This window comes from Streptomyces sp. NBRC 110035 (assembly GCF_000829695.1).
Lineage (GTDB): Bacteria > Actinomycetota > Actinomycetes > Streptomycetales > Streptomycetaceae > Streptomyces.
In genome coordinates this window covers 57672-114292 of record NZ_BBNN01000016.1, presented here as the reverse complement: position 1 = coordinate 114292, position 56621 = coordinate 57672, and the positions used below count along the sequence as shown (strand labels likewise).

The window sequence follows — 56621 nt, the reverse complement described above, 5'->3', positions numbered from 1 at the left end:
GGCTGCTGCGGGACGCGCGCGAGGTGCGGCAGGTGCTGGAGGAGGCCCGGCCCGGGGCCATGGAGGGTGCCGGCGTCGCCGGCGGTCCGCTGCTGCGGGCGGCCACCTGGGGGCTGGATCTGGTCCCGGGGCTGGCCGCGGACCTGGTCCGCGCCCCGCCGCCCGACGGCACCAGGGCGTACGTGGCCAGCGTGGACGCGTTCACGCGCCGGGTGCCGCTGCGGGCGGCGGCGATGCTGCTGCGGGAGGTGCGGGAGACCGACGCGCAGGCGGCGGCGCGGCTCGAGCGCCTGGTCGCCCTGTGGAGCGACGCGTTCGCCGTGCACTTCCGGGCCCGCTGGGTGCCCGTGGCGCACCAGGTGGAGCATCAGGTCCGCACGGTCGTGGCGGCGGCGCTGCACGCCCGCGCGGGTGCGGGGGCAGGGCCGGGAGCGGGCTGACCCCGCCCGCTCCCGGCCCTGCCCCCGTGGGTCTTCTAGAACCCGTCCAGAGCGAACACGGAGCCGGTCCGGGCCTCCATCGCGCACCGGTTCGGGAAGGTCTCCGTGTACTCGACCGGCTGCCCCCGCCACTGGCCGCGCGCGTGGGCGGTCACCGGGGCGTGGACCATCGGACAGTAGGTGTCCCGGGCCGGGATGCCGGTGATGCGCCCGTCCGCCGCGGCGAGTTCCGCGCAGGCTTCGGCCGCGCGCGGGTGGCCCTGGGGCGGGTCACAGAGGAGCAGGCGGCCGGGTGTCGTGCCGGTCCGGGTCTCGCCCCGGTCCACACCGAGGAGGAGCCAGCTGTCGGAGGCGGCTGCGCCTCGGGGGGCCGGTTCGGCCTGCGCGGGGGTGGGGACGAGGAAGGCGAGGAGGGCGGTCGCCGCCAGCAGCGCGCCCCGTACCGCTGTGGGTGAGGTGTACGTCATTCCAGATGCATCGGCACGGCGCCGCCGGCACCCCAGCCCTGCTCACCCGAACGGGAGAGTGTGCGGGGGTGCCGTGGGTCCGGTTCGAACGCGGCGACCACCGGCCGCGCCTGCTGCTCGGCCTGACGCGCGACCGGGATCCGGCGTGTCGCGCAGGTGCCGCGGTAGTCGGTGCACCGCGCGTCGATGAGCCGGTCCAACTCCGGCGGCGCCCCGGCCGGGTCGTGGCCGGTGGTGGTGGCCGGCCGGTGCAGCAGCCCCACGGTGCGCAGCGCCGGCCTGCGGCCCGCGAGGGTGAGCGCGGTCAGCCGGGCGGTGTTCGTGGGCGGGAGCGGGCGCAGGCCGCCGCTGCCGTCACCCGTGTCCGTTCCTGTGCCCGTGCCGAGGTTTTGGGCGTCGGCCGGTCCGGGGCAGACCAGTGAGGGGTGCGTCCGCACCGTGGAAGGCGAAGGGGGTCGACGACCGCCTCCGGACGGCCGGTCAGTTCGCCGCAAGCCGGTACGTCATCCGTCCGAAACCGATCTGGTCGCCCTCGCGGACGACGGCCGCACCGACCACCCGACGCCCGTTGACCGTCGTGCCGTTGGTGGAACCGAGGTCCCGCAGCACCCACAGGCCGCCCTGCCGGCGGAGTTCGGCATGCATGCGGGAGACCGTCTCGTGGTGGAGCCGCAGCCCGTTGACGGGATCACGCCCTATGCGCAAGGGGTGGGCGGTCATCGGATGGGGCAGCAGCAGCTTCGGCAGCCGCTCGGCCCGCCATGCCCCGCGCAGCCGTACCGTGAACCCGGAGACCGCCTCCACGGAGCCGAACACCAGGCGCGAGAAGCGGCCCTCGGTGGGCAGGTCGGCGGTGAGCGGGACGAGTTCGTCGGGGCACCGGGCCGCGAGCGCGAGCTCCATGCGCCGGATGAACGTGTCGTGGGACAGCCGCCCCACGGCGGCGCCGTCCCGCAGCACCTTCAGCGCCTTGTCGCGCTCCACGTCGGAGAGCCGCGCGGGGTACGTGTTGAACTCGAATGACGACGTCACACCGCTGATTGTCGGTCAGCACCGGCCGGACAGTCCAGGAGACGGCACAGGCGCCGCGCGGGCCCCCTCCGCTCCCGCGGCAGCGACACCCGCCGCAAAGGGAACATTCACCGGCGGATCGATCCCCGATGTACGACCATGGTCTGGCTACATCACGGTGAGCAGACGAAGGGGAACCGTCCGTGCAGTTCGAGGTGTGGGCACCGCAGGCCGGCGACGTGACGCTCCAGTGCGACGGCGTCACGAGCGTGTTGACGCGCGATCCGCGACGGGAGGGATGGTGGCGGGGCGAGGCGGACGCGCGGGACGGCTCCCGGTACGGCTTCGCACTGGACGGCGGACCGGTCCTGCCCGATCCGCGCTCGCGCCGGCAGCCGGACGGGCCCGACGGGGAAAGCGCCGTCGTCGACCACGACGCGTTCGTCTGGCGCGCGGTGTGGCACGGGCGTCCGCTGCCCGGTGCCGTCCTGTACGAGCTGCACGTGGGCACGTACACGCGCGAGGGCACGTTCGACGCCGCCGCGAAGCGGCTGGAGCATCTCGCCGGGCTGGGCGTCACCCACGTGGAGCTGATGCCGGTGTGTCCCTTCCCCGGCCGGCACGGCTGGGGGTACGAGGGGGTCTCGCTGTGGGCGGTGCACGAACCGTACGGGGGGCCCGAGGCGCTGAAACGGTTCGTGGACCGGGCGCACGCCCTGGGTCTGGGCGTCGTCCTCGACGTGGTGCACAACCACCTGGGGCCGTCCGGGAACCATCTTCCGCGATTCGGCCCGTACTTCACCGACACCCACCACACCCCGTGGGGTGCCGCCGTCAACCTGGACGCCCCCGGCTCGGACGAGGTGCGGACGTATCTCGTCGAGAGCGCGCTGGCGTGGCTGCGCGACTACCGGATCGACGGGCTGCGCCTGGACGCGGTGCACGCGCTGGCGGACACGCGCGCCCGCCACTTCCTGGAGGAGCTGTCGGCGGCCGTGGACGCCCTGTCGGCCGACACCGGCCGGCCGCTGTTCCTGATCGCCGAGTCGGACCGGAACGACCCCCGGGAGGTCACACCCCGCGCGGACGGCGGCCACGGGCTGCACGCACAGTGGAACGACGACTTCCACCACGCCCTGCACGCCGCGCTGACCGGGGAGTCGCAGGGCTACTACGCCGACTTCGCGCGTGCCCCGCTCACGGCACTCGCCAAGACGCTCTGCGGCGGCTTCTTCCACGACGGCACGTACTCCTCCTTCCGCGGCCGGCGGCACGGGCGGCCCCTGGACCGTACGCGGATCGCCGGGCACCGGCTCCTGTGCTACAGCCAGACCCACGACCAGATCGGCAACCGGGCCCGGGGCGACCGGCTGGCCGCGCTGGTCTCCCCCGGCCTGCTGGCCTGCGCGGCGACCCTCACGCTGACCGCGCCGTTCACGCCGATGCTGTTCATGGGCGAGGAGTGGGCGGCGGGCACGCCCTGGCAGTTCTTCACGGACCACACCGACGCCGAACTCGCCGAGGCGGTACGCGACGGCAGGCGGCGGGAGTTCACGGCGCACGGCTGGGCCGAGGCGGACGTGCCCGACCCGCAGGACCCCGCCACCCGCGACCGCTCCTGCCTGGACTGGTCGGAGCCGGAGCGCGAACCCCATGCACACGTGCTGGCCTGGTACCGGCGGCTCGTCGCGCTGCGTCACGCGCAGCCGGACCTCACCGACCCCGACCTCGCCGACACCAAGGTGGTCTTCGACGAGGAGCGGCGCTGGCTCGCCTTCCGGCGCGGGGACGTACTGGTGGCCGTGAACCTGGCCGGTGAACCGGCCGCGATCCCCCTGGGCGTCCCGCATGCACGCGTACTCGCCGCCTGGGAGCCCGCCGGCGTGCCGGGCGCGGACGGGGTCCTGCACCTGCCCGGCGAGTCAGCGGTGGTGCTGCTGCAGGAGTGACCCGACGGGGGTGACCCGGCGGGGGTGACCCGACGGGGGGTGACCCGGCGGGGCGCGCCTACGGCATGTCCTCGGCGCTGCGGAGGTCCGTCACGCGCTCCAGCAGGATCGCCTCCCAGGCCCGGCGCAGCCGGACGCGCAGCAGCGGCAGCGGCATGGGCTCCGCCAGTGGGCCGGCGCCTCCTCCGCCGCCGAGGGCGTCGGCGAGGGCGTCGGCGAGGTGGAGGACGGCGTCGCAGCGGGCCAGCCACAGGCCGCGCAGACAGGGGCGGGCGCCGTAGCCGGCGAGGGTGGCGGCACGTACGGCGGCCGGGGAGCCCACGGCGAGCGCCAGGCCCGCGATGTCCTCGGCGGGATCGCCGACCACCGCCCCGGCCCAGCCGAGGACCCCGCGCACCCGGCCGTCGGTGCTGACCACGAGATGCGCGCCGGTGAGGCCGTGGTGGACGAGGACCGGCGAACCGGCCTGGGCGGCGAGCCGGTCGGCGGCGGACGGCGTGAGCTGCCGCAGGCGGGCGGGCGCGAACTCGTCGGCGGCGGCCAGCCGTTCGGCGGCCTGTCCGGCGGCCCGGCGCAGTGCCTCCAGGGAGCGCGGGGAGACACGCGGCACACCGAGCGTCTCCGCCTGCGGCAGCGGTACCTCGCGCAGCCCGGTGAACAGCCCGGCCAGATCGGTCTCACCGACGGCGGACACCCGGTGCTCCTCCGCCGACCCGCCGGACAGCCTGGTGTCCAGGGTGTAGGCCAGGCCCGGCGCCCATTCGCCGTGCGCCGTGCTCGACGGCACCGCGACCGGGATGTGGGGGCGGACGAGTTCCCGCAGCCGCAGCTCACGGCGCCGGCGCGTGCTCGTCTCCCGGTCGAGTGCGAGGCGCAGCACGTGCCGGGTGCCGACCCACCAGGTGGCGGGAGCGGCGTTCTCGTCGACGGGCAGCACGTCCGGTCCGTCGGCGGTCTCACCGTCCCCTTCGTCCCGGAGGAGGGTACGGACCAGTCGGCGGACGGTGTCCGCGGTGGGTGTCGGTGCCTGGGTCATGGTCGCGCCGCTGTCGTTCGGTGGGCGGGGAGAGGACGTCGGGGCCGTTCAGTCCACTACGACTATGACGGCCTGCCCCGCGGCACGCTCCGTACGGGTACGGAACACGTCGTCGGCGACGGTGCGGGACGAGGGCGTACTGCCGGTCATCGGGGCCTCCGGGGCAGGTGCGGACGCGGGGCTACGAGCAGCATCCTGCCCGGCGGGCGGGGGCGGCGCGAGCCGGTTCGCCGCGTCGGTCCGGCATGTCGCCCCGCCGGGTCCGCCGGGGAGCGGCCCCGCGCGCACCGGCCACCCGCGTCGCACTGATGTGCCCGCACGGGCGCGGCGTTCCGGGTCGCGGCGGCCCGGACCTCGTCACCGCTTCCCGATGCCCGGGGGCGAGGCCGGGGACGGCCGTGGGCTGCTGGAAGCCGCCGCCGCGGTGGCGCACCGTGAGCGCCGCCCCGGCGCCCGGCCCCGCCCGGGCGACCGCGCGGGCCAGGTCGGCTCCCGTTCCGGTCCGCGGCCTCGCCCTCGCCCGTGCCTCCGGCACCGGCCGTCTCTCGGCCGGGCATCGGTTCGGGTCGCAACGCGGTCTGTTCCATGGATCGCCTCCGGTTGGAGTGCTACCCGGATCCGCGGAGGCCGACGAGCCACGAAGGAGTGAGACCGCCTCCCCCTCAGATGCGGGTGGCCATGGGCGCCGCGGGTGTGCGGTCCGGCAGGAAGCCGTGGGCCCGGCCGGAGAGCCACGCGTCCTTGTAGCGGTCCACGCTGCGGTGCCAGTGCAGGATGCCGGCCATCCAGTTCCGCAGGTCCAGCACGTAGTCCCGCATGATCGCGCGCGCCTCCCGGGACAGCGCGAAGTCCTCGTACAGCAGCGGTAGTTCATGTGCCACGACGTGCTCGAACTGGTCCAGGCGGCGGCTCATCAGGTCGTGGACGATGCCCAGCGCCGTCGGGTAGTCGCAGCCGAAGAAGGTCTGCACGACGAGGATCGCGTTGTGGATCTCGCCCTCGAACTCGATCTCCTTCTGGTACGAGAAGACGTCGTTGAGGAGGCAGGCGTAGTCGACGGCCGCGTTCTCCAGCGAGCGGACCGGGCCGCTGCGGTACACCTCGGGCGGGACGGCCGGGCCGTGGCCCGTCCGGCACAGGCCGAGGGTGAGGTCGGAGCCGAAGGTCTGCCGGCGCATCTCCAGGTAGTCGACCGGGTCGGGCACGCGGTGCACGATCTGGTTGCCCAGCTCCCACAGCCAGCTCTCGGTCATGACGTTCACGGCGCTCTTCAGAGGCCTCCTCTCCTCGGGGGTCATGCCCGCCGTGGTGCGGGCCCACAGGTCGGTCAGGCCCCGCTCCATGGCGTTGGCCGCCGGGGAAACGGGTTCGCCGGCGAGGGGCATGCAGTCGGACAGGCGGGCGGTGGTCAGCCGGGCGGTGGCCAGGTCACGGCGGTGCCCGTAGACGAGCGGGTAGTAGTCGTCGCCGTAGGTGCCCCAGGCGAGCCACTGCGCGCTGAGGTCGAGGGCCTCGGGGGTGGCGTCCGGGTCGATTCCGGCAGAGCACAGCGCGAGGTCGTAGGCGTCGAGCTTGTCCTCGTCCCAGACGCCTTCGCTCAGGATGCCGGTCCGCCGGCACCAGTCGACGAGGGTGCCGCGGGAGGCGTCGAGGTGCGGGCTGAGCTCCAGGGGGAACGGCATGCGGATCTCGGGGATCAGGGACGGGCCGACCTTCTGGTACGGCACGTGGGTGTGCGCCCGCAGCCTGGCCGCGCCCGCGGCGGCGAGCAGTCCGCGCACGTCGGCCGCCGAGGCGCCCGCCCCGGTGGGCACCGCCCACGGGGAGGTCTCCCGCACGCCCCCGTTCATGTACCGGCTGGAGCGCATGTGCCATTCGTGGCCGCCGGACTGCCAGTCCTGCAGGCCCTTCGCGTACGCCGCGACGGCCGCGACCTCGTGCGGGGCGAGGCCCTTTTCCAGTGCGAGGGCGGGCACTTCGGTGAACGCGGTGTGCTCGAACTGGTGCAGCCGCGAGGTGAGGATGTCGTTGACGGTGTCGGCGGCCTGCTGGGTGGTGCAGCCGAAGAAGGTCTCCAGGACGAGGACGCCGTTGCTGTTCTCGCCCTCGTCCTCGACCTCGCGCTGGTAGGAGAACAGGTCGTTGCGCAGGTGCACGGCGTCGGAGAACGTCTCCATCAGCACCCGGAGCGGCCTGGTTCCGGCGACGGCGGCGGGCACTTCGGCGGTCGCGTACTCGACGAGCCCCGCCGACCACGGGGCGCCGCCGACCTTGCGGCGCATCTCGATGTACTCGACGGGGTTGGCGATCCGCCCCTCGTTGATGTTGGACAGTTCCCACAACGACTCGTTGAGAAGGTGTTCCGTGGCGACGGCGAACCGGGCGCGCCAGTCCTCGGACATCGCGGGCACGGTGCGCGCCCACAGGTCGGCGAGGCCCGCCTCGACCGGGTTGCGCGGCTCGGGCACGGGGGCCGACGGGTCCAGCGGCATGAAGAGCGGCAGCCGGTCCAGGTGGGCCTTTCCGCCCTCGCGGTCCTGGCCGCGCTTGAACAGTTCCAGGAAGTGGTCGTCGAAGAAGAAGACCCACACGTACCAGTCGGTGATCAGGGAGAGGGCGGGCCCGTCGCAGTCGGGATGGGTGTAGGCGCAGAGCAGGCCGTAGTCGTGCGCGTCGAGATCGGCCTGTTCCCAGACTCCGGATCCCTCCAGCATGCCCATCTCGCGCGCCCACGCCGACGAGTGGGCCCGGGCCTGGTCGAGATGCGGGTTCAGCCGCGCGGGGTGCGGCAGGTAGAAGTGCGGAAGTTCGAACGGCTGGGTCATGGCCCGGCACTACCCGTGGCTCCGTGGCGGCATCCACCGGCCCGGACATGATCACACCATCGCGTGAACCCTCGCCGAAATGCCGACATGCCGAAATTCCGGTGCCGGGTGCCGGAGGCGCGCCTCCGGCACCCGGCACGGGGTGCGGACCGCTACGCCCGTACCTGGATCAGCGCGTGGGTGCCGCCGGTGCGCCAGCGCTGCCCCTCGGCCGCGACCAGTGCCTCCTCCGTCGCGGGAGCCAGTCCGGTGACGACATCGGACTTCAGGGTGCGCAGGGCGGCGACCGGTCCGGGGAAGTGGCCGGTGACGTCGGTGAAGGGTGTGGTGGGCGGCCAGGCCCGGTCGCCCACCAGGCGGCGGTAGTTGAGGTCGCCCTTGACGAGGGTGAGCGCGGCCGGGGCGAAGTCGGCGCGGAGGTCGTCGGGCATCTCCTCGTACGGCAGCGGGGAGCAGGAGAACGGGTGGGCGCGCAGGGTGAGTCGGCCGTCGGAGAGGGCTCCCCACAGCAGGCGGCCGTGACCGGCCGCCGTCCCCCGGGCGTCGACCAGCCGGCGCAACGCGTCCACGACGTCGGCGGTCGTGGCGTCGGAGACGTAGTACGGGTACGGCTTGACGTGCAGCACCGCCCGGCCGATGGTTCCGTGGGCCAGCAGGTGCGCGACGAGCAGGAGATCGGGGACGAGTTCGCGTCCGGCGTTGTCCGCGACCAGGACGAGGGTGCCCGGGCGGGAGGCGTCCAGCAGCGACCACAGCCTCTCGGCGTCGTCGGCGACCAGCGCGGGGACGGCCGCCGCGAGGTCGGCTCCCTCGGCGGAGAGCCGGAAGCCGAGGTCGGCGCGGTTTCCCCACAGCGAGCCGTGCAGCAGGGCCTGCCCCTGTTCGTCCGCGGACCGGCCGGCCAGGTCCTCGAGCGCGGCGAGTTCCTCGTCCGTCGCGGGCGAGTCGAGTTCGGCGCGTTTGGAGGGGCGGAAGGGGTCGATGCCCTGCCAGGGGCCAGGGTCGAAGTAGCCCACCGCTTGCAGTAGTTGGCGGTAGAACCAGCTCTCGGACCACAGCCAGGGTACGTCGTACCAGGTCTGCCCGGCGTACGCGTCCATCCCCCAGGCCGCCCAGCGCTCCCGGTCGTGGGCGTCGGCGGGGAGGGGCTCGACGGTGCCCCCGGTGCAGTTGGCCAGCAGGGCGTCGAGTGCGTGCTGCTGCCAGGGTTCGTACGGGAAGGCCTCGCGCACCTGCCGGATGATCGCGGGGTGCCGCTCGGCGAGCACGCCGTGCGGGAACGAGCCGGGCCGGTTGCCGAGGATCACGGGAGCGGTGGGGGTGTCGGGCATGCGGCTCACCGTAACGTGCGGCGCCGGGCGGCGGGGCCGGCCGCCACAGCGGTGCGGGACGGGCCGCCGGGGCCGGCCTGCGCGGGTCCCACGGCCTCGTGTCAGACGGGGGCGATCTCCCGCTCCAGCCGTGCGGCCAGGCTGAGATAGCGGGCCCTGCGGGTGACCGGGACCAGGCCCCGGATGAGCAGCTGCCACATCTCCGCGGTGCGGCGGGGCTGCCGGGCGACGGGTTCCCGGGTGCGGCCCACGACGCGGGTGCCGATGAAGAAGCAGACGAGGGAGTGGGCCACGACGTCGATGTCGACCTCGGGGTGGACGTCGGACTCCTTGACCGCGCCGACGAGTCGGGCGGTGACGATGTCCATCCACTCGGTGAACGGGTGGGAGAGCGGCGGACGGGGCCGGGCGCCCCCGGTGGCGAGGCGGAGTCCGGCCCGCAGGACGGGATCCTCGGCCGACTGGCGGGCTATGCCGAAGGTGAGGCGCATCAGCGCCTCCAGGGAGGTGTGGCCCCGGATCTCGGTGTCCCTGGCCAGCCTGCGGCAGGTGGCGGACTGGAGCTCCAGGATCGCGTGCGCCAGGTCCTCCTTCGCCGCGAAGTGGAAGTACAGGGCTCCCTTGGTGACGTGGGCGTGCTCGACGATGTCGCTGAGACTGGTCGATTCATAGCCCTGTCGGTCGAACAGATCGGCGGCGGCCGTGATGATCGTCGCGCGGGTCTGCTCGGCGCGTACCTGCCTCGCCATCGACTGAACTCCTGAGCCGGAAAGGAACGGGTCATGCCGTTTGTTTTAACCCCGCGTACACGATAACTCACCCTGAGGCCGCACTCGCCACCCCGGATCCCTCCAGGACGCGGTACACATCCGGCAATTCGGGTGCGGGCGCCGAAAGAAAACAGCGCGTCCGGTATCCGAGTGTGGCAGTCGCGCAGAGGAAAGGGAACGGTGGGCGGCCACGAGGGGAACGCGTCCCCACCGGAGAGGGCGCCGGGGGCGTCCGGCCGGGCGGGCGGCGAGTGGCGAGCGGCAGGTACGGAACCGCCCGGAATCCCGGGGCGCCGGGCCCCGGCCGCCCGCGCCCCGGTCACGGAATCCCGGGGCACGGGCCCGTATTCCGCCCGCGCGCGCCGGTGAACGGCCGAGACCACGAAGGACGTTGGCCGGCGCCGGTTCGTCCGTGCGTCGTGGAGCCGTTTCCGTACCGTCCGCGCGGTTCGGTGCGCGGGGGTGCCGTCCGCCCCCGCCGCCACGGAACCCACCGTTCATCACAATGCGGCAGCGGCGTCTCACTTCCCGTGGCTGATCACTTGACTACCGGCAGGAGGACGCGATTGGCTCCGGTCCCAGCGGGAGTCATCACCCGGTCGGCGTACACATCACGGTTCCGCCCCTGTTCTCGTCCCCTGCTTCCTCCTTCCTCCCCAGCTCGGCGTACAGCGAGGTCCGCTCCCTCATGAACACTCGTCCCCAGGTCCACCGTTTCCCGAGGCGGCCCGTCCCTCTCTCGGCCCTGACGGCGGCCGTCGTCCTGGTGGTGACCGGCTGTTCCGCCTTCGGCACGGCCGACGACTCCTCGGACGCGGAGGACCCGGGCGCGGCCGGCGACGGGACGAGCGTCGTGATGGTCACCCACAGCGGTGAGGGGGACGCCTTCTGGGACCGGGTGAAGAAGGGCGCCGAGGCCGCCGCCGCGAAGGACGGCATCAGCCTCACGTACGTGAGCGACCCGGACCCGGACGGCCAGGCCGAACTCGTGCGCAACGCCGTCCGCGACAAGGTGGACGGCATCGCCCTGACGCTGGCCAAGCCGCAGGCGATGAAGGGGCCGGTGGACGAGGCGCGCAAGGCGGGGATCCCCGTGGTCGGGCTCAACTCCGGCATCGACGCCTGGAAGTCGGCGGGGCTGCTGGAGTACTTCGGTCAGGACGAGGGCGTCGCGGGGCAGGCCGTCGGCAACAAGCTCAACGAGCTGAAGGCCGAGAACGCCCTCTGCGTGGTCCACGAGCGGGGCAACGTCGCACTGGAGGCGCGGTGCGCCGGCGTGCGGAAGACGTTCGACGGAAAGATCGAGAACCTCTACGTGGACGGCTCCGACCAGCGCGCCGTCTCCGGCATCGTCACCGCCACGCTGCGGCAGGACCCGACCATCGACGAGGTCGTCGCCAACGGCGCCCAGTACGCCCTCGCCATGGCCGACGCCGCCGAGGAGGCCGACACCGGGGCGCACGTCGCCACCTTCGACCTCAACGAGGAGCTGGTGGGGGCCGTCCGCAGCGGTGACATCCAGTTCGCCGTGGACCAGCAGCCCTACCTCCAGGGCTATCTCTCCGTGGACGCGCTGTGGTTGTACCGGACCAACGGCAACACCAGCGGCGGCGGGGTGTCGCCGGTTCTCACCGGGCCCGCCTTCGTCACGAAGACCAACGCCGCCTCGGTCGCCGAGTTCGCCGCCAACGGCACCCGGTGACCGGGACATCCCGTGAGGACGTACCCAAGGATTCGGTTACGAACGGGCTGTACGGTCACGTGTGCGGATAACATCCTGCACATCACCTGTGCCGTACCGGACTCACACCCTGCTGACGCGTCCACAGCCCGTTCCCCCCGCCTCCTTCCGCCCGCTTTTCCGATGATCCGACCGCTCTAGGACGACGATGTCTCCACGGACAGGTGCCCGGCGCCGTCTCGGCTCCATACGTCTCTCGCTGGTCCTCCTGGCACTGGTGCCCACCGTCACCCTCACCGCCATGTGGGGTGTGACCACGATCCAGATGTTCTCGGAGGGGCTGCGGCTCCGTTCCCAGACGGAACTGAGCCGGTCGACCGGCGCGATGGGCACCGACGCGACCCTCGCCCTGCAGCAGGAGCGGCGGCTGACCGCCGCCTGGCTGGCCTCGCCGAAAAACTCCCGGGCCGCCCTCGACGCACAGCGCGAGAAGACCGACAGGACGGTGGCCCGGCTGGTCGGACAGGCCGACGCGATCGCCGAGGCACCGGACCGCGTGTCGGACCCGCTGTACTCGGTGCTCGGTTCGGTGGGCAGCCTGGAGTACTACCGGAACCAGGTGGACGCGCCGAGCGACATCACCGCCGAGCAGGCACTCGACCAGTACTCCTCGATCATCCAGGACCAGATCCACGCCTTCCAGGAGCTGTCGCAGGTCGACGACGGCGACCTGACCTCGCAGGCCGGGCCGCTGGTCTCGCTCGAGCAGGCCGCGGAGATGCTCTCCCGGGAGGACGCGCATCTCACCCTGGCCTGGCCGTCCGGGGAGCTCGACGACGAGTCCTGGGCGGGCTTCGCCGAGCTGGTCACCACCCAGCGCTGGCTGGTGGAGGACCAGATCGTGCCGTCCCTGCGCGGCAGCACCAAGACGCAGGCCGAGAAGATCCTGCAGAGCCCCGAGTGGCGGACCCTGCAGAAGGTCGAGGACGCGGTACGCGACTCCCGTCCCACCGCCGAGGGCGGGAGGATCAGCCTGCCGGACGCCCGGAAGCAGTGGGACGCCGCGCTGGACAAGGTCACCCCGCAGTACGCCGCCCTGATCGAGGAGCAGACCGACGCACTGCTCGGCCGCAGTGCCGACGAGGCCCGCGGTCTGCTGCTGACCGCGGCCTCCCTCAGCGCCGGCGGTCTGGTCGCCCTGCTGCTGTGCGTCGGCATGTCGTGGCGGATCACCCGCTCGCTGTCCCGCAGGCTGCGCGGCCTGCGGGAGGCCACCCTCAGCCTGGCCGAGAAGCGGCTGCCCGAGGTCGTGGCCCGGCTGGAGCGGGGCGAGAAGGTCGACGCCGAGTCGGCGACCCCGCCCCTGGACTACGGCCACGACGAACTCGGCCAGGTCGCCCAGGCGTTCAACACGGCGCAGCGCACCGCGGTGCACACGGCGGTCGAACTCGCCGACACCCGGCTCGGTTTCCAGAAGGTCATCCTGGGCATCGCCCGGCAGAGCCAGAACCTGGTCAACCTCCAGCTCAGCAAGCTCGACCTGCTGGAACGCACGCACACCGACCCCGAGGTCCTCAAGGGCCTGTACGAACTGGACTCCACGGCCAGCCAGCTGCGCCGCTACGAGGAGAACCTCGTCATCATCAGCGGCGAGCGGCCCGGCCGTTCGTGGAGCGAGCCGGTCGCGCTGATCGACATCCTGCGCAGCGCCGTCGGTGAAGTCGCCGAGTACCAGAGGGTGGACGTGCACACCGACGAGGAGGTCGCGCTGGCTCCGCCCGCGGTGGCCGACGTCATCCACCTGCTGGCCGAGCTGATCGACAACGCCACGGTCTACTCGCCGTCGCCGAGCCCCGTCGGGGTGCGCGCCGCTCTGGTGGCCAAGGGCCTCGCCGTCGAGATCGAGGACCGGGGCCTCGGCATGTCCGAGGAGGACTACGCCTCGATCAACACCCAGTTGGCCAGTCCTCCGCAGTTCGACGTGGTGGCGCTCGCCGACGACCTCCGGCTCGGCATGTTCGTGGTCTCCCAGCTGGCCCACCGGCACGGCATCACCGTCACCCTGCGCCCGTCGCCGTACGGCGGGACGACGGCGATCGTGCTGGTCCCGCACGCGATCGTGGTGCGGGAGGGCGCACGTGCCCCCCAGGAGGCCGCGTTCGCCGTCGGCGGCGCGGTGAACGGACGCCGCCCGGCGGACGCCGCGGACGGCACGGCCGCTCCGGCGGCCCTCGACGGCCGGGCCACGGGCCCGGCAGGCCCGGCGGACACGGAGCACGCCACGACCGGGGCCGGCACCACCGGCAGGACGTCCGCCACGGACGGCCCGGACGCCCCGGAGACCGGGAGCACCCCGAACACACAGGCGCCCTGGAGCGGGCCGCCGTTGCCGTCCCGCTCCGCGGCCCCCGCACGGACCGCCGCCCGCCCGGCCGGCACCGCTCCCGCACCCCGGCCGAACGGGCTCACCCCGCTCCCCCGCCGGGTGCCGCAGACCAGCCTGGCCGCCGAACTCCGTGAGGAGGCCTCGGCACAGGCCGTCGAGGACGACGCGGCGGACTTCACGGCGGAACACGCCGCCTCCTCCCTCGCCGGCTTCCAGCGCGGCACGTTCGAGGCACGCGACGACGACGCCGGTTCCGACGACGGTTGTGTGCGGCCGGCCGCCGATGACGCCATGACAGCATCCCCAGGGGTGCCCACGGAGGTGCCCGCCGCTTCCCGAGACCTCTCGACACCGCCCGACGACCGCTGAACGCCGACTGCCGAACGCCGAAGAAGGAACACCGTCATGACACGCCCCATACCCGCCACTCACACCCAGCTCGATCAGCTGCTGACCGGACTCGTGGAGCGGGTCGCCGACGTGAACCAGGCCGTGGTCCTGTCCGAGGACGGGCTGGTGGTCAGCAAGTCCACCGGGTTCCTGCGCGACGACGCGGAACGTCTGGCGGCCACCGCGTCCGGACTGATGAGCCTCAGCAAGGGCGTCAGCATGGACTTCCGCGGCGGCCCGGTGCGCCAGGCCCTCATCGAGATGGCCAACAGCTATCTGATCCTGACCTCGGCCGGGCCCGGCGCCCACCTCGTGGTGCTCACCGGCCCGGGCGCGGACGTGGGTGTGGTCGCGTACCAGATGAACATGCTGGTGAAGAAGATCGGCGAGCACCTCAGCGCGGCGCCCCGGGGCACGGCAGGTCCCTCCGACTCCGGCGTGTGAGGTGGGCGGAGGCGATTTCCCGGGCCGGCTCGTCCGACCGTTCACGCTGACCGGTGGCCGGACGCGGCCCAGCCGCGCCGACTTCACGCTCATCACGACGGTGACGACGGTCGAGCCCCAGCCCGAGGCGGCCACCCGGCTGCAGCCCGAGCACACGCGCATTCTGCGGCTGTGCGCGGAGTCCCTCGCGGTGGCGGAACTCGCGGCGCGCCTCGACCTCCCGATGAGCGTGGTCGTGATCATGCTCTGCGACCTGCTGGAGGCGGGCCGGATCACCGTCCGCCCCCCGCACCACGTCACCCGCACCTCCCCGGACCTGGATCTGCTGCAGAAAGTGAGGGACGGCCTTGGCCGGCTCTGACATCACCGCTACGGCGCCCACCGAGCGTCCGGCACCCGACACGGTCAAGATTCTGATCGCCGGGGGCTTCGGCGTGGGCAAGACCACCATGGTCGGCTCGGTCAGCGAGATCGCCCCGCTGCGCACCGAGGAACCGCTGACCATGGCGGGCCTGGGCGTCGACGACCTCGACGGCATCGAGGAGAAACGTGCCACCACCGTGGCGCTGGACTTCGGCCGGATCACCGTCTCCGACGACCTCGTGCTGTACCTGTTCGGCACACCGGGCCAGCAGCGCTTCTGGTTCATGTGGAACGACCTGTCCCTCGGCGCGCTGGGCGCGGTGGTCCTGGTCGATGTGCGCCGGCCCGAGTCCAGCTTCGCGGCGATCGACTTCTTCGAGCGCCGGGGCATCCCGTTCGTCATCGCCGTGAACGGCTTCCACGGGGAGCACCCCTACCCGGTCGAGGACATCCGGGAGTCGCTGGCCCTCCCGGAGGGCGTGCCGGTACTGCTGTGCGACGCGCGGGACCGGACGTCGTCCAGGGACGTGCTGATCGCCCTGCTGGACCGGCTGATCGCCGTCGCCACGCCGTCGGGGTGAGGTGCGGGTCAGGTGCGGGCCAGGTGCGGTGGGGCGCGCCGGGAACGCAGGGGGCGCGGCCCTTTGCGGACCGCGCCCCCCCCGGAGGGAAGAATCGTTGCTCCGGGGACCTCGGCCGGCGAAGCGCCCGGGACGGCCGCCCGTCCCCCGTCAGACCAGTCCGGCCGACTCCAGCCAGGCCTTCGCCACGTCCAGCGGGTCCTTCTTGTCCAGCTGGACCTGGGCGTCGAGGTCGAGCAGGGTCTCGGTGTCCAGCTTGGCGGAGACCTCGTTGAGCGCGTCGACACCCTCCTGGGGGAGGGCGTCCTTGTGGACCAGCGGGGTCACGTTGGCGAATCCGAAGAGGTTCTCCGGGTCTTTCAGGACGACGAACTCCTCCTTCACGATCGTCGGGTCCGTGGTGAAGATGTCCGCCGCCTGCACCTCGTTCCGGGTGAGCGCCGCCTGGGTCAGCGGGCCACCCGCGTCCAGCGCCTTGAACGACTTGAACTCCAGCCCGTAGACGGACTTCAGGCCCTCCAGGCCCTGGCGCCGGGTCTGGAACTCGGGCGAACCGCCGATCACCAGCTCCGGCGCGATGTCCTCGAGGTCGGCGAGCGTCGACGACTCGGTGAGGCCGTACTTCTTGGCGGTCCGGGCGTTGACACCGACCGAGTCCTTGTCCTCGGCCGGCGACGGGTCCAGCAGCGTCAGCTTCTTGTCGAGCTTGGCCTTGACGGCGGTGTTGACGGCCTCCGTGGACTCCTGCTCGGCCTCGGGGTCGAGGTAGGCGAGCAGGGAACCGTTGTACTCGGGCAGAACGGTGATGGAGCCGTTCTTCATCAGACCGTAGGTCGTCTCCCGGCTGCCGATGTTGTGTTTGTAGGTGACCTTGAGGCCCTTGGCCCTGAGTGCCTCGCCGTAGATGTCGGCGAGCAGGGTGCTCTCGGCGAAGTTGTTGGAGCCGACGACGACGGTGCCGGCCTCCGCCTTCTCCTCCTCGAGGGGGTTGTCGGAGGTGTCGCCGGACGAACAGCCCGCGAGCAGCGCCGTCGCGGCGGTGAGCGCGACGGCCGCCGCACCGGTGTGCCTCGTCCTGGACCAGCTGCTCTTGGCGGTATGAGTCATCCACCGATCCAATCCAGCCGCTTCACTCTCCGTCAAGCGCGGCCGGATCACGGTTGGCACTCGTACGCGTCGGACCGTGTGACGAGGCGCCCCGGTGCCCGCTCCTACCGCCTGCGCACCCCGGGTGACACCACGAAGCGTCCCGCCGCCCAGAACAGCGTGAGCGTGACGAGCGCCAGGGCCGCCACCAGGGCGGCACCGCCGACCACCTTCTCGTAGTCGCGCTGGTAGAGCCCGTCGATGATGTACCGGCCGAGGCCGCCGAGGCTGACGTACGCGGCGATGGTGGCCGTGGAGACGATCTGGATGGCCGCCGAGCGCAGTCCGCTGAGGATGAGCGGCAGCGCCACCGGCACCTCGACCTGGAAGAGGATCCGCGACTCGGGCATGCCCATGCCGCGGGCGGCGTCCACCGGGGAGGGGTCCACGGTGCGGACGGCCTCGTAGGTGGTCACCAGGATCGGCGGGACGGCCAGGACGACCAGGGGGATCATCACGGGCAGCAGGCCGAAGCCGATCAGCAGGACCACCAGCACCAGCAGGCCGAAACTGGGCAGGGCGCGGGCGGCGTTGGCGACGAAGGCGAGCGCGTTCCCGCCGCGGCCGGTGTGCCCGGTCAGCAGGCCGACGGGCAGGCCGATCGCGGCGGCGACGGCGAGCGCCAGCAGCGAGTACTGGACGTGCTCGAGGAAGCGCTGCGGAATGCCGTCGTAGCCCTGCCAGTTGGCGCTGTCGGCGAAGAACGCGTGGGCGAAGTCGATGATGTTCACGGGGTCTCGACCTCGGCTTCTTCGCACCATCCCGGACCCACGGCGGACCCGGCCCCGGAGGCGGACCGCGCGCCACGGGGCATCCAGGGCGTGAGCAGGACCCTGAGCAGGACCAGGAGGGCGTCGCACAGGATCGCCAGGACGGCCATGGTGAGCACGGCGTTCACCGCGAGCTCGGGCCGGTCGTACTTCTGCGCGGCCGCGAGCAGGTTGCCGAGGGCTCCCTGGTTGCCGATCAGGGCGCCGACGCTGACCAGGGAGATGCTGGACGCGGTGGCGACCCGCAGGCCGGCGATGATGGCGGGCGCGGCGATCGGCAGCTGCACCTGGGTGTAGCGCCGTACGGGGCCGAAGCCCATGGCGGTGGCGGCGGCCAGGGTCTCGTCCGGTACCGAGCGCACGCCGTCGACGATCGCCGGGATCAGCACCACCAGGCTGTACAGGGCCAGCGGGATCATCACGGTGAGTTCGGTCTGGCCGGTGTAGTCGATCAGGACGACGAAGAACGCCAGGGACGGGACGGCGTACAGCACGGTCGTCAGGCCGAGCACCGGCGGGTACAGCCAGCGGAAGCGGCCGCACAGCTGGGCGACGGGCAGCGCGAGCAGCAGTCCGGCGGCGACCGGGATCAGCGCCTCCCGCAGGTGCACTCCGATCAGGCCGGTCCAGGTGTGCTGGAGGTCGCTGGGGATGTCGAAGAAGCCGTTCATCCGGCGACCTTCTCGTCGCCGGCGCGGCCGTCCTGGTGCGCGGTGCGGATGGCGTCGCCGATGGTCTGCTGGGAGACGACACCCCGCACCCGGCCGGCGTCGTCCACGGCGACGGCCCAGCCGGTCGGGGAGAGCACGGCGCAGTCGAGCGCGACCCGCAGCGAGTCCACGCCGGGCACGAACGGCCGCCCGTAGGGCAGGAGCTGGTCGGTGCGGATGTCCCCGGCGGTCAGCCGGCGCGGCTCGGACCAGCCGAGCGGGCGCCCCTCGTCGTCGGTCACCAGGAGGTGGGCGGCGTCGGCGGCGCCGATCCGCTCGGCGGTGGCGTCCGGCCGGATCACGGTGTCGGTGGCCAGTTCCAGCGCGGCGGTGGTGAGGAAGGAGAGCCGGCGGATGCCCCGGTCGGCGCCGAGGAAGTCCTCGACGAACGCGTCGGCGGGGTCGGACAGCAGTTCGGCGGGCGGCGCGTACTGGGCGAGCCGGCCGCCTTCCCGCAGGACGGCGACCATCGTGCCGAGTGTGACCGCCTCGTCGATGTCGTGGGTGACGAAGACGATGGTCTTGCCCAGCTCCTCCTGGATCCGCAGGAGTTCGTCCTGGAGGCCCTTGCGGACCACCGGGTCGACGGCCGAGAACGGCTCGTCCATCAGCAGCACCGGCGGGTCCGCGGCGAGCGCCCGCGCCACCCCGACGCGCTGCTGCTGGCCACCGGAGAGCTGGTACGGGTACCGCTTGGCCATGGCGGTGTCGAGGCCCACCCGCTCCATCAGCTCCGCCGCCCGCTCCCGGGCCCGCTGCTTGCCCCAGCCGAGCATGCGGGGCACGGTGGCGATGTTGTCGACGATCGTGCGGTGCTGGAACAGTCCGGCGTTCTGGATGACGTACCCCATGGACCGGCGCAGGGTGGTGACCGGCCGGCGCTGGATGTCCTCGCCGTCGAGCAGGATCGTTCCCTCGGTGGGTTCGACCATGCGGTTGATCATGCGCAGGGTGGTCGTCTTGCCGCACCCCGACGGTCCGACGAGGACGGTGACGGAGCGGTCGGGAATCTCCAGGGAGAGCCGGTCGACCGCCACCGTGCCGTCCGGATAGCGCTTCGTGACTGATTCGATCCGTATCAAGACGCCGGATGCCCTTCGGGTGGCTGGAAATTCTGGCCGAGACGGCCGCGCGGTCTGCCGCCGGTCGAGTGTAGACGGCACCTGTGGCACCGCCCGGGGAACGTGCTGTCCGTGTCCCCGGGCCCGTGCGCCCCGCGTCCGTGGCACGACCCGCCCGCCGGACGGGCTGCCCCACGCAGCCACCTGCCCCGCGCCCACCGAGGGAAACGCCCCTGAACCCCGCTGTCCGGAACACCTCCGGGACCGGGTGCCGCAGGAGGAGCGGGGGAGGGCGTACGACTGCCCGTCGCGGACGGCGATCCGCGCGCGCCACCCGGACCGCGCCCTGACGGTGACGCTGCCGGGCGGCGCGGAGTACGGCCACGAGGAGACGACGGCGGGAGGCGGGCGGCGGGCGGCGGGCGGCGGGCGGCGGCAGCCGAGGCCGCGGGTGGACCCACGACGCGTCCGGCCGCTGCTGGACAACCCGTCGGCCAACGCCGCCGTGCACACCCCGCCCGGCGCCCGGGTCGACGTGTCCGTGGCCGTGTCCGGCCCTGACACGGGTCGCCGACGACGGGCCGGGCATCCCGGCCGAGGGCCGGGAGCGGGTGCTCGACCGGTTCCACCGGGTCCGCAGGGCCCGCAGCCGCGGCCGGGCGTCAGCGGACCGGGCCTCGCGGTCGCCAGGTCCCGGCCCGGGCGCACGGCGGCGGGATCGGGCTGGGCACCGGCGGGCGGTGGCAGGCGGCCCCCACCGTACGGCTCCCCCCTCGACGGGCCGGGCCCCGCCGACGGCTGACGCCCTGCCGGACTCCGGGTCTTACGGACCGGTGACGTGCGGGGCGTGGAGCGGCCTTCGGGCGGGGGCGCGGGCCTAGCGTGGCCGTATGCGTGTACTGGTCACCGGCGGTGCCGGGTTCATCGGGTCCCATGTCGTGGAGGTGCTGCGGGCGCGCGGGCACGAGCCCGTGGTGTACGACGTCCGCACCGATCCGGCGGCGGACGTGCGCGACGCCGGCGCCGTGCGCGACGCCCTGTCCGGTGTCGACGCCGTCTGCCACCAGGCGGCGAGGGTCGGCCTCGGCACCGGCTTCGCCGACGCCCCCGCGTACGTCTCCCACAACGACCTGGGCACGGCGGTGCTGCTGGCCGCGATGGAGGCGGCCGGGGTGGGGCGCCTCGTCCTGGCGGGGTCGATGGTGGTGTACGGCGAGGGCCGCTACTCCTGTACCCGGCACGGGGTGGTGCGTCCCGGCCCACGCGCCGTCACCGACCTCGAGGCCGGGCGCTTCGAACCCGCCTGCCCCGCCTGCGGGTCGGCCCTCTCCCCCGGCCCGGTCGGCGAGGACGCTCCCGTCGACCCGCGCAACGTGTACGCGACGACCAAGCTGGCGCAGGAGCACCTGGCCGCCGCCTGGGCCCGGTCGACGGGCGGGACGGCGGTGTCGCTGCGCTACCACAACGTCTACGGCCCCGGGATGCCCCGCGACACCCCGTACGCGGGCGTGGCCTCCTTCTTCCGCTCGGCGCTGGCCCGCGGCGAGGCGCCCCGCGTCTTCGAGGACGGCCGTCAGCGCCGGGACTTCGTGCACGTACGGGACGTGGCGGCGGCCAATGCCGCGGCGCTGGAGGCCGATACGGCGCGGGGCGCGCTCACCGCGTACAACACGGGCAGCGGCACACCCCACACGGTCGGCGAGATGGCCCACGCCCTGGCCTCGGCGTACGGCGGCCCGGAACCGGTGGTCACGGGCGAGTACCGGCTGGGCGACGTCCGCCACATCACGGCCGACTCCACCCGCCTGCGCACCGGTCTGTCCTGGAAACCGGAGACCACCTTCGAGGACGGGATGCGCGAGTTCGCGGCGGCGGGGCTGCGGGGGGACTGAAGTTCCCCCCGGACGGGGGCGGGCAGGCCGGCGGGGGTCAGTTCCCCGGTGTGGGGAGGGTGACCTCGAAGCGGCAGCCGCCGGTGACGTTGCGGACCGCGGCGGTGCCCCGGTGGGCCTCCACGAGGCCGCGGACGATGGCGAGGCCGAGGCCCGCGCCGGCGGGCGGGGTGCGGGCGTGGGTGCCCCGCCAGCCGGTGTCGAAGACGCGGGGCAGGTCCTCGTCGGGGATGCCGCCGCAGCCGTCCGTCACGGAGAGGACCACACCGTCGGCGAAGCGTTCGGCCGCGACGGCGACGGTGCCGTCGGCCGGTGTCCGGCGGATCGCGTTGACCAGCAGGTTGCCCAGGACGCGGCTCATCTCCCGGCCGTCCACCTCCACGGGCACCGGTTCGACCCGGCCGCCGACGAGCCGTACGCCGTGCTGGCGGGCGAGCGGGTCCGCGCCGGCGAGGGCGTCGCCGACCAGGTCGTACAGGGACATCCGGGAGAGGGACAGGGTGAGGGCGCCCGCGTGGATGCGGGAGAGCTCGAAGAGGTCGCCGACCATGCCGTTGAGGCGTTCCACCTCGGTGCGGATCTGGCGGAGATAGCGGTCGGGTTCGGCGGCGACGCCGTCCTCCAGGGCCTCGGCCATCGCGCGGAGCCCGGCGAGCGGGGTGCGCAGGTCGTGGGAGATCCAGGCGACGAGTTCCCTGCGGGAGGACTCCAGGGCGCGCTCGCGGTTCCGGGACTCGGCGAGCTTGTCGCTGGTGGCCTGCAGTTCCCTGCTGACCGCGGCGAGTTCGGCGGTGACCGGACCGTCGGGGGCGGCGAAGTCCCCGCCGTCGCCGAAGGAACGGGCGGCGAGCGCCAGGTCCCGGCTGCGGGCGACGACCCAGCGGCCGAGCAGCAGCGCGGTCGCCATGGAGACCACGGCGGCCATCGCGACGACGGTCGTCACCACGGTCAGGTCGTGCGCCGAGAGGAACATCGCCTGTGCGACGGCCAGCGTGCCCGCGAGCATCGCGGTGACCGCGACGGCCACGACGACCGCGAGATGCGCGGTGAGCGTCCGCCGCCGGATCAGCAGCAGGACGCACGCGCCGAGCGCCCCGGCCGCGGCGGCGCCGAGGAAGGCGAACAGGGCGATGAGCAGCATGTCGCGCACGCTCAGTCCTCCCCGCTCGCAGGGTCGAAGCGGTAGCCGACGCCCCACACCGTCCGGATGAGGCGGGGCCGTGCCGGATCGTCCTCGACCTTGCCGCGCAGCCGCCGTACGTGCACGGTGACGGTGGACAGGTCTCCGAAGTCCCAGCCCCACACCTCGCGCATCAGCTCCTCCCGCGCGTAGGCCCGCCCGGGGTGGCGCAGGAGGAACGCGAGGAGGTCGAACTCGCGGATGGTCAGAGCCAGTCCGGTGCCGTGCTTGGTGGCGCGGCGGGCGGCGGGGTCGACCCGGAGCCCGGCGGCGCGCAGGACGCCGGGCGCGGGGGAGGCGGCGGGGCGGGTGCGGCGCAGTACGGACTCGACGCGCAGTACCAGCTCGCGGGGGCTGAAGGGCTTGGTCACGTAGTCGTCGGCACCGACCTCGAGGCCGAGGATGCGGTCGTCCTCGTCGCCTCGCGCGGTGAGCATGATGACCGGCACGGGCCCTTGACCGCGCATCCGGCGGCACACCTCCAGGCCGTCCATGCCGGGCAGCATCAGGTCGAGCACGACGAGGTCCGGCCAGTGGTCCGCCGCCCTGGCGAGCGCGTCGGGGCCGTCGCCGGCCCGGTCGACGACGTATCCGGCGCGGTCCAGGTAGCCCGTGACGATCTCGGCGACGGTGGGGTCGTCGTCGACGACGAGGACCCGGGCGCCGGCCTCCGCGGGTGACTGCTGCTGCTCCATGCGGCCAGCCTCGCACCCCGCGCGCGTGTCCGGGGCGGCCGGCCGCCGACGTCCGCGTTTCGTAAGGAACCGATGTCCGGTATGCCGGGTTCGCGTTCGTAGGGTGAAAGCTGTGACCACCTCCTCCTTCTCTTCCTCCTCCGCTCCGCCGTCGGCGGGTGTGGACGTCGTCCTCCCCTGTCTGGACGAGGCCGAGGCCCTGCCGTGGGTGCTGGAGCGCGTCCCGCCCGGCTGGCGCGCGCTCGTCGTGGACAACGGTTCGACGGACGGCTCGGACCGGATCGCCCGCGAGCTCGGCGCGACCGTCGTCCGCGAGGAGCGGCGGGGCTTCGGGGCCGCCTGCCACGCGGGGCTGACCGCGGCCACCGCCGACATCGTGTGCTTCTGCGACTGCGACGCCTCCCTGCATCCGGCCGACCTGGTGCCGTTCGTGCAGGAGATCCGGGCGGGGAAGGCCGGCCTGGTGCTCGGCAGGCGCCGACCACAGGCCCGCGGCGCCTGGCCGGCCCACGCCCGGGCGGGCAATCTCGCCCTCGCCCGGCTGCTGCGCCGCCGCACCGGACTGCGGCTGCGCGACCTCGGTCCGCTGCGCGCGGCCCGGCGCACGGACCTGCTCGCCCTCGGTCTGACCGACCGGCGCAGCGGCTATCCGCTCGAGATGGTGGTGCGGGCCGCCGACGCGGGCTGGAGGGTCACCGAGCACGACGTTCCGTACCTGCCCCGCTCCGGCACGTCCAAGGTGACCGGCACCTGGCGCGGCACGTTCCAGGCGGTACGGGACATGAACCGGGTCCTGCGCGGGGCACCGGACCGTACGGGGGCGGCCTCATGAACGCGGCTCCTCCGGCGCACGGCCCCGTGACCCTGCTCGTCATCGCGAAGGAACCCCGTCCCGGCCGGGTCAAGACCCGGCTGACGCCGCCGTTCACGCCCGAGGAGGCGGCGGGGCTCGCCGAGGCCGCGCTGGCGGACACCCTGGACGTGGTGGCGCGCACCCCCGCGCGGCGGCGGGTCCTGGTGCTGGACGGCGCCCCGGGCCCGTGGCTGCCGGCCGGCGTCGAGGTCGTGCCGCAGTGCGCGGGCGGCCTCGACGAACGGCTGGCCGCCGCCTTCGCGCAGTGCGACGGACCCGCCCTCCTCATCGGCATGGACACGCCCCAGGTGACGCCGGAGCTGCTGACGGTGGACTTCGCCGACTGCGACGCGTACTTCGGTCCCGCCGAGGACGGCGGCTTCTGGGCGCTGGGTCTGGCCGTGCCCGACCCCGGGCTGCTGCGCGGGGTCCCCATGTCGGCCCCGGACACGGGTGCCGCGCAGCGGCGGCGGCTCGCGCGTCTGCGGGTGCGGGAGTTGCCGCGGCTGCGGGACGTGGACACGGCGTACGACGCCGGGGTGGTGGCCCGCGCGGCACCGGGCGGACGGTTCGCCGCCCGGCTGGCACGGCTGACAGCGACGCACCGGTGAGCCCGGTACGGGTGACGGCCGCCGCACGCACGGCGCCTCGGCGGACGCCCGACCGGCGGATGTCCTCCCCGGAACACTCCTGGTCCGCCGATCCCTACTCCGACGCCCTGCGCACCGGCCGGGGGCCGCTGTTCCTGCGCCGTACGGACGGGTGGCTGCTGCCGCTGGACGTCGAGCGGTGGTGCGCGGCGGCCGACGCCGCCGACCTGGACGTGCTCGCGCGCTGCGAGGGCACGGTGCTGGACGTGGGCTGCGGCCCCGGACGCCTGGTCGCGGCACTGTGCGCCCGGGGCAGGCGGGGCCTGGGCATCGATGTCAGCGGGGCCGCGGTGGAGCGGACCGTCCGCTGCGGCGGGCAGGCGCTGCGCCGTTCCGTCTTCGACCCGCTGCCCGGCACCGGCCGCTGGGGCACCGCCCTGCTCATGGACGGCAACATAGGCATCGGCGGCGATCCGCCCGCCCTGCTCGCCCGGATGGCTCAACTACTGCTTCCAGGCGGCCTGTTGCTCGTCGAGACGGCATCACACCCGGACGTCGACGAACGCGCCCTGGTGCAGGTCACCGACGCGCACGGCAGCCCCGGCCCGGCCTTCCCCTGGGCCCGCCTCGGCACTCCGGCCCTCCTGCGGCACGCGGACCACGGGGGCTGGCGCACCGACGCCCGGTGGTCGACGGGCGAGCGCTGCTTCGTCGCGCTGCGCACCGGCCGACCGGACCGGCCCGTACGCTGATCCCCGTAAGGAGAAGCGCGTACGGACAAGCCCGTACGGACGAGGGCGGGCGGCCGGGGTCCGGCACCTCGCCACCCGCCCTCGTCCGGCCCGGCCCCGCCCGTCAGCCGTCGGCGGACGGCGGTGGGGTCCCGTCCGCCACCGGCCCACGCCGCCGGCGCCGTACCGGCCCGTGTCCCCGCCTCCGCGCCCGTACCGCGAACAGGACCGCCGAGCCGCCGAACAGGACGGCCGTGAGAATCAGCCAGCGGGTCGCGTAGCCGTCGGCGGACAGCCCCGTGGCACCGGCGTAGCGCTCCGAGACCCTGCCGGTGATCAGCGGGAACCACACGAGCAGCAGCAGGCCCGACAGGGCGGCCGGCACCCGTACGTGGTTCACCCCCTCCCGGTGCCGGCCGGCGCTCCTCACCAGCAGGCGGTCGGCCGTCGCGTACAGCGGCAGCAGCACCAGGTCGTGGAGCACGGCCGCGCCCACGAACCACAGGGCGATCAGGAACCAGTCGCCGTCGAGCAGCCGCACCCCCGCGTACCCGCACAGGGCGAACGAGCAGAGCAGCAGGAGGAGGCGGAGAGGACTGCCGAGCACCGGCCGGAGCCGTGCCGTTGCTCGCGTGGACCGCGTGGACCGCGTGGACGGTGTCATCGGGCAGCGCTCCTCACAGGTCGCCGAAGGTCAGCCGGGCGACCCACTTGGTGGTGAGCACGCCGGGCGCGCCGGGGACGATGACGCGCGCCGGGTGGCCGTGGTCGGGGGACAGTTCCCCGCCGTTGACGGACAGAGCCAGCAGGGAGCGCGGGTCGGCAACCTGGTTGGCGCGCAGCGCGGCGCGGCGGAAGGCGCCACGGCGCTGCAGCGACTCCACGAACACGTCGACCGGGTCGTCGTGGCCGACGAGCGCGGCGAGGTCCCGCAGCCGTACGCCCCGCCACCACTGGTCCGAGGTGGACCAGCCCTCCACGCAGGCGATGGGCAGCGCCGCGCTGTGCTGCGGCAGGGCGAGCAGACCGGCGCGGTCCAGCCGGACGACGGTGCCGGTGGGTCCGGCGACCTCCAGCCGCCAGGCCTCCTCGCTCGTCTCGGCCGGGCGGATACCGGCGTACGCGGCCGTCTTGTTGATCTGGAAGGCGTTCGGTCCGGTGCCGGGCTCGGGACCGCCGTGCGGGGTGAGGACGGCGGTCCGGCGCAGCGGCCCGTCGAAGCTGCGTCCGGCGGAGGTGGCGAACAGCAGCAGCGAACCGCCGCCGACCAGCCCCAGCGCCCCGCGCCGCGAGACGGTCGGTGGATCCGGCTCGGGAGCCGCCAGGTCGTCGGTACGGTCGGTGCGGTCCTCCTCGCCCTTCCGTTCCTCCCGCATCTGCCTCAGATTGCGCAGTGCCGGCGGTGTCTTCAGCACCGCGTGGACGACGAACGCGCCGAAGAACACCCAGGCACCGTAGAAGTGCAGCGCGTAGAAGGAACCGGGGAAGAGGTAGTCGAGCTGGACGTTGAGGATGCCCGTGACGAACTCGAACAGCGCGCCGCCGACGAGGAGGAGCAGCGAGGTCCGCTCCAGGGCGTGGGTGACCGAGCGGGCCGGCGGGAGGGTGAACAGTCCGGGCACCACCGACCACAGCTTGGCCAGCAGCACCGGGACGAGGGCGAGCCCGAGCGTGACGTGGAGGCCCTGGGTGAGCCGGTAGAGCCAGGGCGGGTCGGTCGGCCAGGAGAAGAGGTAGAAGCCGAGGATCCCCTTGCCGGGGGTCTTGTCGTTCACCGGTGACAGGTTCGGGTTGTACGCGGCGTACGACAGGAGTCCCGTCAGGAACAGGACCGTGAGGCCCACGAGGAGTACCAGCCCGAGCACCGAGGTGAACCGGGCGCCGCGCACCGGACTGCGCCAGAAGCCCGGCGAGAACGGACCACGCGGGATGCCGCCGCGCCGCGGAGCGGCGGGGCGGCCGGCGGGGAGGGAGGACCGTGATGACCGTGCCATGCCCCGACCGTAGGTCCGGAGCGCCCCCGGAAAGGGTCCGCGAACGATGACGAAACCCTGACGTCCGCGCTCGTCAGCCGCCCGGCGGAGGGCGTCCGGCCTAGCGTGACGGCGTGACCCGCGACCTTCCCCCCGTCCGCCCCGCCCCTCCCGCCGGCCGGCACGGCCCCGCCCGTGATCTCGCCGCGGTCGCGGCGGCCGCGCTGCTCGTCCTGGCCGCCGTACTGGTCGGCGACGTTCTCCAGCGCCGCGACGGCACGCTGCGCGTCGGTCTGCCGCCGCTGCTGGCGCAGTGGGCGCCGCACGTCGGTCCGGGCACGCCGGCCGCGCTGCTCGTGGCGGCGGCCGTGGTGGCGTACGGCCCGTCCCTGGCGGCCCGCCTGTCCTGGCGGCCGCTGCTGCTCACGGTGTGGGGGGCGTCGCTGGCCTGGACGTGGTCGCTCGCCCTCGTCGACGGCTGGTTCCGGGGCGTCGCCGAGCAGTTGACGACACAGCACGAGTACCTGCGGGCCGTCGACCGCTTCCAGGACGTCCCCGCCGCCCTGCGCGGCTTCAGCGGGCACATCCTGCTCGACGCCCCGGACAACTGGCCCGCCCATGTCGCCGGGCATCCCCCGGGCGCGACTCTCACCTTCGTCCTGCTCGACCGGATCGGCCTGGGCGGCGGAGGCTGGGCCGGTGCCTTCTGCATCACCGTCGGCACCACGGCGGCGGTGGCGGTCCTGGTCGCCGTGCGCGCGCTCACCGAGGAGTCACTGGCCCGGCGTGCCGCACCGTTCCTGGTGCTCGCCCCGGCCGCGGTGTGGGTGGGCACGTCCGCCGACGGCTACTTCACCGCCGTCGCCGCCTGGGCCGTCGCCCTGCTCGCCCTCTCCGTGACGGGGCACCGGCCGGTCCGCACGGGTCTGGGATCGGGGCTGCTGTTCGGAGTGACCGTGTACCTGTCGTACGGGCTGACGCTGTTCGCGGTGATCGGCTCGGCGGTCCTGCTGCTGGGCGGGTGGGAGTGGCGTCGGCTGCCCCGGCTGCTGCTCCCGCTGGCCGCCGGGTTCCTGGTCGTACCGGTGGTGTTCACCGTGCTGGGCTTCGACTGGTGGGAGGCGTACCGGCTGCTGGTGACCCGCTACCACCAGGGGTCGGGCGGGGTACGGCCCTATGCGTACTGGGTCTGGGCGAACCTCGCCTGCACGGTGCTGGTCGCCGGCCCCGCCACGGTGGCCGGACTGCGCCGGTGCGGGAGTGGACTGCCGGTCCGGCGGCGGCCCGCCCCGCTCACCGGGTCCCTGGCCCTGCTGGTGCTGTCGGCGCTGCTCGCGCTGTTGATCGCCGACCTGTCCGGGATGAGCAAGGCGGAGACGGAGCGCATCTGGCTGCCGTTCGTGTTCTGGCTGCTCCCCGCCGGTGCCCTGCTGCCCGCCCCGCGCGCCTGGCTCGCCGGTCAGGCGGTCCTCGCCCTGCTCCTCAACCATCTGCTGCGCACCGGATGGTAGGGCGGGACGCCGGGAACCGCGGAGGGGCCGCCGGGGCTTCCCGGCGGCCCCTCCGCGTCGGCGCGATGCGCCGTGTGGGGATCAGCTCTCGGTGGGCTGCAGCTTCAGCGAGACGCTGTTGATGCAGTACCGCTGGTCCGTGGGTGTCGCATACCCCTCACCCTCGAACACGTGCCCGAGGTGGGAGCCGCAGCGGGAGCAGCGCACCTCGGTGCGCACCATGCCGTGCGACCGGTCCTCGACCAGTTCGACCGCGTCGGAGTCCCGCGGGTCGTAGAACGAGGGCCAGCCGCAGTGCGACTCGAACTTGGTCCCCGAGGTGAACAGTTCGGCACCGCAGGCACGGCACGAGTAGACACCCTCGGTCTTGGTGTCGGTGTACTCGCCGGTGAAGGCCGGCTCCGTGGCCGCCTGGCGCAGAACGGCGTACTCGGACGGCGACAGCTCCGCGCGCCACTGTTCGTCCGGCTTCTCCACGTCGTACGACATGAGCCTCCAGCCCTTCCATTCCCACGTCGGCGTCCTGCTCCGACGCTGCTTACTTCGACAGACGGTCCAGGATCAACGGGCCGAGGTCGGTGACGTCGCCCGCTCCCATGGTGAGAACCAGATCACCGGGCTCCGCCATTCCCGCGAGGACCTCCGGGATCTTCGCCCTGTCGTGCACCGGCGTCACGTCCGCGCCCGCCGCCCGCGCCGCGTCGATGATCAGCTCGCTCGTGACGCCGGGGATCGGGTCCTCGCGGGCCGGGTAGATGTCCAGGACGACCGAGGAGTCGGCCAGTGCCAGGGCCCGGCCCATCTCCTTGCCCAGCTCCCGGGTGCGGGAGAAGAGGTGCGGCTGGAAGACGACCAGGATGCGGGCGTCGCCCGCGGCGGCGCGCATCGCCTCCAGGTCGGCGGTCATCTCGGTCGGGTGGTGCGCGTAGGAGTCGACGACCTGGACGCCCGCCGCCTCGCCCTTGAGCTGCAGGCGCCGGTTCACCCCGGTGTACGCGGCCAGTGCCGGGGCCAGTTCGTCGGCCGGGATGCCGAGCGCGACGCCCGCGGCGAGCGCGGCCACCGCGTTGTGCGCGTAGTGGCGGCCCGGGACGGACACCGTGAAGGTGAGCGGGGCGCCCCCGAACTCGACGGTCACCTCGCTCTTGAGCCCCTGCGGCACGACCGACGTCACCCGCACGTCGGCGTCCGCCGCCTCGCCGTACGTCACGGTCCGGACCGAGCCGTCCAGCCGCCGGGTCAGTTCCCGCGCGCCCTCGTGGTCCGACGAGATCACCAGCGTGCCGCCGGGTACGATCCGGCCGACGAACGTCTCGAAGGACTCGTGGATCTCCTCCATGGACGCGTAGTTGGCGTGGTGGTCCAGCTCCACGTTGAGGATGATCGCGACCTCGGGCGCGTACGTGTGGAAGCTGCGGTCGGACTCGTCCGCCTCGGCGACGAAGATCTCGCCGTCGCCGTGCAGCGCGTTGGAGCCGGGCACGTCCAGGTCGCCGCCGATGGCGTACGACGGCCGGCGGCCCAGCTCGGTCAGGGAGACGGCCAGCATCGAGGTGGTCGTGGTCTTGCCGTGGGTGCCGGCCACCGCGATCGGACGCAGGCCGTCCATGAGGGCGGCCAGCGCGTCGGAGCGGTGGACCACGGGTACGCCCAGTTCGGCCGCGCGGACCAGCTCCGGGTTGTCCTCGCGGATCGCCGACGAGACGACCACGCAGCTCGCGTCGTCGGCCAGGTGCCCGGCCGCGTGCCCGATGTGCACGGTGGCGCCCAGCGCGCGCAGCGCCTCGGCGGTGGCGGACTCCTTGGCGTCGCTGCCGGCCACCTCGGCGCCGCGCTGCGCGAGGATCTTCGCGATGCCCGACATCCCGGCGCCGCCGATGCCGATGAAGTGCGGTCGGTCCATGGCGGTAGGAAGGCCGGGTGCCATGCGTGTCTCTCCCCAGTGGTGACGAGTTGTCTTCGCGCCCTCGCGGGAAGGCGCCGCCCCACCCTATGCCTTGCTGTGCGAGAACAGTTTCAGGACCGGCACCCCCACCTTGTGCCGGGCCCGGGAGGCCCAGTCGCGGTGGAAGAACTCCTCCACGTAGTGCGGGTCGGTGAGCACGATCACCTCGTCCGCCTCCGCCTCCTGGACCATCGTTCTCAGCGCGTCCAGGGGGTGGTCCTCGATCAGCCGGCCCTCGGCCCGGTGACCGGCGGCGCGCAGGGCCTGCAGGGACACCTCCAGGGCCCGCTCCCCCATGGTCATGGCCTCCTCGCCCTCGGGGGTCTCCCCCTCGCGGACGGCGTCGTCGAGCTCGCCGAGGGCCACGTCGTCGATGGCCCGGAGCAGCCGGTCCGCCTGCTCTCCGCGCGGCTGGAGCAGCACCTGGAAGGTGACCGCGTCGTCGCCGTGCAAGGTGGTGACGAACTCCACGTCGGCGGACGTCAGGGCCTTCTCGATCATCAGTACGCTTGTGAACACCAGGCGCCCCTTCTCGTCGGAGGGCCGTGGGCCCTCTCTCCCCGTGGGCCGAGCCGGGCCCTGCGGAAACCATCCTGCCCCGTGTTCGCACGGGCACTGCCGGAGTCAGTCTGCCCACCGCGACACCAAGCGGAACAGAACATTCCGCCGATGACCGGACCAGCGGTCATCCTCGAACGCACTTCCGGACTCCCCTGGGCGCTCCCGGACACCGCCGGAGAGTCCGGGTCCGCCCGGTCCCCTCAGGACCGCGTGTACCGCGTGAACAGGAAACCGTCCTCCTCCAACATCGCCTTCAGCGTGAAACGCCGCGGAAGTGTCACAGAGGGGCCACCGGCAATGCGCTGAGCGTCACCCGCGGTGAGCATCGGGGCGACGGTCAGACAGAGCTCGTCCAGCACACCGGCCGCCACCAGCTGCCCCAGCAGCCGCGGGCCGCCCTCGGTCAGCAGCCGGGTGTGCCCCAGCCGCGCGAGTTCCCGGACCGCCCGCGCCGGATCCACGCCGGCGCCCTCCCCGGCGGTCACGACCCGGGCCCCGGCCGCCTCGGCGGCGGCGGCCCGGGCCGGGGGCGCGGCGGCGCCGGCGAGGATCAGGGTGGGCACCAGCGGGGAGGTGAACAGCGGCAGGGAGAAGTCCAGGTCCAGGCTCGCGGAGACGACCGCGATCGCCGCCGCCGGCCCCTGCCCGGCGGCTTCCCGCGCCGCCGCGAACCCGGCACGCGCGCGTGCCGGACGGTAGCCCTCCTGGCGAACCGTTTCCGCACCGACGAGCACGACGTCCGCGAGGGCCCGCAGCGTGCCGAAGACCCGCATGTCGGCCGGGCTGGAGATGGGTTGCGAGCGGCCCTCGTGCTGGGCGGCGCCGTCGAGCGTCGACACCATGTTGGCCCGCAGCCACGGCCGCCGGCCCCCACCGGGCTCCGGCTCCGGGTAGGCGTACGCGGCCGCCAGTTCGGCCAGGCTCCACTCCCGGCCACCGTCCTGCGCGGCTCCCGCGCCGTCGCCGGCCGCACCGGCACTCGCCGAGGGAACTGCTGTTTCGTCGATCACGGGGAACAGGCGTCGCATGAACTGCAGTGTTCCACGCCCCGTAGTATGAGGAAGCGTGTCCTCCTCCCCCGCATCCCGGCCCGCCGTCACAGCCGAAGCGGCCCCGCTGTCCCTGTGCGCCCGTGAGCCGCACGTCCCCGCGGACCGGCTGGTCGCCGAGATGGTGCCGCCGCCGCGGTTCGACGCGGTCCGCTTCGACACGTACATACCGGACCCGGGCCGGCCCGGCCAGACCGAGGCCGTGCGCGTCCTCGAGGGCTTCGCGGCGGGTCTCGGCACAGCCCCCGCCGGCGGTTCCGGCAGGCGCGGGCTGTTCGGCTTCAGGAAGACGGCGAAGCCCGTCCCGGCCGGCCCCCGCGGCGTCTACCTCGACGGCGGGTACGGCGTCGGCAAGACCCACCTGCTGGCCTCCCTCTGGCACGCCACCCCGGCCGAGCCCGCGCTGAAGGCGTTCGGCACCTTCGTGGAGCTGACCAACCTGGTCGGCGCCCTCGGCTTCCAGCAGACGGTGAAGACCCTCTCCGGTCACCGGCTCCTGTGCATCGACGAGTTCGAGCTGGACGACCCCGGCGACACCGTCCTCGTCTCCACCCTGCTCGGCAGGCTGGTCGAGGCGGGCGTCGCGCTCGCCGCCACCTCCAACACGCTGCCGGGCAGGCTCGGCGAGGGCCGGTTCGCCTCGGCCGACTTCCTGCGGGAGATCCAGGGCCTGTCGGCCCACTTCCGCGCCCTGCGCATCGACGGCGAGGACTACCGCCACCGCGGTCTGCCGAAGGCGCCGCCGCCGTACACCGACGAGCTGGTGACCAGGACGGCGTACGCCACCGAGGGCGCCTCGCTGGACGGCTTCGCGGACCTGCTGGACCACCTCGCGAAGGTGCACCCCAGCCGGTACGGTGCCCTGACCGACTCGCTCGGCGCCGTGTGCCTCACCGGTGTGGGGCCGGTACCGGACCAGTCGACGGCGCTGCGCCTGGTCGTCCTCGCCGACCGGCTCTACGACCGCGAGGTGCCCGTACTCGCCTCGGGACTGCCGTTCGACGAGTTGTTCAGCGAGGAGATGCTGAAGGGCGGCTACCGCAAGAAGTACTTCCGGGCCATCTCCCGCCTCACCGCCCTGGCCCGGGACGCCGGCCGGCTCACGGGAACCCGGTGACCCCGTGACCCGGTGCCCCCGTGACCCGCGGAGCCCGACGCCCGGTCGCCCCTCCGGGTGAGAGCCTTTTCAGGCCATCCCACCTCTTTTTTTCAGGCACCTTCCCGCGCCGAACATCGATTTAACCCTGCAAAGGCCTTTGCAGGGTTAACGTGTTTCTTGACCAATCATTGACCGACCATTGGCGCACCCAAGAGGCGCAAACCGTCTCGAGGAACACATGTTCCAAGGTCCGGCGACCGCGGCCACATCCTCGGCACTCACCGCCCCTTTACCCGCGCTTCACCCCGGCGCCCTTCACGAACACATATACGGCCCGTGAATCAAGGGCCGGGAATTCTCCCGAAAACGCATTCCCCACCTGTCATGCCCGTCCGACGCGCCCCCCACTGCGCGCCAGGAGGAATCACCACATGCAGCCCCTCATCGACAACGCCCGCACATTCGGTCAGCGCCCTGAGGAGTTCGCCCGCCTCGCCGAGGGTCAGTCCCCCGACGTCCTGTTCATCACCTGTTCCGACTCCCGGGTCGTACCGGCCCTGATCACGGGCGCCCGGCCCGGCGAGCTCTTCGAGCTGCGTACCGCGGGCAACATCGTCCCGCCGTACGCCTCCGGGCACCCCACCGCCGAGGCCGCCACCGTCGAGTACGCCGTGCAGGTCCTGGGAGTGAGCGACATCGTGGTCTGCGGCCACTCCCACTGCGGGGCCATCGGCGCGCTGGTGCGCGGCGACGACCTGGGCGCCGTACCTGCCGTGCGCGACTGGCTGGCGCACGCCGCCGACGAACCAGCGGTCTCCGACGCGGCGGACCCGGCCTGCGCCGACGCCGTGCAGCACCACGTCCTGGCGCAGCTGCTGCGGCTGCGCTCCTACCCGTGCGTCGAACAGCGGCTGGCGTCCGGGCGGCTGAGGCTGCACGGCTGGTACTACGAGGTGCACACCGGCGCGGTGCGCGAACACCGCGCCGCGACCGACGCGTTCGAGGCCCTGTGAGCACGGCCGTGTCCAGGTTCCCTCATCTGCGGCAGGACTTCGCCGCCTCGCTCGTCGTGTTCCTCGTCGCCCTTCCGCTGTGCGTGGGCGTCGCCGTCGCCTCCGGTGTCCCGGCCGAACTGGGACTGGTCACCGGCATCGTGGGCGGTCTGGTCACCGGTCTGCTGCCGGGCAGCAGCCTCCAGGTGTCCGGGCCGGCCGCCGGGCTGACCGTGCTGGTCTTCGAGGCGGTCGACACCTACGGGCTGCCCGCACTCGGTGTGATCGTGCTGGCCGCCGGGGTGCTCCAGCTGGTCATGGGCGCCCTGCGGCTCGGACGCTGGTTCCGCGCCATATCGGTCTCGGTGGTCGAGGGCATGCTGGCCGGTATCGGCCTGGTGCTCATCGCGGGCCAGTTGTACGCGGCGGCCGGGCTGGAGGCGCCCGCCGCCGGTGTCGACAAGATCCTCGGGCTGCCCGGCGCCGTTGTGGCCGCGCTGGGCAGCCCGGAGGCGCTCACCCCGCTCGCCGTGGGCGCGGGCACCGTGGCCCTGATGGTGCTGTGGCGGCGGATGCCGGGACCGGCCGGGGCCGTACCCGGCGCGCTCGCGGCGGTCCTGCTGGCGACCGCGGTCACCCTCGCGTTCGGGCTGCCCGTCGCGACGGTCGAAGTGCAGGGTCTGCTCGGCGCCGTCCAGCCGCCCGGCGCCGACGCCTTCGGCGAACTGGCGAGCGTCGGCCTCATCGGCACGATCGTCGCTTTCACCCTGATCGCCTCCGCCGAGAGCCTGTTCAGCGCCGCGGCAGTGGACCGGCTGCACGACGGCCCGCGCACCCGGTACGACAAGGAGCTCATGGCGCAGGGCGCGGGCAACACGGTGTGCGGGGTCCTCGGTGCGCTGCCCATGACCGCGGTCATCGTGCGCAGCTCGACCAACGTCCGGGCGGGCGCCCGGACCAAGGCGTCCCGGGTGATGCACGGCGTGTGGCTCCTGCTGTTCGCCGCACTGCTGCCGTCCGCGCTGGCGCTGATCCCGCTGCCCGCGCTGGCCGGGATCCTGGTCCACGCGGGCTGGAAGCTGATCCCGTTCCGCCCGGTCGTCGCGCTGTGGCGGGGGCAACGGGGAGAAGCGCTGATCCTGGCCGTCACCGCCGTGTCGATCGTCGTGGTGAACATGTTCGAGGGCGTGCTGATCGGTCTGGCGCTGTCGGTCGTCAAGACCGCCTGGGAGGCCTCGCATGCGAAGCTGAAGGTCATAGACAAGGGGGCGGGACCGATCCAGGTGTATCTGTCGGGCAACGCGACCTTCCTGCGGCTGCCACGGATCCTCGACACCCTGGAGTCGCTGCCCGAGGACCGCCCGGTCGAGCTGAACCTGACCGGCCTCCACCACCTGGACCACGCCTGCCGTACGGCACTGGGGGACTGGGCGGAGCAGCACGGCGCGGCCGGCACGGTGCCCGTGAGGATCACAAAGGGTCCGAAGACGAGATCGACGGACCACGACACGCGGGTCGCCGCGGTTCAGGCTCCGCCCGGCGGATCAGATCCGAGGTGACCGGCCGCGTCTTTCCCGCCGGATGAGCGGGTGCCGGTGCGTGCGGCCGCAGGGCAAGGGCGTGCCGGGCCCCGCGTCTTCGGCGTGATCAGCCGGACAGCCCCTTGTGCGCCGATGGCGTCCGGTCCGGGGCCGAGGGATGGCCCCGGACCGGGTCCGAGCATATCCTTGCAGAAGTGGAGGAAAATGTACGCGGCGGACCTCTGACGGGAGGTCGTCATGGTCGAGGAGCTGCTCACCGCGGCCGCCGCCACCGGTGCCGCGGGCGTCGCCTGTCTCACCGCGGCGGCGCGGGTCGTCAAGCAGTACGAGCGGGGCGTGGTCTTCCGCCTCGGCCGGCTGCACGGTGAGGCGCGCCGGCCGGGATTCACACTGATCGTCCCCTTCGTGGACCGGCTGCACAAGGTGAACCTGCAGATCGTCACGATGCCGGTGCCCGCGCAGGAGGGCATCACCCGGGACAACGTGACCGTGCGGGTCGACGCGGTCGTCTACTTCAAGGTCGTGAACGCGCCCGCGGCACTCGTGAACGTGGAGGACTACCGGTTCGCGGTGTCCCAGATGGCGCAGACGTCGCTGCGTTCGATCATCGGCAAGAGCGATCTCGACGACCTGCTCTCCAACCGCGAGAAGCTGAACCAGGGCCTGGAACTGATGATCGACAGCCCCGCGGTCGGCTGGGGTGTGCAGATCGACCGGGTCGAGATCAAGGACGTCTCCCTGCCCGACACCATGAAGCGGTCCATGGCCCGCCAGGCGGAGGCCGACCGCGAGCGGCGGGCCCGGGTCATCAACGCCGACGCCGAACTCCAGGCGTCCAGGAAGCTCGCCGAAGCGGCCCAGCAGATGGCGGACACGCCCTCCGCACTGCAACTGCGGCTGCTCCAGACCATCGTGGCGGTCGCGGCCGAGAAGAACTCCACGCTGGTGCTGCCCTTCCCGGTGGAACTGCTGCGCTTCCTGGAGCGGGCGGCCCAGAATCCGGTGCCCCAGGAACGCGCCTTCCAGGAGCCCGGACCGCCGGCCGGCCGGCGGGGGCACGGCGACGGGGAGGGAGCGACGGAGGAGGAGAGGGACAGGGGCGAGGACGCAGGCAGGGGCCTGGCCCCGGACTTCGGGCGCCTGGCCCCGGACACCGGCCGCCAGGCCGCCCCCTCCTCCGCCCCCGACCCCACCAGTGCTCACCCCGGCCCCGGTCCCGGACAGGTGACGCGCGAGCGTCCCCGGACCGACGCGTGACACGTGCTCCGCGCGTGGTTCCCGTGACCCACGGCAGGTGATAGACACGGCGGAACCACAGTTCCTGTCCGCCAACAGGAAGGTTCCTCCATGTCAGAAACAGGCACGCCGGAAACAGGGTCCGACACCGGATTCCTGCCCTCGACACGGCGTCGGCTGCTCGCCCGTTCCGGCGCTCTGGGCATCGGCATCGCGTTCTCCGGCGCCCTCTCCGAGCTCTTCACCCCCGCTGCCGCCGCCGCGCGGCACCTCGGTCATCACGGCTACGGCCCCCTCGTCCCCGACCCCGACGGGCTGCTCGACCTGCCGAAAGGTTTCCGCTACCGGGTGCTGTCCCGCGAGGGCGACCCCCTGCGCTCCGGCGAGGGGCCGGTTCCCTCCCACCATGACGGCATGGCCGCCTTCGCGGGCGGGCACGGCCGGATCCACCTGGTCCACAACCACGAGAACCGCGCCGACGGCAGGATCCCGGTCCCGGCGGTCGAGGGCCTGACCTACGACCCCCGGGGCAAGGGCGGCTGCACGTCGCTGACCCTGGACTCCCGCGGCCGGGTGCTCTCGGAGCGGGTCGCGCTCGCCGGTACGGCCGTCAACTGCGCGGGCGGGCCGACACCCTGGGGCACCTGGCTGACCTGTGAGGAGACCGAGGACAGGGCGGGCACCAACGGCTACGCCAAGGACCACGGCTATGTCTTCGAGGTCGACGGCGCCGACCCGCACCGCACCGCACGGGCGCCGTACCGCTGACCGCGATGGGCCGCTTCCAGCACGAGGCGATCGCGGTCGACCCGGAGCGGGGCGTCGTCTACGAGACGGAGGACGCCTTCGAACGGCCTTTCGGCCTCTTCTGCCGGTTCCTGCCCGACAAGCCGCTGGGCGGCACCGGCTCGCTGCGCGCGGGCGGCCGGCTCCAGGCGATGCGGGTGCCGGGCGTGCCGGACCTGTCCTCGGCCCAGGAGACGGGCGCCCGGTTCGACGGCGTCGAGTGGGTGGACGTACCGGATCCGCCGGCCGCCGAAACGCCCATCCGTCTCCAGGACTTCGGCACCGGCGGCGTCACGCACGCACAGAAGCTGGAGGGCTGTTACTGGGGCGGTCGGTCGGTGTACTTCGTGTCGTCCTTCGCCCGCAGCGCGGAAGGATCGGCCGGCGACCACCACGGGCAGATCTGGCGCTACGACCCGGACCGGCGCCGCCTGACGCTGGTGATCGTCTTCGGGCCGGACACCGACGTGCAGCTCCCCGGCGAGTCACCGGACAACATCTGCCTCGCCCCCGGCGGCGGCCTGATGGTCTGCGAGGACGGCGGCGGCGCGCAGCACGTCTACGGCGTGACCCGGCGCGGCGAGGTGTACGCACTGGCCCGCAACCGGCAGAACAGGGGCACTTCGCAGGACCCGGACTGGGGCGAGTTCGCCGGGGTCGCCTTCTCTCCGGACGGCCGGACGATGTACGTCAACTGCTACGACCCCGGGACGACGTTCGCGGTCACGGGCCCCTGGCGGCGGTGACGGCGCGGGGCCGGCCGGGACAGTCCGCCCCGGCCGGCCCCCACGGGTCCGTACGCGGCTCAGGCAGCCGCCAGCAGGCCGTCCATCTGCCCGATCGACTCGCGCAGCCCGTCGACCATGCCCATCTCGGCCAGCTGCTCCATCTGCTCGCGGGTGTCGAAGACCGAGCGCAGTTCCATCCTGGTCCCGCCCTCGCGCTCGCTGAGCGTCATCCGTACCGCCGTGGTCGGCATCCCTGCGTCCGGCCTGCCGTCCTGGTCGGAGAAGCCGTCGGTGAACTCCAGGGACGTGGGCGGCGTCACCGTCGCGATCCGCCACCAGCCGCCGAACTTCTCACCCTCCGGGCCGGTCATGAAGTACGTGACCTCCCCGCCCGGGGTGAGGTCGTGCTCCTCCACCGTCGCCGGGTAGGCCGACGGCCCCCACCAGCGCTCCAGCTGCCGCGGGTCGGCCCACAGCTGCCACACCCTCTCGACCGGTGCGGTGAAGTCCGCGACCACGGTGAGGGTCAGCCGGTCGACATCCTTGTCCACGCTCGTGACGGTCATCGGTCCTGTCCTTCCGTCGTTTCCCTGCCGTCGCCCGAGCCCGCCGCGGTTCCGGCACCGCTCGGGGCCTCGGTCCCGGATCCGGTCCGGGCTTCGTCCACCAGCAGACCGGACATCCGGTCCACGCGCGCCCGCCAGGCCGTCTCCAGTTCGTCGAGGGCCTGCCGTGCCCCGTCCACCGCGTCGGGGTCGGTCCGTACCAGCCGCTCCCGGCCGCTGCGCTGCTTGGTGACCAGACCGGCCCGCTCCAGCACCGTGACGTGTTTCTGCACCGCGGCGAAGCTCATCGGGTACGCCTCGGCCAGACGTGACACGGACAACCCGGCCCGTACGCAACGACGGAGTATGTCGCGACGCGTCGCGTCGGCCAGGGCGTGGAACAGCCGGTCCACGCTGTCGTCGGTCAAGCCATCTACAACCATTTGGTTGTACGTTAGTCCGGTGCACCCCGCACCGCAAGCGGGGGCGGAGAACGTCCCCGGACTCGACCACCCGAGTGACACCCCACCACACCCGTCGACGAAAGAGGGCGAATCGCTCGATACACCCCATACGTTCATGCGGTGATCACACCGGTACGCCGAGCGGCAGCCTTCTGCGCCCTCACCACCGCGCTCGCCGCCCTCGCCGCCTGCGGCGCCCCCCACCCCGCGCAGCTGCCACGCGGCGCCCCCTCCGCCACCACCGCGCCCTCCCGCACGCACCCGCCCACCCTGGCCCCGGGACCGGCGGGCCTGACCCCGGTCTTCGAGAACGCCCCCCGGACCGCGGGGAAGACCGTCGCCCTCACCTTCGACGCCGACATGACCGCCGACCAGGGCCCGCGTGCGGCGGCGGGCGAGCGCTTCGACCATCCGCGGCTGATCGCCACCCTGCGCGCGCTGAGGGTGCCGTCCACCGTGTTCATGACGGGACGCTGGGCCGAGGAGTACCCGGACCAGGCCCGTTCCATCGGCCGGGACCCGCTCTTCGAGGTCGCCAACCACTCGTACAGCCACTACGCGTTCACGGACGACTGCTACGGCCTGCCGACCGTCGGCCGGGACCGGATGCGGGCGGACGTGGAGCGGGCGTACACGGCGTTCCGCGAGGTGGGGGTGGAGGACCCGATGCCGTACTTCCGCTTCCCCGGCGGCTGCTACGACCGCGAGGCGCTGAAGGCGCTCACTCCGGCCGGTGTCACCGCCGTGCAGTGGGACGTGGTCGGCGGCGACGCCTTCGCCACGGATGCCGCCGCGGTGGCCCGGCAGGTCCTGGACGGAGTGCGCCCGGGCTCCGTGGTCGTCCTGCACTGCACCCGCAGCGCGGCCCCGGCGACCGAGCGGGCGGTACGGACGATCGTCCCGGAGCTGCGCCGCCAGGGCTACCGCTTCGTCAAGGTCTCCGACCTGCTCGCGACCGCGGGCGAACGAGACTGACCCGGCCGGGAACACACCGTCCCGCGCTGGAGGCATGACCACCGACAGCAACGACTGCCGCCCGATCGACGCGGCCCGGCCCCCCAAGGCCGGCGGGTCTCCGTACGCGGAGCGCGTGCTGTGCCGGGAACCGACGGAGTACCCGGAGTCGTACAAGGGCATCACGATGTGCCCGGTGTGCATGGAGGTCCCCCCTGTTCGAGCGAAGTCGAGAACCTGGGGGAGGCAGGAGGCCCAGCGCACAGCCTGCTCCGGCTGACGGGACGGGACCGCGGCGCGGCTTGGCAGACTGGCCCTGTGAACAGTGACCAGACCCACGACGGGCCCCGTGACCGGAATCCGGCTGCCGCGAGCCCTTTCCGCTCCGGCCCGGGCTCCCGCGACGAGGCCCCCCAGTTCGCGCTGCCCCTGGTGGCACGCATCGAGCGGTCGGCACCCCCGGCCCGTACGGACGCGCTGGAGACGGCGGCCCGCGCGGTGCTGACGATGCTGGCGGACGAGCGGTCGGTGGGCGAGGGCGAGTGGGCGCAGGCGATGCGCGACTGGCAGGACGCCCGTATCCGCAAGGTGGTCCGCAGGGCCCGCGGCGCGGAGTGGCGCCGCGCGGAGTCCCTGCCCGGCATCACGGTCACCGGCAAGTCGGCGGAGGTCCGCGTCTTCCCGCCCGTGCCGCTGGACGGCTGGCCCAAGGACCTGGCCCGCCTCCAGGTCTCCGGCACCGACCTGGACGACCCGGAGCCCCCGCCCCCGGCGGACCCCGCGGCCCCGGTCCTCTGGCTGAACCCCGACCTCGGCATGTCGGCCGGCAAGGCCATGGCCCAGGCGGGCCACGCGGCCCAGCTGGCCTGGTGGGAACTGCCCGGTGAGGACCGCACCGCCTGGCGCGACGCCGGCTTCCCCCTCTCCGTCCGGCCCGCCGCCCCGTCCCACTGGACCACCCTGACCACCAGCGGACTCCCCCTGGTCCGCGACGCGGGCTTCACGGAAGTCGCCCCGGGCTCCAGCACGGTGGTGGCGGACCACCCGTCCCTCCGCTGAGACCTCCGCCCGGTGTCAGTGACGGCTGCGATGCTGGCCGCATGACCCCGTGGAACCTGCTCGACCTCGACAGCGCCCTGCGGGCCGCCTGGGCCGCCGACACCTGTTCGCCCGACGACCTGGCCGACTGGCAGCCGGACAACCCCGCCCGGGGGCACTGCGACATCACGGCCCTGATCGTCAACGACGTCTTCGGCGGCGATCTCGTGGTCGGCGAGGTGCACGCCGACGGGGCCCAGCACGGCTTCCACTGGTGGAACCGGCTGTCCAGCGGTGTGGAACTCGACCTGACCCGCGAGCAGTTCCAGCGCGGACAGACCGTCGTGGCCCCCCGTGTCGTCGTACGTCCTCCGGGCCCCCTGCCCCGCCGTTGGGGGGAGTACCTCCTGCTGCGCGAGCGCGTCACCCAGCAGCTCGGCCGGCTCCCGGAGCCGGCCGAGCGGGCCGGTGCCGGCGAACAGCCGGCCGTCGGAGGCAAAGCTGCCGTTCCCATCGCCTCGACGTCATGAGCGCCGCCACCGTCATCGCCCCGTCGGCCCCTCTCCCCCCGGGAGACTGGAGCTGCCATGATTCGGCCATGGCCGATACCACCTCGCCCGTATACCAGGCTCGCTACGGCTGGGACCTCAGGACCACGGGAGTCGTGGCCGTCTGCGCCGTCTTCACCGCGCTTCTGCTGTTCCCCGACATGCCGCTGTACGCGCGCGTTCTGGGTCTGCCGCTCTTCGGTTCGGGCGGGCTGTTCATGGCGTACGTGGCGCTCAGCGGCAAGGTCGCGTTCCGGGTGGACGGGACGGGTGTACTGCTCGGCGGGAGCCCCGCCCGGTACAGGGCCACCACCGCCCATGTGCCGTGGGTCGAGATCACCGGTGTGGTGCTCTGGCAGCAGGCCGCGGGCCACTCCTCCGTTCCCTGTGTCGGGGTCACCCGGCGGGAGGGCGCTCCGGCCCTGTCCGGTGACGGCCCGAAGGCCCGTGCCGTCCTGGAGCATCTCGTGCCGGTTCCGGCCGATGTCGCGATGGCCTCCCGGGCGGTGACCGGGTGGCGCCTCGACCGGGAACGGCTGAGGGCCGCCGTGACCCACTTCGCGCCCGGCCTCCCCGTGCACGACCACCGCTAGTACACCTGCGTCCGGGGGCGGGCCGAAACGGTGGGCCTGCCGCGCGTACTTCCCGGCACCCGCCCGGCGGCCCCTTCCCGAAGCTCAAATGTTGCTCTGAAGATGGCCGTGACGCGGTTCGGGTGCGGGCTTCGGGGCCATACCCCCGTCACGTCCGAACGGACGGACGTCCGGCGGGGGCCGACAAGGTGGCCGGTGGAGGAGGGGGAGAGCGCATGGAGCGACTGGGGACGGGGATCGGGTGGCGGCCGGAGATCGCCGGGGACGTCGAGCGGATGCCGGGGATCGACTGGGTCGAGGTGGTGGCCGAGAACGTGTGTCCCGGGCATCTCCCCGAGTCACTGCTGCGGCTGCGCGAGCGCGGGGTGACCGTCGTACCGCACGGGGTCGCGCTCGGGCTCGGCGGGGCCGAGCGGCCGGACGCGGGACGGCTGGAGGCGCTGGCCGAGCGGGCCACGGCGCTCCGGTCGCCGCTGGTCACCGAGCACATCGCGTTCGTGCGGGCGGGCGGTCCGCTCAGCGTCTCCCCTCGGCTCGAGGCCGGTCACCTGCTGCCGGTGCCGCGCACCCGGGACGCGCTCGACGTGCTGTGCGAGAACGTCCGGATCGCCCAGGACGCCCTGCCCGTACCGCTCGCCGTGGAGAACATCGCGGCGCTGTTCTCCTGGCCCGGTGAGGAGATGTCCGAGGGCCAGTTCCTGTACGACCTGGCCGACCGCACCGGCGTACGGCTGCTCATCGACGTGGCCAATCTGCACACCAACCACGTCAACCGCGGCGAGGACCCCGCGAAGGCACTCGCCGAACTGCCCCTGGAGGCCATCGCGTACGTCCATGTCGCGGGCGGCGTCGAGCGGGACGGCGTCTGGCACGACAGCCACGCCCACCCCGTGCCCCGGCCGGTACTGGACATCCTCACCGACCTCGCCTCCCGGGTCTCCCCTCCCGGTGTGCTCCTGGAACGGGACGAGGACTTCCCCGAGCCGGGTGAGCTGGAGCGTGAGCTGACCGCCGTTCGGGAGGCGGTGGAGAAGGGCGCGATCACGCGGAGCACAGCACAGGCGAAGAGCTCCGGCTCCGTGAGGGAAGCCGGTTCCTGCGAACCCGCGCGGCAGCGGGTCGCGCTCGCCCAGACGGCGGTGCTGTCCTCGCTGGTCGCCGGGACGCCCGTGCCCGAGGGGTTCGACCGGGTGCGAATGGCCGTGCAGGCACGGGCGCTCGCCGCGAAGCGGGCGGACGTAGTCGCCAAGGTCGCTCCCGAGCTACCGGTGATGCTCGGCGAGCGGTACCGGGCTGTCTTCCTCGCCCATGCCCGGAAGCGGCCGATGACCGGGGGCTACCGGCAGGACGCGCTGGACTTCGTCGAGCAGTTGCTGCTCGTCTCCGGGCAACGGGGGCGGCAGCACGGGCAGTTGCCCCTGCGGGAGTTGCGGGAGTGGTGGCTGGAACGGTCCGGGCCCGGGCCGCGGTCCCGTCGGCCCGCGGTGCGGCTGGCGCGCGCCACGCGGCGGGCGCTGCTGCGGCGTTGAGGCCGGGGCCACTCGAGCGGAACGTCACAGGCGGACAACACTCCGTCCGGATGGCGAACAGGGCATGGTGCTTTCAGGACCGTGTCGTTTACAAACAAGTCATGCTCTGGGTAATCCTGCTGCTCGTCTCCTGGGCCGTCGCCGGCGCCGCGTGCACACGGTTGTGCCTGGCCGCCGTACGCGCGGCGGCCGTCCACGACGTGGGGACGGCCGGTTGCGAGGGGCGTGATCTGACCCTGTACGAGACGGCGTTCCTGTCCGGCGGCCCGCGGCGGGTCGCCGATGTCACCCTGGTCTCCATGGCGCGTCAGCGTCGGCTGCTGCTGGCCCACACCGGCTGGGCGACCGTGGTCGATCCGCTCGGGCGGGACGACATGGAACGGTCGGTGATAGGGGCCATCGGGCCGCGGGGGCAGTCCCCCATCACGCCGGTGCGGGCCGCCGCGGCGATGGCGGACGCGGTGCGCGGCCTCGCCGACCGGCTGGAGCGGGCCGGGCTGGCCGTGCCCGACGGCGCGGCCACGACGATCGCCGACGGCATACGACAGGTACGGCTCGCCGCGTCGGCCGTGACCGGACTGGCCGCCGCCGCGCTGCTGTTGCCGGGCGCGTCGTACCTGCCGCGCCTTCTGGTCGCCCTGTGGTTCGCGCTGCCGCTGACGCTGACCCTGAGCTGCCTGGTCATCGCGCGGATCGAGATCCCTCCGTACGCGCACTGGGCCTCCCCGGCCGGCCGGCGACTGCTGGGGGCCCTGCCCCCGGCCGGAGCGCGCACCGCCGACGACGACCGTACGTATCTCACGTCGGTCGCCGTGCACGGCGACCGCGCGGTGGGCGAACCGGATCTGCGTGCGGCCTTCGCGCACCGCGAGCACCACCTGGAGCACGGTCAGGGCGACGTCTCCGGCCGTCACCGCACGAAGGACGACCCCGGTTCCGGGGGCGCACGGGAGCACTGACGGCGACACCCGCCGACGGTGCTTGCCCCGCCCCGCCACTGGACGAAGCATCCCTGGTGTCGACCGCCGTCCAATCGGCGTGCACCGAAGGGAACGCGATGAGAACTGCCGTCGTCCACGCGGCCGCCGGGTCCTTGCTGCTCACCACTCTGGCCGTCGCGCCGGCCGGTGGCGCCACCGCCGCCCCGGGCGCGGCCGAGCTGCGCGGCACCGCGGTGGCCGCCGCGCGCGCCGCGGCCGGGGGCATCGCGTTCGGCCCGTGTCCCGACGCGCGGGACCTGCCGGGCACCGTCAAGTGCGGCACGGTCGCCGTCCCGCTCGACTACGCCCGCCCGGACGGCAAGCAGATCGAACTCACCGTCAGCCGCGTCCGCGCCACGCAGCAGGACGGCGGGCGCGCCGTGCCCCGGCAGGGCGCGCTGGTGCACAACCCGGGCGGGCCGGGCTCCGACGGGACGTACTTCCCGCTCATCGGCCTGCTCCCGGAATGGAAGCGCATCGCGGCGGCGTACGACCTGGTGGGCTACGCCCCACGCGGGGTGGGCCGCTCCGCGCCGCTGTCCTGCCAGGACCCGAAGACGTTCGCCCAGGGCCCCACGCAGGCGCCGACGCACCCCTCTCCGGCGTACAAGCGGGAGCGTGTCGCGCGGGCGAAGGCGTACGCGCGCGGCTGCGCGGAGCGGGCCGGCGACTCGCTGCGGCACTACCACTCCCTGAACAACGCCCGTGACCTGGACGTGCTGCGCGCCGCGCTCGGGGAGCCGCGGCTGACCTTCATGGGAGCGTCGTACGGGACGTACTTCGGGGCGCTGTACGCCACGATGTTCCCGGCGCACGTGAGGCGGATGGTGTTCGACTCGGCGGTGAACCCGGACCCGGCGCAGGTCTGGTACCGCAACAACCTCGACCAGTCCGCGGCGTTCGAGGACCGCTGGGCGGACTTCCGGACGTGGGTCGCCCGGCACGACGACGTGTACGGGCTGGGCGACACACCGCGCGAGGTGCAGCGCAGCTACGAGGCGGTGAAGGCGCGGCTGGCGAAGGAACCGGCGGGCGGGACGGTGGGGCCGGGCCAGTTGCAGGGGGCGTTCCTGCAGGCCGGGTACTACGACGACCACTGGCCGCATCGCGCGCACGCCCTGTCGGCCTATCTGAGGGGCGATCCCGGGCCGCTGGTCGAACAGGCGCAGGCGCATCCGGAGGCGGCCGTGGAGACGGAGAACGCGCGCGCGGTGTATGTCGCCGTGGAGTGCAACGACGCGCCCTGGCCGACGGACTGGGCGGTGTGGGACCGGGACAACACCCGGCTCGCCCGCCGGGCCCCGTTCGAGACCTGGGACAACGTGTGGGCGAATCTGCCCTGCGCGTTCTGGCCGGCGCCCCGGCAGCAGCCGCTGGACGTACGCGCCGGCACGGGCGCGCTGCCGCCGACGCTGGTCCTGGCGGCCGAGCGGGACGCGGCCACCCCGTACGAGGGGGCCCTGGAGCTGCACCGGCGGCTCACGGGTTCGGCGCTGGTGACCGAGCGGGACACCGGTACGCACGGCATCGCGGGCGGGCCCAACGCCTGCGTGAACGGCCACCTGGAGGAGTACCTGCTCACCGGCCGGGTCCCGGGGCGGCGCGCGTCCTGCGCACCGCGCCCGGAACCGGCACCACGGGCGGAGCCGGAGCGGCGTGCGGAGCCCCGGCCCGCGGCCTGATCAGGCGAGGCCCGCGACGAGTTCCGCGATGTCCTTGCGGCGGCCCGTGTAGAACGGAACCTCCTCACGGACGTGCATCCGGGCCTCGGAGCCGCGCAGGTGCCGCATGAGGTCGACGATGCGGTACAGCTCGTCGGCCTCGAAGGCGAGGAGCCACTCGTAGTCGCCGAGGGAGAACGAGGGGACCGTGTTGGCGCGCACGTCGGGGAAGCCGCGGGCCATCTTGCCGTGGTCGGCGAGCATGCGGCGGCGGTCCTCGTCGGGCAGCAGGTACCAGTCGTAGGAGCGCACGAAGGGGTACACGCTCACGTAGGCGCGGGGCTCCTCGTCGGCGAGGAACGCCGGGATGTGCGAGCGGTTGAACTCGGCGGGCCGGTGCAGCGCCATGTTCGACCACACCGGCTCGAGGGCGCGGCCCAGCCTGGTGCGGCGGAAGAGGTTGTACGCCTCCTGGAGCTGGTCGCTGCTCTCGGCGTGCCACCAGATCATCAGGTCGGCGTCGGCGCGCAGACCGGACACGTCGTAGGTGCCGCGGACCGTGACGTCCTTGGCGGCGAGCTGGTCGAACAGCTCCTGGACCTCGTCGGCGTACCCGGCGCGGTCCTCGGGCAGCACGTCCTTCAGCTTGAAGACGGACCACAGGGTGTAGCGGATGACCTCGTTCAGGTCCTTGGCCAGCTTGCCCTTGTTCGGGATCCGGTCGGGTGCGGGGGTGGTGGCGTCGTCGCTCATGTCCCTTATTCTCCTGCTCCTCCGTGGAGGGTTTTTCACCGGGTGGCGGTGACGTCCCGCACGTCGTGCGGGGCCTCACCGTGGATCTGGTCGGCGGCCTCGTACGCGCTCGCGATGCACGCGGGGATGCCGACGCCGTCGTAGGCCGCGCCGCACACGGTCAGCCCCGGGAGGGCGGCGAGGTGCTCGCGGACGCGGGCCACGCGCGCGTGGTGACCGACGGGGTACTGGGGCAGGCCGTCCTGCCAGCGGGTGACCCGGGTGGCGACCGGGGTGGCGTCCAGGCCGGTCGCGGCCAGCAGGTCGTGCCGGGAGACCTCCACGAGGCCGGCGTCGTCACGGCCCAGGATCTCCGTCTCGCCGTGCCGGCCGACGGAGGTGCGCAGGACCATGAGGTCCGGGTTCTCCTGGTCGATCCAGCCCCATTTGCGCGAGGCGAAGGTGGACGCCTTGATGGTGCGGCCGTCGACCGGCGGCACCAGGAATCCGCTGCCCGCGGGCAGGTCGGTCTCCGCGCGGCGGTAGGCGAGCGTGACCAGCGCCATGGAGGCGTACTCGACGCCGGCCAGCTCGGCGGCGGCGCCGGGCGCCTCGGCGCGCAGCAGCCGGGCGGCGGCCGGGGCGGGGACGGCGACGACGACGGCGTCGGCACGCAGCTCCCGTTCCCCGGTGACGACCCGCCAGCCGCCGGCCGGCTCCCGGCGCAGTTCGGTGACCGGGGTGCCGGTACGGATCTCCCCGCCGCGGGCCCGTACCGACGCGGCGACGGCGGGCGGGAGGGTGCCCACGCCGCCCTCGATGCCCATGAACACCGGTCCGGTCTGCCGGTCGGCGGTGGCGGCGGCCTTGGCCTGGATGTCGCGGACGCCCTCGGTCAGGGAGGTGTGCGTCCGCGCGGCCCAAAACAGCTGGGGGACGGCGGAACGCATCGAGATCCGGTACGCGTCACCCGCGTACACCCCGCCCAGCAGCGGCTCGACCAGCCGGTCGACGACCTCGCGGCCGAGGCGGGCGGCCACGTACTCGCCCACGGCGACGTCGTCGCCGACCTCGGTGCGGGGCAGCTCGGCGTCCTGGCCGATCCGGGCGAGGCCCTCGTCGGAGAGCACGCCGGCCAGGGCGTCGGCGGAGGAGGGGACGCCCATGACGTGCCCCTTGGGCATGGGGCGCAGGGCACCGCGGGTCCACAGCGACGCGGTCGCGGTGGCCGGCGGCTGGAGCCGGTCGGAAAGGCCCACCTCGCGGGCGAGGGTCACCGCCTCCGGGCGGCGGGCCAGCATCGACTCGGCGCCGAGGTCCACGCGCGCGCCCGCGATCTCGCCGGGCAGCAGCTTGCCGCCGACCCGTTCCGAGGCCTCCAGCACGGTCACCCGTGCCCCGCGCCCGAGCAGCCGGTGCGCGGCGGCCAGTCCGGCGATGCCGGCTCCCACGACGACGACCCGCTGCTCCGCACCCGTGTGTGATCCGCTCATGGCTCCACCCTCTCAGACGCCACCGGAGGTCCCACCAGGGCCGTCCGGCCCTCCGTCGTTCGGCCCCGAGTCCCCGCCGTGACCGCTTCGGGACCGTTTCGCGCCGTCGTTCCGCCGCCCTGCGGCGTCGTAGGAACGTCATCGGTCACGAACCCCGGGGGGAACCCGCATGCGCACACGACGATCCGCACGGCCGGCACACGCCGTGCCGGGCCTGCTGCTGGCAGCCGCCCTCGCCCTGGCCGGATGCAGCGGCGCGGGCTCGAGCAGCGACTCCAGTGCCTCCGACGACAAGGCCGCCGTCGCGCCGGCCGACGCCCAGGGGGGCGCCGAGGAGGGGGCGAAGGGAGGGGCGGCGCGGGACGGGGCCGCCGGCAGCTCGGCGGACGGCTCGCGGGCGACGGCGCCGCCCGTGGACAGGAACACCGCCACGAGCCACGTCATCCGCACCGCCGAGCTGACCGTGCGGGTGCAGGACGCGCCGACGGCGCTGGCCGACGCGCGCACCACCACCGAGAACGCGGGCGGCTACGTCGGCGACGAGAACACCCGGCAGGACACGGAGGGCCACGAGCTCACGCGTGTGGTGCTGCGCGTCCCCGCCGAGAAGTACGACGAGGTCCTCGCGGACCTCGAGGGCTCCGGCGAACTCGTCGAACGCAGCGCGAAGGCGGAGGACGTCACCGACCAGGTCGTCGACGTCGAGAGCCGGATCAGGACGCAGCGCGCCAGCGCGGCCCGGATCCGCGAGCTGATGGACCGGGCCACCCGGCTCAGCGACGTGGTCACCCTGGAGGGCGAACTCAGCACCCGCCAGGCCGACCTGGAGGCCCTGCTCGCCCGGCAGGCGTCCCTGGAGGACCGCGCGAGCCTGGCCACCATCACCCTGACCCTGTCCGAGACGCGGGTGGAGCAGAACGCACAGGACGACGACCCCGGGTTCCTGGACGCGCTCGCCGGCGGCTGGGACGCGTTCATGACCATGCTGCGCTGGCTCGCGGTGGCGATCGGCGCGGCGCTGCCGTTCGCGGTGGTGGCGGCCCTGCTCGCGCTGCTGTGGCGGAGGGCCGTACGCCCCGGGCTGCGCCGCCGTACACGGCCGGCCCCCGCCTCCCCGCCCGTTCCCGCGTCCCGGCCCGCGTCCCGGCCCTCGTCCGCGGGCACGACGGCCCGGACCCCGGAGGAGGTCCCCGGGGAGGCCCCGGAGGAGGCCCCGGAGGAGGCCCCTGAGCCCGGTACGAAGTGACCGGCCCCCGTAGCGTGGCCGTATGACCACGACTACGAGCACGGGCACGAACACGGGTACGGGTACGGGCGACGGCGCGGTCCCGGCCGCGGAGGGACCGGAACGCCTGGTGGTGATCGGCGGCGACGCCGCGGGAATGTCCGCGGCGTCGCAGGCGCGCCGGCTGAAGGGACCCGACGAGCTGGAGATCGTGGCCTTCGAGCGCGGGCGCTTCACGTCCTTCTCCGCCTGCGGCATCCCCTACTGGGTGGCCGGCGACGTCGCCGGACGCGACGAGCTGGTCGCCCGCACGCCCGAGGAGCACCGCGCGCGCCACATCGACCTGCGGATGGGCACCGAGGTCACGGAGATCGACCCCGGCCGCAACCGGGTGCGCGCGCGGGACCTCGGTTCCGGCACCGAGTCCTGGACGTCGTACGACAAGCTCGTGATCGCGACCGGCGCACGGCCGATCCGCCCGGAGCTGCCCGGCATGGACGCCCCCGGTGTGCACGGGGTGCAGACCCTGGACGACGGCCAGGCCCTGATCGACGCGCTGGAGCGCACGGCCGGCCGCCGCGCGGTGGTCGTCGGCGCGGGGTACATCGGCGTGGAGATGGCCGAGGCGCTGATCAACCGCGGCTATGAGGTGACCGTCGTCGACCGCGGCCGGGAGCCCATGGCGACCCTCGACCCCGACATGGGGCGCCTGGTGCACGAGGCGATGGAGGGGCTGGGCATCACCATGGTGAACGACGCCGAGGTCACCGGGCTGCTCACCGGGGACGACGGCAGGGTGCGGGCCGTGGCGACCGCGGACGCCGAGTACCCGGCGGACGTGGTGGTGCTCGGCATCGGGGTGCGGCCGGAGACGGGTCTGGCGCGGGCGGCGGGGATGCCCCTGGGCCGGCACGGCGGGCTGCTCACCGACCGGTCGATGCGGGTCCGCGGGTACCGGAACGTCTGGGCCGGCGGCGACTGCGTGGAGGTGCTCGACCTGGTCTCCGGGCAGGAGCGGCACATCGCGCTCGGCACGCACGCCAACAAGCACGGCCAGATCATCGGCTCGAACGTCGGCGGCGACTACGCCACCTTCCCGGGCGTGGTCGCCACCGCGGTCAGCAAGGTCTGCGACCTGGAGATCGCGCGCACCGGGCTGCGGGAGAAGGACGCCCACCGCGCGGGGCTGCGGTTCGAGACGGTCACCATCGAGTCGACCAGCCGTGCGGGCTACTACCCGAACGCCTCCCCCATGACGGTGAAGATGCTCGCCGAGCTGCGCACGGGCCGCCTGCTCGGGGTCCAGATCGTCGGCCGGGAGGGCGCGGGCAAGCGCGTCGACATCGCGGCGGTCGCCCTCACCGCCGGGATGACGGTGGAGCAGATGACCATGCTGGACCTGGGGTACGCCCCGCCGTTCTCCCCCGTCTGGGACCCGGTCCTGGTGGCGGCCCGCAAGGCCACCGCGAAGATCCGCGCCACGGCGGGACGGCCGTCGCCGCGCACACCCTGACCGCCGTCCTGCCGCGCGCTCCCGCCCGGGGCCGGTGGCGGAAGTGGCGTCGCGCGGCAGGCGCCGCTTTCGCCCCAGGCCCCGAGGGGTCCTTTCCCCACGGGCGTCCGGTCGGGTCGCGCGGTCCGGTGCCGCGCGCCGCAAGGCGCCGGAGAGCCCTCGCAGCGGAGCCACCAGGGCTTTTCGACAACGCGGCGAGGCGCGGTGCCGGGCCGCGCGACCCGGGCGGGCACGGGGAAAGGCCCCCTAAGCGGTCCCGTTGATCCGTTCGATCGCCTGACGCGCCTGCTCCGCCGGAGGCCGCGCAGGGTCCGCCGCGGGCCGGGACGACAGGGCCGACACGGAGGCGCCGGCGCCGCCGGTACCGGTGAGGCCGGCCGTACCGGTGGCCCCCGCGCTCACGGCGGCCGGCGGCTGCTCCCCCGCCGGCTTCGCGTGCGCGGCGGTGGCCCGCGCCGAGCGCAGACGGTGGCCCACCGCCTCGTCCAGCGTCACCGGCCGCTGCATCCGGGAGGCGAGCCGCCCCGCCTCCTGGCCGAGCCGGGCGATGTCCTCCCAGGAGAGGCGCACCACGAGCGTGAGTTCCGCCTCCCCGTCGGGCAGCGCCTGCATCGCAGCGTTCACTCGGTCGTTCATGGTCCGTTCCTCACGTCGGCCCCACGGCCCCTTCCCCGCGCCGCAGGCAGTTGGGAAGGGATACGCAGCACCGGACGGCGGTGTTCAGCGGGCGGCGGGTCCACCGGCGGCCGCTCGGGCAGGCGGCGGACGTGGTCGTCCCCGTTCATGACGTGAATCCGGCACGGCGCACCCCGTGGGCCACCTACGCCCCGATCGCCGCGAACTTCGTCACCGGAACACCCCCGCGTCGGCGGGGGTGTTCCGTCCGACCAGGACCCCGCCGAGTGGCTGCCCCCGTCCGCCCCGCCGACGCGGGGGTGTTCCGAAACGCGGCAGCGTGTGGGGAGGCCGGGCCAAGAGGGTGTCCACGTGGTGTGAGGTGGAGGCGGCATGATGCCGTGCCATGAGTGTCGGTTTGTCGCAGCGGTTGGTTCCTGACGAGCTCCGGTCGCTCTTCGCGCCGTTACCGCCTTCGTTTGCTTCCCGTCCGCTGGGTGGAGGCACGGTCCCCCGGACGAGGTTCAACCGACGCTCCCCCGCAGACCATCCGTGCGGCGAAGGCGTTCGCCGAGGACGTCGTCGGCGGAGTGTTCCCCCAGGAGGAGCGCTCCGTCCACTGAGCCAGTGCGGTACGACGGGACGGCCCCGCCGGTCTTCCCCGCCGGCGGGGCCGTCCCGTGCCACCACCCGGTGCGGTGCGGTACACCATTCGGGTGCATGTGCCGCTCGTTCGCGGTGCGGCTCCGTCTCCGGTGTTACGTTCCTCGCCCGTGGGCTCGGGTGATTCTCACCCGTGGCCGTCCCGGCAACGGACGGCGGTGCCAAAACCGGCTTTCCGCCGCCGTCGGACACCGGGACCACCACGCCCCCCAGTCGGACACGAGGGTGGATCCCGTGCTCAAAGTCAGCGTCGTCGTCCCCGTCCACAACGCGGGCTCCTACATCGACACGTGCGCGCGGAGCCTGCTCGGGCAGAGCATCGGCCGCGACGCCTACGAGGTCGTGTACGTCGACGACGGCTCGACCGACGACTCGGCCGAACGCCTGGACCGGCTCGCGGCCCTGCACCCCCACGTGCGGGTGCACCGCCAGGAGAACTCCGGCTGGCCGGGGAAGCCGAGAAACGTCGGGGTGCGGCTGAGCCGGGGCGAGTACGTCCAGTTCGTCGACCAGGACGACGAACTGGGCCACGAGGCGCTGGAACGGCTCTACGACCTGGGCAGGCGCAACGGATCGGACATCGTTCTCGGCAAACCGGCGGGCACCATGGCAGGGCCCAGCAATGTCTTCGCCCGCACGGTCGACCGCTGCACCGTGGGCGACCACCCGCTGTTCGAGAGCCTGACGCCCCACAAGATGTTCCACCGCGCTTTCCTCCTGGACAACGGCATCAGGTTCCCGGAGGGCCGGTGCCGGCTCGAGGACCAGGTGTTCATGGCGCACGCGTACGCGGTGGCGCGGTGCGTCTCGGTCCTGGGCGACTACCCCTGCTACTACTGGATGCGCCGGGAGGACGGCGGGAACACCAGCAGCAGGCAGCTCGTCGTCGACGAGTACTTCGGCTGGCTGCGCACGGTCGTGCGGACCGTCAAGGCGCACACCCCGCCCGGTCCGGTGCAGGACGCGATGCTCCGCCGGACCTACCGGGTGGAGATCCTCCGCCACATGAGCGAGCCCTACGTGCTGAGCGGCCACGGTCAGGTCCGGGAGCGGTTCGAGGCGGTACGGCGGCTGGTGCTCGAGGAGTTCCCGCCGTCCGTCCGGGAAGGGTTTCCGGCGGTGACGCGGCTGCGGGCCCGTCTGCTGGAGGAGGGCCGCCTCGACGCCCTGTCGCTGCTGGCCCGCCGCATCCGCCAGGTGAGGCCCCTCGCGGAACTCGGCCGGCCCCGCTGGCACGACGGCGCGCTCACCGCCCCGGTGCGGATGCACCTGGCCCACCAGGACGGCAGGGCGGTGACCCTCCTGGAGCACGGGGGGCGCCTGGTGCTCGATCCGGCGCTGACCGAGGGGATCGCCGGAGCCGGGGAGTGGGCGGTCGGCGATCACCTGACCGCCGCCTACGGGGAGATCCGGCTCTCCCACCGCAGACAGCACGTCGGCTGGTTCCCCACGTCGGATCTCGCCGTGCGGCTCGAGAACGGCAGGGGCGGCCGGCGGCGGCCCGTGGTGTCCGGGACGATGCGGATCGACCCGCTCACCGCGGCCGGCGGCGGTCCCCTGGACCGTGGCGTCCACGACGTGTCCGCGTACTTCCAGGTCCTCGGTGTCGGCCGCAGCGTCGCGCTGCGGGGGGACATGAGAAGCCGGCCCCTGGGCGGGCAGGCCGTGTGGCTCGGGACGCCCTCGCGCGCGGTCATCCCGTACTGGACCGCCGGCCGCCAGCTGGCGCTCGACGTCGGCGAGTTCTACCACCGTCTGGACGCGGTTCCGCGACGGGCGGGGCTGCGGGAGCTGATCCGCGTCCCGGCACACGTGCGGGGACGGTCACGCACACGCTCGTAGCGTTCGTCGACGGGCACAGGGGCCGCTCGGAACTCGCCTTCCCTGCGGTGCTTCAGCTTCGCCAACCGGTGCGTGCCGGAGTGCGCCTGCTCGGTCGCCCGGCCGCTGCGCCCCGGTGCCCCCGCTCCCGGAGCCGCGCGGCCCGCTGTTCGGCAGGCGGGCACGGCCCCGCGTCCCCGTGGTGAACGGCCCGCGCGGTGAACGGGCCGCGCGGTCAGCGGGCGGTGACGGTGTGGACGTGGTCGACGAGGCGGGTCAGAGCGTCCGGGTCGGTGGTCGGCATGACCCCGTGGCCGAGGTTGAAGACGTGGCCCTCGAGGCCCTCGGCCGCGGCCAGCACCTCGCGGGTCTTCGCCTCCACCGCCTCCGTGCCGGCGAACAGCACGGTCGGGTCGAGGTTGCCCTGGAGCGTCTTGCCGGGGCCGACGCGGCGGGCGGCCTCGTCCAGCGGGACGCGCCAGTCGACGCCGACGACATCCGCGCCGGCCTCGCCCATCAGGCCGAGGAGTTCGCCGGTGCCGACACCGAAGTGGATGCGGGGGACGCCGTGGCCGGACACCGCGTCGAGGACCTTGGCCGAGGCGGGCAGCACCGAGCGCCGGTAGTCGGCCGGGGCGAGCGCGCCGGCCCAGGAGTCGAACAGCTGGACCGCGGAGGCTCCGGCCTCGATCTGCACGGTGAGGAAGGCGGCGGTGATGTCCGCGAGGCGGTCGAGGAGGTCGGCCCAGAGTTCCGGGTCGCCGTACATCATCGCCTTGGCGTTCTCGTAGGTGCGGGACGGGCCGCCCTCGACGAGGTAGCTGGCGAGGGTGAACGGGGCGCCCGCGAAGCCGATCAGCGGGGTGGCGCCGAGCTCGGCGGTCAGCAGGCCGATCGCCTCGGTGACGTAGGAGACGTCCTCCGGGGTGAGGTCGCGCAGCCGGGCCAGGTCGGCGCGGGTGCGGAAGGGCTCCTCGACGACGGGGCCGATGCCGGGCTTGATGTCGAGGTCGACGCCGATCGCCTTGAGCGGGACGACGATGTCACTGAAGTAGATCGCCGCGTCGACGTGGTGGCGGCGCACCGGCTGGAGCGTGATCTCGGCGACGAGGTCGGGGCGCATGCAGGAGTCGAGCATCGCGATGCCCTCGCGCACCTTGCGGTACTCCGGCAGTGAGCGGCCCGCCTGCCGCATGAACCACACCGGAGTGTGCGGCACCGGCTCACGCCGGCACGCCTTGAGGAAGGCACTGTCGTACGTCTGGGTCGGCTGCTTGCCCCGCGGGCTGACATTGGCGCTCACCCGGCCAGTCTCCCACGGCCCGCCGGCACTCCCGCACCGCAGGCCGCCCGAGCGCCGCGCCCCGCGCCGGGCCGTTTCCCGCGGCTCACGCCAGGCCGTGTCCCGCGTCCTGCTCCACCCCCGCGCCACGCCGTGTCCCACCCCCGCGCCACGCCGGGCACCGCGTTCGCGCCACGCCCGTACGACACGATCCGGACACCGTTGCCCGCCACGGGTGTCCC

Annotated in this window: 52 protein-coding genes and 2 pseudogenes (1 of these 54 only partly in view); 29 read left to right on the top strand and 25 right to left on the bottom strand. The window is 73.5% G+C overall.

All coding sequences use genetic code 11. The annotated features are described in order from the left end of the window. On the top strand, positions 1-440 hold the 3' portion of the coding sequence (locus TU30_RS03085; protein ID WP_042164192.1) for a M14 family zinc carboxypeptidase. 841 nt of this gene lie to the left of the window's left edge; 440 of the gene's 1281 nt are visible here — the last part of the coding sequence; its start codon lies off the left edge, out of view; it ends in the stop codon at positions 438-440. Between the two features lie 35 nt (positions 441-475). On the opposite strand, the gene TU30_RS03080 is transcribed toward TU30_RS03085, so the two are convergent. From TU30_RS03080 to TU30_RS03070, 3 genes are read right to left on the bottom strand one after another with little or no spacing between them, the layout of a single operon-like run. Further along, positions 476-907, bottom strand: a complete 432-nt coding sequence (locus TU30_RS03080) for an SSI family serine proteinase inhibitor (RefSeq protein WP_042164190.1) — start codon at positions 905-907, stop codon at positions 476-478. Continuing rightward, entirely contained in the window at positions 904-1344 is a 441-nt protein-coding gene (locus TU30_RS03075) for a hypothetical protein (RefSeq protein WP_042164187.1), read from the bottom strand. The genes TU30_RS03080 and TU30_RS03075 overlap by 4 nt, the downstream gene beginning before the upstream one ends. A gap of 43 nt (positions 1345-1387) precedes the next feature. Then, on the bottom strand, positions 1388-1939 hold the full coding sequence (locus TU30_RS03070; protein ID WP_042164184.1) for a DUF1707 and FHA domain-containing protein: 552 nt from the start codon (positions 1937-1939) through the stop codon (positions 1388-1390). 182 nt (positions 1940-2121) lie between these two features. Here TU30_RS03070 and treZ point away from each other — a divergent pair, with 182 nt between their 5' ends. Continuing rightward, entirely contained in the window at positions 2122-3867 is a 1746-nt protein-coding gene (treZ, locus tag TU30_RS03065; protein ID WP_042164181.1) for a malto-oligosyltrehalose trehalohydrolase, read from the top strand. Positions 3868-3925: 58 nt separating this feature from the next. On the opposite strand, the gene TU30_RS03060 is transcribed toward treZ, so the two are convergent. The 4 genes from TU30_RS03060 to TU30_RS03045 form a co-directional block, all read right to left on the bottom strand. After that, entirely contained in the window at positions 3926-4903 is a 978-nt protein-coding gene (locus TU30_RS03060) for an aminoglycoside phosphotransferase family protein (protein ID WP_042164180.1), read from the bottom strand. 662 nt (positions 4904-5565) lie between these two features. Next, positions 5566-7728 (bottom strand): germacradienol/geosmin synthase Cyc2, encoded by a 2163-nt coding sequence (cyc2, locus tag TU30_RS03055; protein ID WP_042164178.1) that lies wholly within the window; start codon positions 7726-7728, stop codon positions 5566-5568. Between the two features lie 152 nt (positions 7729-7880). Next, a complete protein-coding gene (locus tag TU30_RS03050) occupies positions 7881-9059 on the bottom strand; it encodes a damage-control phosphatase ARMT1 family protein (RefSeq protein WP_042164176.1) in 1179 nt (392 codons plus the stop codon). 101 nt (positions 9060-9160) lie between these two features. Continuing rightward, positions 9161-9808: a ScbR family autoregulator-binding transcription factor gene (locus TU30_RS03045; RefSeq protein WP_042164174.1), complete on the bottom strand. Its 648-nt coding sequence runs from the start codon at positions 9806-9808 to the stop codon at positions 9161-9163. Between the two features lie 709 nt (positions 9809-10517). Here TU30_RS03045 and TU30_RS03040 point away from each other — a divergent pair. The 5 genes from TU30_RS03040 to TU30_RS03020 all read left to right on the top strand — a co-directional run bounded on the left by TU30_RS03040 (position 10518) and on the right by TU30_RS03020 (position 15674). Beyond that, a complete protein-coding gene (locus tag TU30_RS03040; RefSeq protein WP_042164172.1) occupies positions 10518-11531 on the top strand; it encodes a substrate-binding domain-containing protein in 1014 nt (337 codons plus the stop codon). A 187-nt stretch (positions 11532-11718) separates the two neighbouring features. After that, a complete protein-coding gene (locus tag TU30_RS03035; protein WP_042164168.1) occupies positions 11719-14265 on the top strand; it encodes a sensor histidine kinase in 2547 nt (848 codons plus the stop codon). A 36-nt stretch (positions 14266-14301) separates the two neighbouring features. Further along, the gene (locus tag TU30_RS03030; RefSeq protein ID WP_042164166.1) at positions 14302-14730 is read left to right on the top strand and encodes a roadblock/LC7 domain-containing protein; all 429 of its coding nucleotides are present in this window, start codon (positions 14302-14304) and stop codon (positions 14728-14730) included. A gap of 1 nt (position 14731) precedes the next feature. After that, positions 14732-15091: a DUF742 domain-containing protein gene (locus TU30_RS03025; protein ID WP_042164165.1), complete on the top strand. Its 360-nt coding sequence runs from the start codon at positions 14732-14734 to the stop codon at positions 15089-15091. Beyond that, on the top strand, positions 15078-15674 hold the full coding sequence (locus TU30_RS03020; protein WP_042164162.1) for an ATP/GTP-binding protein: 597 nt from the start codon (positions 15078-15080) through the stop codon (positions 15672-15674). The genes TU30_RS03025 and TU30_RS03020 overlap by 14 nt, the downstream gene beginning before the upstream one ends. A gap of 150 nt (positions 15675-15824) precedes the next feature. Here TU30_RS03020 and TU30_RS03015 read toward each other — a convergent pair whose 3' ends face one another. From TU30_RS03015 to TU30_RS03000, 4 genes are all read right to left on the bottom strand, one after another. Continuing rightward, complete coding sequence (locus TU30_RS03015; protein WP_042164159.1) at positions 15825-16781, bottom strand: ABC transporter substrate-binding protein; 957 nt, start codon at positions 16779-16781, stop codon at positions 15825-15827. A 104-nt stretch (positions 16782-16885) separates the two neighbouring features. Further along, positions 16886-17551, bottom strand: a complete 666-nt coding sequence (locus tag TU30_RS03010) for an ABC transporter permease (RefSeq protein ID WP_042164157.1) — start codon at positions 17549-17551, stop codon at positions 16886-16888. Then, on the bottom strand, positions 17548-18261 hold the full coding sequence (locus TU30_RS03005) for an ABC transporter permease (RefSeq protein WP_042164154.1): 714 nt from the start codon (positions 18259-18261) through the stop codon (positions 17548-17550). Before TU30_RS03005 ends, TU30_RS03010 begins: the two co-directional genes overlap by 4 nt. Then, positions 18258-19382, bottom strand: coding sequence for an ABC transporter ATP-binding protein (locus TU30_RS03000; RefSeq protein ID WP_042164151.1), 1125 nt, complete (start codon positions 19380-19382; stop codon positions 18258-18260). Before TU30_RS03000 ends, TU30_RS03005 begins: the two co-directional genes overlap by 4 nt. 869 nt (positions 19383-20251) lie before the next feature. On the opposite strand from TU30_RS03000, the gene TU30_RS02995 reads away from it, so the two are divergent. After that, positions 20252-21253, top strand: coding sequence for an NAD(P)-dependent oxidoreductase (locus tag TU30_RS02995; protein WP_042164149.1), 1002 nt, complete (start codon positions 20252-20254; stop codon positions 21251-21253). Between the two features lie 37 nt (positions 21254-21290). On the opposite strand, the gene TU30_RS02990 is transcribed toward TU30_RS02995, so the two are convergent. Continuing rightward, entirely contained in the window at positions 21291-22403 is a 1113-nt protein-coding gene (locus TU30_RS02990) for a sensor histidine kinase KdpD (RefSeq protein WP_042164147.1), read from the bottom strand. Positions 22404-22405: 2 nt separating this feature from the next. Next, positions 22406-23128 carry a response regulator transcription factor gene (locus TU30_RS02985; protein ID WP_042164146.1) on the bottom strand — a complete coding sequence of 241 codons (723 nt, stop codon included), beginning with the start codon at positions 23126-23128 and terminating at the stop codon, positions 22406-22408. A 103-nt stretch (positions 23129-23231) separates the two neighbouring features. Here TU30_RS02985 and TU30_RS02980 point away from each other — a divergent pair, with 103 nt between their 5' ends. The 3 genes from TU30_RS02980 to TU30_RS02970 are packed head-to-tail and all read left to right on the top strand — an operon-like array spanning position 23232 to position 25323. Then, a complete protein-coding gene (locus TU30_RS02980; RefSeq protein ID WP_042164145.1) occupies positions 23232-23960 on the top strand; it encodes a glycosyltransferase family 2 protein in 729 nt (242 codons plus the stop codon). After that, positions 23957-24592: a DUF2064 domain-containing protein gene (locus TU30_RS02975; RefSeq protein WP_042164143.1), complete on the top strand. Its 636-nt coding sequence runs from the start codon at positions 23957-23959 to the stop codon at positions 24590-24592. The genes TU30_RS02980 and TU30_RS02975 overlap by 4 nt, the downstream gene beginning before the upstream one ends. Before the next feature lie 59 nt (positions 24593-24651). Further along, positions 24652-25323, top strand: coding sequence for a methyltransferase domain-containing protein (locus TU30_RS02970; protein ID WP_078878075.1), 672 nt, complete (start codon positions 24652-24654; stop codon positions 25321-25323). A gap of 103 nt (positions 25324-25426) precedes the next feature. Here TU30_RS02970 and TU30_RS02965 read toward each other — a convergent pair whose 3' ends face one another. Together TU30_RS02965 and TU30_RS02960 are read right to left on the bottom strand one after the other, a co-directional pair. Further along, a complete protein-coding gene (locus tag TU30_RS02965; protein ID WP_234307756.1) occupies positions 25427-25966 on the bottom strand; it encodes a hypothetical protein in 540 nt (179 codons plus the stop codon). Positions 25967-25979: 13 nt separating this feature from the next. Continuing rightward, positions 25980-27296 (bottom strand): molybdopterin-dependent oxidoreductase, encoded by a 1317-nt coding sequence (locus tag TU30_RS02960; protein WP_078878074.1) that lies wholly within the window; start codon positions 27294-27296, stop codon positions 25980-25982. A 113-nt stretch (positions 27297-27409) separates the two neighbouring features. Here TU30_RS02960 and TU30_RS02955 point away from each other — a divergent pair, with 113 nt between their 5' ends. Continuing rightward, positions 27410-28786 carry a hypothetical protein gene (locus TU30_RS02955; RefSeq protein WP_042164140.1) on the top strand — a complete coding sequence of 459 codons (1377 nt, stop codon included), beginning with the start codon at positions 27410-27412 and terminating at the stop codon, positions 28784-28786. 81 nt (positions 28787-28867) lie between these two features. On the opposite strand, the gene msrB is transcribed toward TU30_RS02955, so the two are convergent. From msrB to TU30_RS02935, 4 genes are all read right to left on the bottom strand, one after another. After that, positions 28868-29275, bottom strand: a complete 408-nt coding sequence (msrB, locus tag TU30_RS02950) for a peptide-methionine (R)-S-oxide reductase MsrB (RefSeq protein ID WP_042164138.1) — start codon at positions 29273-29275, stop codon at positions 28868-28870. A 49-nt stretch (positions 29276-29324) separates the two neighbouring features. Continuing rightward, a complete protein-coding gene (gene murC, locus TU30_RS02945) occupies positions 29325-30713 on the bottom strand; it encodes a UDP-N-acetylmuramate--L-alanine ligase (RefSeq protein ID WP_042164136.1) in 1389 nt (462 codons plus the stop codon). Between the two features lie 63 nt (positions 30714-30776). Continuing rightward, positions 30777-31250 (bottom strand): indole-3-glycerol phosphate synthase, encoded by a 474-nt coding sequence (locus TU30_RS02940; protein ID WP_176726230.1) that lies wholly within the window; start codon positions 31248-31250, stop codon positions 30777-30779. A gap of 242 nt (positions 31251-31492) precedes the next feature. Next, positions 31493-32320, bottom strand: a complete 828-nt coding sequence (locus TU30_RS02935) for a pyrimidine reductase family protein (protein ID WP_042164134.1) — start codon at positions 32318-32320, stop codon at positions 31493-31495. Positions 32321-32357: 37 nt separating this feature from the next. On the opposite strand from TU30_RS02935, the gene zapE reads away from it, so the two are divergent. The 5 genes and pseudogenes from zapE to TU30_RS02910 all read left to right on the top strand — a co-directional run bounded on the left by zapE (position 32358) and on the right by TU30_RS02910 (position 38741). Beyond that, positions 32358-33458 (top strand): cell division protein ZapE, encoded by a 1101-nt coding sequence (gene zapE / locus TU30_RS02930; protein WP_042164132.1) that lies wholly within the window; start codon positions 32358-32360, stop codon positions 33456-33458. A 413-nt stretch (positions 33459-33871) separates the two neighbouring features. Next, a complete protein-coding gene (locus TU30_RS02925; protein ID WP_042164130.1) occupies positions 33872-34453 on the top strand; it encodes a carbonic anhydrase in 582 nt (193 codons plus the stop codon). Between the two features lie 8 nt (positions 34454-34461). After that, a complete protein-coding gene (locus tag TU30_RS02920) occupies positions 34462-35991 on the top strand; it encodes a SulP family inorganic anion transporter (RefSeq protein WP_370626546.1) in 1530 nt (509 codons plus the stop codon). A 219-nt stretch (positions 35992-36210) separates the two neighbouring features. After that, positions 36211-37230, top strand: coding sequence for a slipin family protein (locus TU30_RS02915; RefSeq protein WP_078878073.1), 1020 nt, complete (start codon positions 36211-36213; stop codon positions 37228-37230). 90 nt (positions 37231-37320) lie between these two features. Further along, positions 37321-38741 (top strand): annotated as a pseudogene (locus TU30_RS02910) (alkaline phosphatase PhoX). 59 nt (positions 38742-38800) lie between these two features. Here the strand turns inward: TU30_RS02910 and TU30_RS02905 are convergent. Continuing rightward, a complete protein-coding gene (locus tag TU30_RS02905; RefSeq protein WP_042164126.1) occupies positions 38801-39289 on the bottom strand; it encodes an SRPBCC domain-containing protein in 489 nt (162 codons plus the stop codon). After that, positions 39286-39711, bottom strand: coding sequence for a helix-turn-helix transcriptional regulator (locus TU30_RS02900; protein WP_042164124.1), 426 nt, complete (start codon positions 39709-39711; stop codon positions 39286-39288). Before TU30_RS02900 ends, TU30_RS02905 begins: the two co-directional genes overlap by 4 nt. Before the next feature lie 141 nt (positions 39712-39852). Between TU30_RS02900 and TU30_RS02895 the strand changes: the two genes are divergently transcribed. The 8 genes from TU30_RS02895 to TU30_RS02860 all read left to right on the top strand — a co-directional run bounded on the left by TU30_RS02895 (position 39853) and on the right by TU30_RS02860 (position 47056). Continuing rightward, positions 39853-40707 carry a polysaccharide deacetylase family protein gene (locus TU30_RS02895; RefSeq protein WP_042164122.1) on the top strand — a complete coding sequence of 285 codons (855 nt, stop codon included), beginning with the start codon at positions 39853-39855 and terminating at the stop codon, positions 40705-40707. A gap of 34 nt (positions 40708-40741) precedes the next feature. Then, on the top strand, positions 40742-40966 hold the full coding sequence (locus TU30_RS02890) for a hypothetical protein (RefSeq protein WP_042164120.1): 225 nt from the start codon (positions 40742-40744) through the stop codon (positions 40964-40966). A gap of 38 nt (positions 40967-41004) precedes the next feature. Continuing rightward, positions 41005-41745, top strand: a complete 741-nt coding sequence (locus tag TU30_RS02885) for an aminoacyl-tRNA hydrolase (RefSeq protein WP_042164118.1) — start codon at positions 41005-41007, stop codon at positions 41743-41745. A 41-nt stretch (positions 41746-41786) separates the two neighbouring features. After that, on the top strand, positions 41787-42254 hold the full coding sequence (locus tag TU30_RS02880) for a hypothetical protein (protein WP_078878072.1): 468 nt from the start codon (positions 41787-41789) through the stop codon (positions 42252-42254). 68 nt (positions 42255-42322) lie between these two features. Beyond that, positions 42323-42865, top strand: a complete 543-nt coding sequence (locus TU30_RS02875) for a hypothetical protein (RefSeq protein WP_158719296.1) — start codon at positions 42323-42325, stop codon at positions 42863-42865. Between the two features lie 215 nt (positions 42866-43080). Then, on the top strand, positions 43081-44394 hold the full coding sequence (locus tag TU30_RS02870; protein WP_042164113.1) for a DUF692 domain-containing protein: 1314 nt from the start codon (positions 43081-43083) through the stop codon (positions 44392-44394). A gap of 101 nt (positions 44395-44495) precedes the next feature. After that, on the top strand, positions 44496-45353 hold the full coding sequence (locus TU30_RS02865; protein WP_042164111.1) for a TIGR04222 domain-containing membrane protein: 858 nt from the start codon (positions 44496-44498) through the stop codon (positions 45351-45353). A 98-nt stretch (positions 45354-45451) separates the two neighbouring features. Next, on the top strand, positions 45452-47056 hold the full coding sequence (locus TU30_RS02860; RefSeq protein ID WP_042164108.1) for an alpha/beta hydrolase: 1605 nt from the start codon (positions 45452-45454) through the stop codon (positions 47054-47056). On the opposite strand, the gene hemQ is transcribed toward TU30_RS02860, so the two are convergent. Both hemQ and hemG read right to left on the bottom strand, forming a co-directional pair. Further along, positions 47057-47788: a hydrogen peroxide-dependent heme synthase gene (hemQ, locus tag TU30_RS02855; RefSeq protein WP_042164105.1), complete on the bottom strand. Its 732-nt coding sequence runs from the start codon at positions 47786-47788 to the stop codon at positions 47057-47059. A gap of 35 nt (positions 47789-47823) precedes the next feature. Beyond that, entirely contained in the window at positions 47824-49260 is a 1437-nt protein-coding gene (gene hemG / locus TU30_RS02850; RefSeq protein ID WP_042164102.1) for a protoporphyrinogen oxidase, read from the bottom strand. A 169-nt stretch (positions 49261-49429) separates the two neighbouring features. Here hemG and TU30_RS02845 point away from each other — a divergent pair, with 169 nt between their 5' ends. Together TU30_RS02845 and TU30_RS02840 are read left to right on the top strand one after the other, a co-directional pair. After that, complete coding sequence (locus TU30_RS02845; protein ID WP_042164099.1) at positions 49430-50506, top strand: DUF4349 domain-containing protein; 1077 nt, start codon at positions 49430-49432, stop codon at positions 50504-50506. Between the two features lie 22 nt (positions 50507-50528). Beyond that, positions 50529-51998 carry an FAD-dependent oxidoreductase gene (locus TU30_RS02840; RefSeq protein ID WP_267889322.1) on the top strand — a complete coding sequence of 490 codons (1470 nt, stop codon included), beginning with the start codon at positions 50529-50531 and terminating at the stop codon, positions 51996-51998. A gap of 246 nt (positions 51999-52244) precedes the next feature. On the opposite strand, the gene TU30_RS02835 is transcribed toward TU30_RS02840, so the two are convergent. Then, positions 52245-52634: a hypothetical protein gene (locus TU30_RS02835; RefSeq protein ID WP_042164096.1), complete on the bottom strand. Its 390-nt coding sequence runs from the start codon at positions 52632-52634 to the stop codon at positions 52245-52247. A gap of 131 nt (positions 52635-52765) precedes the next feature. Here TU30_RS02835 and TU30_RS38115 point away from each other — a divergent pair. After that, a pseudogene (locus TU30_RS38115) lies at positions 52766-52840 on the top strand (rhomboid family intramembrane serine protease); the annotation flags it as partial. Positions 52841-53510: 670 nt separating this feature from the next. Further along, positions 53511-55118, top strand: coding sequence for a glycosyltransferase family A protein (locus TU30_RS02830; RefSeq protein WP_042164093.1), 1608 nt, complete (start codon positions 53511-53513; stop codon positions 55116-55118). 214 nt (positions 55119-55332) lie between these two features. Here TU30_RS02830 and hemE read toward each other — a convergent pair whose 3' ends face one another. Next, positions 55333-56400 (bottom strand): uroporphyrinogen decarboxylase, encoded by a 1068-nt coding sequence (gene hemE, locus TU30_RS02825; RefSeq protein WP_042164090.1) that lies wholly within the window; start codon positions 56398-56400, stop codon positions 55333-55335. Positions 56401-56621: the final 221 nt, after the last annotated feature.

What these genes read in the sequence shown, in the direction of transcription:
- TU30_RS03080 (WP_042164190.1), bottom strand. Translation starts at nt 907, where the DNA reads ATGACGTACACCTCACCCACAGCGGTACGGGGCGCGCTGCTGGCGGCG.
- TU30_RS03060 (WP_042164180.1), bottom strand. Translation starts at nt 4,903, where the DNA reads ATGACCCAGGCACCGACACCCACCGCGGACACCGTCCGCCGACTGGTC.
- cyc2 (WP_042164178.1), bottom strand. Translation starts at nt 7,728, where the DNA reads ATGACCCAGCCGTTCGAACTTCCGCACTTCTACCTGCCGCACCCCGCG.
- TU30_RS03050 (WP_042164176.1), bottom strand. Translation starts at nt 9,059, where the DNA reads ATGCCCGACACCCCCACCGCTCCCGTGATCCTCGGCAACCGGCCCGGC.
- TU30_RS03045 (WP_042164174.1), bottom strand. Translation starts at nt 9,808, where the DNA reads ATGGCGAGGCAGGTACGCGCCGAGCAGACCCGCGCGACGATCATCACG.
- TU30_RS03040 (WP_042164172.1), top strand. Translation starts at nt 10,518, where the DNA reads ATGAACACTCGTCCCCAGGTCCACCGTTTCCCGAGGCGGCCCGTCCCT.
- TU30_RS03035 (WP_042164168.1), top strand. Translation starts at nt 11,719, where the DNA reads ATGTCTCCACGGACAGGTGCCCGGCGCCGTCTCGGCTCCATACGTCTC.
- TU30_RS03030 (WP_042164166.1), top strand. Translation starts at nt 14,302, where the DNA reads ATGACACGCCCCATACCCGCCACTCACACCCAGCTCGATCAGCTGCTG.
- TU30_RS03015 (WP_042164159.1), bottom strand. Translation starts at nt 16,781, where the DNA reads ATGACTCATACCGCCAAGAGCAGCTGGTCCAGGACGAGGCACACCGGT.
- TU30_RS03005 (WP_042164154.1), bottom strand. Translation starts at nt 18,261, where the DNA reads ATGAACGGCTTCTTCGACATCCCCAGCGACCTCCAGCACACCTGGACC.
- TU30_RS02995 (WP_042164149.1), top strand. Translation starts at nt 20,252, where the DNA reads ATGCGTGTACTGGTCACCGGCGGTGCCGGGTTCATCGGGTCCCATGTC.
- TU30_RS02985 (WP_042164146.1), bottom strand. Translation starts at nt 23,128, where the DNA reads ATGGAGCAGCAGCAGTCACCCGCGGAGGCCGGCGCCCGGGTCCTCGTC.
- TU30_RS02975 (WP_042164143.1), top strand. Translation starts at nt 23,957, where the DNA reads ATGAACGCGGCTCCTCCGGCGCACGGCCCCGTGACCCTGCTCGTCATC.
- TU30_RS02970 (WP_078878075.1), top strand. Translation starts at nt 24,652, where the DNA reads ATGTCCTCCCCGGAACACTCCTGGTCCGCCGATCCCTACTCCGACGCC.
- TU30_RS02965 (WP_234307756.1), bottom strand. Translation starts at nt 25,966, where the DNA reads ATGACACCGTCCACGCGGTCCACGCGGTCCACGCGAGCAACGGCACGG.
- TU30_RS02960 (WP_078878074.1), bottom strand. Translation starts at nt 27,296, where the DNA reads ATGGCACGGTCATCACGGTCCTCCCTCCCCGCCGGCCGCCCCGCCGCT.
- msrB (WP_042164138.1), bottom strand. Translation starts at nt 29,275, where the DNA reads ATGTCGTACGACGTGGAGAAGCCGGACGAACAGTGGCGCGCGGAGCTG.
- murC (WP_042164136.1), bottom strand. Translation starts at nt 30,713, where the DNA reads ATGGCACCCGGCCTTCCTACCGCCATGGACCGACCGCACTTCATCGGC.
- TU30_RS02935 (WP_042164134.1), bottom strand. Translation starts at nt 32,320, where the DNA reads ATGCGACGCCTGTTCCCCGTGATCGACGAAACAGCAGTTCCCTCGGCG.
- TU30_RS02925 (WP_042164130.1), top strand. Translation starts at nt 33,872, where the DNA reads ATGCAGCCCCTCATCGACAACGCCCGCACATTCGGTCAGCGCCCTGAG.
- TU30_RS02915 (WP_078878073.1), top strand. Translation starts at nt 36,211, where the DNA reads ATGGTCGAGGAGCTGCTCACCGCGGCCGCCGCCACCGGTGCCGCGGGC.
- TU30_RS02905 (WP_042164126.1), bottom strand. Translation starts at nt 39,289, where the DNA reads ATGACCGTCACGAGCGTGGACAAGGATGTCGACCGGCTGACCCTCACC.
- TU30_RS02900 (WP_042164124.1), bottom strand. Translation starts at nt 39,711, where the DNA reads ATGGTTGTAGATGGCTTGACCGACGACAGCGTGGACCGGCTGTTCCAC.
- TU30_RS02890 (WP_042164120.1), top strand. Translation starts at nt 40,742, where the DNA reads ATGACCACCGACAGCAACGACTGCCGCCCGATCGACGCGGCCCGGCCC.
- TU30_RS02880 (WP_078878072.1), top strand. Translation starts at nt 41,787, where the DNA reads ATGACCCCGTGGAACCTGCTCGACCTCGACAGCGCCCTGCGGGCCGCC.
- TU30_RS02875 (WP_158719296.1), top strand. Translation starts at nt 42,323, where the DNA reads ATGGCCGATACCACCTCGCCCGTATACCAGGCTCGCTACGGCTGGGAC.
- TU30_RS02870 (WP_042164113.1), top strand. Translation starts at nt 43,081, where the DNA reads ATGGAGCGACTGGGGACGGGGATCGGGTGGCGGCCGGAGATCGCCGGG.
- TU30_RS02865 (WP_042164111.1), top strand. Translation starts at nt 44,496, where the DNA reads ATGCTCTGGGTAATCCTGCTGCTCGTCTCCTGGGCCGTCGCCGGCGCC.
- TU30_RS02860 (WP_042164108.1), top strand. Translation starts at nt 45,452, where the DNA reads ATGAGAACTGCCGTCGTCCACGCGGCCGCCGGGTCCTTGCTGCTCACC.
- hemQ (WP_042164105.1), bottom strand. Translation starts at nt 47,788, where the DNA reads ATGAGCGACGACGCCACCACCCCCGCACCCGACCGGATCCCGAACAAG.
- hemG (WP_042164102.1), bottom strand. Translation starts at nt 49,260, where the DNA reads ATGAGCGGATCACACACGGGTGCGGAGCAGCGGGTCGTCGTCGTGGGA.
- TU30_RS02845 (WP_042164099.1), top strand. Translation starts at nt 49,430, where the DNA reads ATGCGCACACGACGATCCGCACGGCCGGCACACGCCGTGCCGGGCCTG.
- TU30_RS02840 (WP_267889322.1), top strand. Translation starts at nt 50,529, where the DNA reads ATGACCACGACTACGAGCACGGGCACGAACACGGGTACGGGTACGGGC.
- TU30_RS02835 (WP_042164096.1), bottom strand. Translation starts at nt 52,634, where the DNA reads ATGAACGACCGAGTGAACGCTGCGATGCAGGCGCTGCCCGACGGGGAG.